General features: G+C 64.8%; 51 protein-coding genes and 1 tRNA gene (2 of these 52 running past the window's edge). 24 read left to right on the forward strand and 28 right to left on the reverse strand.

Features of this window, described 5'->3' with window-relative positions; translation table 11 throughout:
• Positions 1-53: the 3' end of a hypothetical protein gene (locus RJT48_RS13620; RefSeq protein WP_311172870.1), read on the forward strand. The gene continues 337 nt to the left of window position 1, outside the view; 53 of the gene's 390 nt are visible here — the last part of the coding sequence; the start codon falls outside the window, past its left edge; the stop codon is at positions 51-53.
• A gap of 7 nt (positions 54-60) precedes the next feature.
• Here the strand turns inward: RJT48_RS13620 and RJT48_RS13625 are convergent, their stop codons facing one another.
• The 3 genes from RJT48_RS13625 to RJT48_RS13635 all read right to left on the reverse strand — a co-directional run bounded on the left by RJT48_RS13625 (position 61) and on the right by RJT48_RS13635 (position 2,863).
• A complete protein-coding gene (locus RJT48_RS13625; RefSeq protein WP_311172872.1) occupies positions 61-1,197 on the reverse strand; it encodes an amidohydrolase family protein in 1,137 nt (378 codons plus the stop codon).
• 179 nt (positions 1,198-1,376) lie between these two features.
• Complete coding sequence (locus RJT48_RS13630; RefSeq protein ID WP_311172873.1) at positions 1,377-1,736, reverse strand: Rieske (2Fe-2S) protein; 360 nt, start codon at positions 1,734-1,736, stop codon at positions 1,377-1,379.
• On the reverse strand, positions 1,733-2,863 hold the full coding sequence (locus RJT48_RS13635) for an amidohydrolase family protein (protein ID WP_311172874.1): 1,131 nt from the start codon (positions 2,861-2,863) through the stop codon (positions 1,733-1,735). Before RJT48_RS13635 ends, RJT48_RS13630 begins: the two co-directional genes overlap by 4 nt.
• 161 nt (positions 2,864-3,024) lie before the next feature.
• On the opposite strand from RJT48_RS13635, the gene RJT48_RS13640 reads away from it, so the two are divergent.
• From RJT48_RS13640 to RJT48_RS13650, 3 genes are all read left to right on the forward strand, one after another.
• On the forward strand, positions 3,025-4,707 hold the full coding sequence (locus tag RJT48_RS13640) for a thiamine pyrophosphate-binding protein (protein ID WP_311172875.1): 1,683 nt from the start codon (positions 3,025-3,027) through the stop codon (positions 4,705-4,707).
• 165 nt (positions 4,708-4,872) lie between these two features.
• The gene (locus RJT48_RS13645) at positions 4,873-5,862 is read left to right on the forward strand and encodes a C-terminal binding protein (protein ID WP_311172876.1); all 990 of its coding nucleotides are present in this window, start codon (positions 4,873-4,875) and stop codon (positions 5,860-5,862) included.
• A gap of 70 nt (positions 5,863-5,932) precedes the next feature.
• Positions 5,933-7,069 (forward strand): acyl-CoA dehydrogenase family protein, encoded by a 1,137-nt coding sequence (locus RJT48_RS13650; protein ID WP_311172877.1) that lies wholly within the window; start codon positions 5,933-5,935, stop codon positions 7,067-7,069.
• Positions 7,070-7,228: 159 nt separating this feature from the next.
• Here RJT48_RS13650 and RJT48_RS13655 read toward each other — a convergent pair whose 3' ends face one another.
• On the reverse strand, positions 7,229-8,626 hold the full coding sequence (locus RJT48_RS13655) for an aspartate aminotransferase family protein (protein WP_311172878.1): 1,398 nt from the start codon (positions 8,624-8,626) through the stop codon (positions 7,229-7,231).
• A 133-nt stretch (positions 8,627-8,759) separates the two neighbouring features.
• Between RJT48_RS13655 and RJT48_RS13660 the strand changes: the two genes are divergently transcribed.
• From RJT48_RS13660 to RJT48_RS13670, 3 genes are all read left to right on the forward strand, one after another.
• Complete coding sequence (locus RJT48_RS13660; RefSeq protein ID WP_311172879.1) at positions 8,760-9,578, forward strand: enoyl-CoA hydratase/isomerase family protein; 819 nt, start codon at positions 8,760-8,762, stop codon at positions 9,576-9,578.
• 377 nt (positions 9,579-9,955) lie between these two features.
• Positions 9,956-11,131: a thiolase domain-containing protein gene (locus RJT48_RS13665; protein WP_311172880.1), complete on the forward strand. Its 1,176-nt coding sequence runs from the start codon at positions 9,956-9,958 to the stop codon at positions 11,129-11,131.
• On the forward strand, positions 11,128-11,559 hold the full coding sequence (locus RJT48_RS13670; protein ID WP_311172881.1) for a Zn-ribbon domain-containing OB-fold protein: 432 nt from the start codon (positions 11,128-11,130) through the stop codon (positions 11,557-11,559). Before RJT48_RS13665 ends, RJT48_RS13670 begins: the two co-directional genes overlap by 4 nt.
• Positions 11,560-11,696: 137 nt before the next feature.
• Here RJT48_RS13670 and RJT48_RS13675 read toward each other — a convergent pair whose 3' ends face one another.
• The 3 genes from RJT48_RS13675 to RJT48_RS13685 all read right to left on the reverse strand — a co-directional run bounded on the left by RJT48_RS13675 (position 11,697) and on the right by RJT48_RS13685 (position 15,649).
• Entirely contained in the window at positions 11,697-12,629 is a 933-nt protein-coding gene (locus RJT48_RS13675; RefSeq protein WP_311172882.1) for an SDR family NAD(P)-dependent oxidoreductase, read from the reverse strand.
• 71 nt (positions 12,630-12,700) lie between these two features.
• Positions 12,701-14,371, reverse strand: a complete 1,671-nt coding sequence (locus RJT48_RS13680) for a class I adenylate-forming enzyme family protein (RefSeq protein ID WP_311172883.1) — start codon at positions 14,369-14,371, stop codon at positions 12,701-12,703.
• A gap of 498 nt (positions 14,372-14,869) precedes the next feature.
• Entirely contained in the window at positions 14,870-15,649 is a 780-nt protein-coding gene (locus RJT48_RS13685) for an IclR family transcriptional regulator (RefSeq protein ID WP_311172884.1), read from the reverse strand.
• A 477-nt stretch (positions 15,650-16,126) separates the two neighbouring features.
• Between RJT48_RS13685 and RJT48_RS13690 the strand changes: the two genes are divergently transcribed.
• From RJT48_RS13690 to RJT48_RS13700, 3 genes are all read left to right on the forward strand, one after another.
• Positions 16,127-16,783 carry a hypothetical protein gene (locus RJT48_RS13690; RefSeq protein WP_311172885.1) on the forward strand — a complete coding sequence of 219 codons (657 nt, stop codon included), beginning with the start codon at positions 16,127-16,129 and terminating at the stop codon, positions 16,781-16,783.
• On the forward strand, positions 16,780-18,078 hold the full coding sequence (locus tag RJT48_RS13695) for a hypothetical protein (RefSeq protein ID WP_311172886.1): 1,299 nt from the start codon (positions 16,780-16,782) through the stop codon (positions 18,076-18,078). Before RJT48_RS13690 ends, RJT48_RS13695 begins: the two co-directional genes overlap by 4 nt.
• A 257-nt stretch (positions 18,079-18,335) precedes the next feature.
• Positions 18,336-18,482, forward strand: coding sequence for a hypothetical protein (locus RJT48_RS13700; RefSeq protein WP_311172887.1), 147 nt, complete (start codon positions 18,336-18,338; stop codon positions 18,480-18,482).
• On the opposite strand, the gene RJT48_RS13705 is transcribed toward RJT48_RS13700, so the two are convergent.
• The 5 genes from RJT48_RS13705 to RJT48_RS13725 form a co-directional block, all read right to left on the reverse strand.
• On the reverse strand, positions 18,479-19,471 hold the full coding sequence (locus RJT48_RS13705) for an arsenic resistance protein (protein ID WP_311172888.1): 993 nt from the start codon (positions 19,469-19,471) through the stop codon (positions 18,479-18,481). The two genes, RJT48_RS13700 and RJT48_RS13705, sit on opposite strands and share 4 nt — an antisense overlap.
• Positions 19,472-19,523: 52 nt before the next feature.
• Entirely contained in the window at positions 19,524-20,282 is a 759-nt protein-coding gene (locus RJT48_RS13710) for an SDR family NAD(P)-dependent oxidoreductase (RefSeq protein ID WP_311172889.1), read from the reverse strand.
• 128 nt (positions 20,283-20,410) lie between these two features.
• Positions 20,411-20,662 carry a DUF5658 family protein gene (locus RJT48_RS20885; protein WP_486617182.1) on the reverse strand — a complete coding sequence of 84 codons (252 nt, stop codon included), beginning with the start codon at positions 20,660-20,662 and terminating at the stop codon, positions 20,411-20,413.
• Between the two features lie 209 nt (positions 20,663-20,871).
• On the reverse strand, positions 20,872-21,213 hold the full coding sequence (locus tag RJT48_RS13720) for a RidA family protein (RefSeq protein ID WP_311172891.1): 342 nt from the start codon (positions 21,211-21,213) through the stop codon (positions 20,872-20,874).
• A gap of 66 nt (positions 21,214-21,279) precedes the next feature.
• Complete coding sequence (locus RJT48_RS13725; RefSeq protein ID WP_311172892.1) at positions 21,280-22,527, reverse strand: Zn-dependent hydrolase; 1,248 nt, start codon at positions 22,525-22,527, stop codon at positions 21,280-21,282.
• 375 nt (positions 22,528-22,902) lie between these two features.
• On the opposite strand from RJT48_RS13725, the gene RJT48_RS13730 reads away from it, so the two are divergent.
• From RJT48_RS13730 to RJT48_RS13740, 3 genes are all read left to right on the forward strand, one after another.
• Positions 22,903-23,988 (forward strand): sodium:phosphate symporter, encoded by a 1,086-nt coding sequence (locus tag RJT48_RS13730; RefSeq protein WP_311172893.1) that lies wholly within the window; start codon positions 22,903-22,905, stop codon positions 23,986-23,988.
• Between the two features lie 121 nt (positions 23,989-24,109).
• Positions 24,110-24,538, forward strand: coding sequence for a universal stress protein (locus RJT48_RS13735; RefSeq protein ID WP_311172894.1), 429 nt, complete (start codon positions 24,110-24,112; stop codon positions 24,536-24,538).
• 357 nt (positions 24,539-24,895) lie between these two features.
• Complete coding sequence (locus RJT48_RS13740; protein WP_311172895.1) at positions 24,896-27,532, forward strand: calcium-translocating P-type ATPase, PMCA-type; 2,637 nt, start codon at positions 24,896-24,898, stop codon at positions 27,530-27,532.
• A 219-nt stretch (positions 27,533-27,751) separates the two neighbouring features.
• On the opposite strand, the gene RJT48_RS13745 is transcribed toward RJT48_RS13740, so the two are convergent.
• From RJT48_RS13745 to RJT48_RS13770, 6 genes are all read right to left on the reverse strand, one after another.
• Positions 27,752-27,825: transfer RNA gene (locus tag RJT48_RS13745), tRNA-Thr, on the reverse strand.
• 47 nt (positions 27,826-27,872) lie between these two features.
• Positions 27,873-28,865: a class I SAM-dependent methyltransferase gene (locus RJT48_RS13750; protein ID WP_311172898.1), complete on the reverse strand. Its 993-nt coding sequence runs from the start codon at positions 28,863-28,865 to the stop codon at positions 27,873-27,875.
• Positions 28,866-28,923: 58 nt separating this feature from the next.
• Positions 28,924-29,793, reverse strand: coding sequence for a universal stress protein (locus tag RJT48_RS13755; protein WP_311172899.1), 870 nt, complete (start codon positions 29,791-29,793; stop codon positions 28,924-28,926).
• A 151-nt stretch (positions 29,794-29,944) separates the two neighbouring features.
• Positions 29,945-32,299 carry a heavy metal translocating P-type ATPase gene (locus tag RJT48_RS13760; protein ID WP_311172900.1) on the reverse strand — a complete coding sequence of 785 codons (2,355 nt, stop codon included), beginning with the start codon at positions 32,297-32,299 and terminating at the stop codon, positions 29,945-29,947.
• Between the two features lie 10 nt (positions 32,300-32,309).
• Complete coding sequence (locus RJT48_RS13765; RefSeq protein ID WP_311172901.1) at positions 32,310-33,104, reverse strand: sulfite exporter TauE/SafE family protein; 795 nt, start codon at positions 33,102-33,104, stop codon at positions 32,310-32,312.
• A gap of 9 nt (positions 33,105-33,113) precedes the next feature.
• Positions 33,114-33,296 carry a DUF8131 family protein gene (locus tag RJT48_RS13770; protein WP_311172902.1) on the reverse strand — a complete coding sequence of 61 codons (183 nt, stop codon included), beginning with the start codon at positions 33,294-33,296 and terminating at the stop codon, positions 33,114-33,116.
• A gap of 275 nt (positions 33,297-33,571) precedes the next feature.
• Between RJT48_RS13770 and RJT48_RS13775 the strand changes: the two genes are divergently transcribed.
• Genes RJT48_RS13775 through RJT48_RS13790 form a run of 4 tightly spaced genes read left to right on the forward strand, consistent with a single transcriptional unit; the run spans position 33,572 to position 37,684 of the window.
• Positions 33,572-34,858, forward strand: a complete 1,287-nt coding sequence (locus RJT48_RS13775) for a halocyanin domain-containing protein (RefSeq protein ID WP_311172903.1) — start codon at positions 33,572-33,574, stop codon at positions 34,856-34,858.
• A 7-nt stretch (positions 34,859-34,865) separates the two neighbouring features.
• Complete coding sequence (locus RJT48_RS13780; RefSeq protein WP_311172904.1) at positions 34,866-35,387, forward strand: cytochrome c oxidase subunit II; 522 nt, start codon at positions 34,866-34,868, stop codon at positions 35,385-35,387.
• Positions 35,387-37,084 (forward strand): b(o/a)3-type cytochrome-c oxidase subunit 1, encoded by a 1,698-nt coding sequence (locus RJT48_RS13785; RefSeq protein WP_311172905.1) that lies wholly within the window; start codon positions 35,387-35,389, stop codon positions 37,082-37,084. Before RJT48_RS13780 ends, RJT48_RS13785 begins: the two co-directional genes overlap by 1 nt.
• A 48-nt stretch (positions 37,085-37,132) precedes the next feature.
• Positions 37,133-37,684, forward strand: coding sequence for a hypothetical protein (locus tag RJT48_RS13790; RefSeq protein ID WP_311172906.1), 552 nt, complete (start codon positions 37,133-37,135; stop codon positions 37,682-37,684).
• Between the two features lie 102 nt (positions 37,685-37,786).
• On the opposite strand, the gene RJT48_RS13795 is transcribed toward RJT48_RS13790, so the two are convergent.
• The 6 genes from RJT48_RS13795 to RJT48_RS13820 all read right to left on the reverse strand — a co-directional run bounded on the left by RJT48_RS13795 (position 37,787) and on the right by RJT48_RS13820 (position 43,827).
• Positions 37,787-37,978 (reverse strand): hypothetical protein, encoded by a 192-nt coding sequence (locus RJT48_RS13795; protein WP_311172907.1) that lies wholly within the window; start codon positions 37,976-37,978, stop codon positions 37,787-37,789.
• A gap of 500 nt (positions 37,979-38,478) precedes the next feature.
• Entirely contained in the window at positions 38,479-38,646 is a 168-nt protein-coding gene (locus RJT48_RS13800) for a hypothetical protein (RefSeq protein WP_311172908.1), read from the reverse strand.
• A gap of 139 nt (positions 38,647-38,785) precedes the next feature.
• Positions 38,786-39,205, reverse strand: coding sequence for a VOC family protein (locus RJT48_RS13805; RefSeq protein ID WP_311172909.1), 420 nt, complete (start codon positions 39,203-39,205; stop codon positions 38,786-38,788).
• 187 nt (positions 39,206-39,392) lie between these two features.
• A complete protein-coding gene (locus tag RJT48_RS13810; RefSeq protein WP_311172910.1) occupies positions 39,393-40,352 on the reverse strand; it encodes a tetrahydrofolate dehydrogenase/cyclohydrolase catalytic domain-containing protein in 960 nt (319 codons plus the stop codon).
• A gap of 158 nt (positions 40,353-40,510) precedes the next feature.
• Positions 40,511-42,373: a BCCT family transporter gene (locus RJT48_RS13815; RefSeq protein ID WP_311172911.1), complete on the reverse strand. Its 1,863-nt coding sequence runs from the start codon at positions 42,371-42,373 to the stop codon at positions 40,511-40,513.
• Between the two features lie 59 nt (positions 42,374-42,432).
• Positions 42,433-43,827, reverse strand: coding sequence for an NAD-binding protein (locus RJT48_RS13820; RefSeq protein WP_311172912.1), 1,395 nt, complete (start codon positions 43,825-43,827; stop codon positions 42,433-42,435).
• Positions 43,828-44,008: 181 nt separating this feature from the next.
• Between RJT48_RS13820 and RJT48_RS13825 the strand changes: the two genes are divergently transcribed.
• Positions 44,009-44,389 (forward strand): Rid family detoxifying hydrolase, encoded by a 381-nt coding sequence (locus RJT48_RS13825; protein WP_311172913.1) that lies wholly within the window; start codon positions 44,009-44,011, stop codon positions 44,387-44,389.
• A gap of 88 nt (positions 44,390-44,477) precedes the next feature.
• Positions 44,478-46,301 carry an aldehyde ferredoxin oxidoreductase family protein gene (locus RJT48_RS13830; RefSeq protein ID WP_311172914.1) on the forward strand — a complete coding sequence of 608 codons (1,824 nt, stop codon included), beginning with the start codon at positions 44,478-44,480 and terminating at the stop codon, positions 46,299-46,301.
• A gap of 69 nt (positions 46,302-46,370) precedes the next feature.
• Here RJT48_RS13830 and fdhF read toward each other — a convergent pair whose 3' ends face one another.
• Positions 46,371-48,494, reverse strand: coding sequence for a formate dehydrogenase subunit alpha (fdhF, locus tag RJT48_RS13835; RefSeq protein WP_311172915.1), 2,124 nt, complete (start codon positions 48,492-48,494; stop codon positions 46,371-46,373).
• Positions 48,495-49,010: 516 nt separating this feature from the next.
• On the opposite strand from fdhF, the gene RJT48_RS13840 reads away from it, so the two are divergent.
• Together RJT48_RS13840 and RJT48_RS13845 are read left to right on the forward strand one after the other, a co-directional pair.
• Complete coding sequence (locus tag RJT48_RS13840) at positions 49,011-49,571, forward strand: hypothetical protein (protein WP_311172916.1); 561 nt, start codon at positions 49,011-49,013, stop codon at positions 49,569-49,571.
• A gap of 48 nt (positions 49,572-49,619) precedes the next feature.
• Positions 49,620-49,820, forward strand: coding sequence for a hypothetical protein (locus tag RJT48_RS13845; RefSeq protein ID WP_311172917.1), 201 nt, complete (start codon positions 49,620-49,622; stop codon positions 49,818-49,820).
• A 21-nt stretch (positions 49,821-49,841) separates the two neighbouring features.
• Here the strand turns inward: RJT48_RS13845 and RJT48_RS13850 are convergent, their stop codons facing one another.
• Positions 49,842-51,566 carry a formate--tetrahydrofolate ligase gene (locus tag RJT48_RS13850; protein ID WP_311172918.1) on the reverse strand — a complete coding sequence of 575 codons (1,725 nt, stop codon included), beginning with the start codon at positions 51,564-51,566 and terminating at the stop codon, positions 49,842-49,844.
• A gap of 358 nt (positions 51,567-51,924) precedes the next feature.
• Between RJT48_RS13850 and folP the strand changes: the two genes are divergently transcribed.
• Positions 51,925-54,423, forward strand: coding sequence for a dihydropteroate synthase (gene folP / locus RJT48_RS13855; RefSeq protein ID WP_311172919.1), 2,499 nt, complete (start codon positions 51,925-51,927; stop codon positions 54,421-54,423).
• 91 nt (positions 54,424-54,514) lie between these two features.
• Here folP and RJT48_RS13860 read toward each other — a convergent pair whose 3' ends face one another.
• Entirely contained in the window at positions 54,515-54,934 is a 420-nt protein-coding gene (locus tag RJT48_RS13860; RefSeq protein ID WP_311172920.1) for a hypothetical protein, read from the reverse strand.
• Positions 54,935-55,033: 99 nt separating this feature from the next.
• On the opposite strand from RJT48_RS13860, the gene RJT48_RS13865 reads away from it, so the two are divergent.
• Positions 55,034-55,600: a hypothetical protein gene (locus RJT48_RS13865; protein WP_311172921.1), complete on the forward strand. Its 567-nt coding sequence runs from the start codon at positions 55,034-55,036 to the stop codon at positions 55,598-55,600.
• Positions 55,601-55,646: 46 nt separating this feature from the next.
• Positions 55,647-55,865, forward strand: a complete 219-nt coding sequence (locus tag RJT48_RS13870) for a hypothetical protein (protein ID WP_311172922.1) — start codon at positions 55,647-55,649, stop codon at positions 55,863-55,865.
• Positions 55,866-56,211: 346 nt separating this feature from the next.
• Here the strand turns inward: RJT48_RS13870 and RJT48_RS13875 are convergent, their stop codons facing one another.
• Positions 56,212-57,405, reverse strand: partial view of a BCCT family transporter gene (locus RJT48_RS13875; RefSeq protein ID WP_311172923.1) — the 3' portion only. Its footprint extends 576 nt past the window's final position; 1,194 of the gene's 1,770 nt are visible here — the last part of the coding sequence; its start codon lies off the right edge, out of view; the stop codon is at positions 56,212-56,214.

Genomic DNA, 57,405 nt, shown 5'->3' on the forward strand with positions numbered 1-57,405 from the left:
AGATTACGGCGGCCGCATTCGAGCGTGCGGTCACAGACGCCGTCACTGGGTGAACGACGCTTACAGGCCGTACAGGCGGTCGGTATTGTTGGCCAGTACGTCCGCCAGTTCGTCGGCAGTGACCGAGTCCGACAGGCGATCGACGACCGTCTCGGGAAGATCGCTGACTCCGTGTGGGAGGTCCGACGCGAACAGGACGTTCTCCGGGCCGACCATATTCACCATCGCAGCGAACAGCCGGCCGTCGTCGGTGGGTTGGTTCATCGGCTGTGTCGTCCAATAAAAGGAGTCTGCGAGGTATGCGCTCGGCAACTTCGAGAGCGCGGGGATCTCGTATCCGAGTTCGAGATAGTGGTCGTCCAACCGATGGGTAAACGAGGGCACGAAGCCGATCCCTGCGCCCTGGATGACGAAGTCGAGATCGTACTTCTCGGGGATCCCCTCGAACAGTATCGACGTGAGGTTGCGCATCTGGACGAACCCGTGCTGGTAGACGAAGTCCTCCGGGAAGGACTGCGCCCACCAGTACTGCTGTCCGAAGCTCTTGTTCCCGACGGTCGACTTCATCGCGATCGGGAGGTCGTGCGATTCAGCGGCGTCGTACAGCGGTTCGTACTGACGATGCCCCGGCGGTGGAAGCAGGCCACTCGCGGGCAGTTGCACCCCCACGATGTCGTCTTCGTCGGCGACTCTGTCGATCTCTTCGGCCGCGCGCTCGGGGTGCTGGGGAGCGACGACCGCGTTCCCCACGAGGTTCGGACAGTCGTCGAGTTCCGAGAGCAGCCAGTCGTTGTACGCACTCGCGATGGCGACCGCGAAGCGGTCGTTGTTGACCTCCGAGAGGCCGAGGTTCAGCGTCGGATTGACCACTCCGGCATCGATGTCGACGGCGCGCGCCCGCTCGGCGAGTTCGGTCGCACCGATCGTCTCGTCGATGTCGTCATCGGCGACGGCCTCGCCGCCGCCGTTGGTCCGCTTGTACTCGTAGAGCGGATAACTTGACGGACCGGCGTAGATCATATCGTGCCGGAGTTCGGTGAGCGAGATGACGCGGTGGGCGCCGGACGACTCGTCCATATGATCCAACAAATCTTCGGGTGTCTCCTGCACCTGCGCGTCGGCGTCGACGATCCGATCGAGATCGCTGACGCTTTCCAGACGGTCCGCTTCGGGTACTTTCAGTGCGCTGTCCAGCATATTGGCGAGTTGCGATTCGGGGCACATAATAGTATCGCGGAGCCACCCCTCGCGGGGACGAATCTATCAGCGACAACTGTGCAGAGGTAGTTCGCGTCGATTCACCCCGATCGGCGACGACTGGTCGAACTTGGCTCGCGAGATACCGCGACAGTATGAGACGACGGCGCCGGCGCGAGTCACCCGACCGCGTACACGGTGCCATCTTCGACCTCGACGTCGTAGGTCGGGACACCGTATCGCTCGTCTTTGGGACTCCGTCCGGTTTCGATGTCGAACATCCACCCGTGCCAGGGGCAGACGATGTACCGCTCCTCGTCGTCGTACTCCCAGTCCCACCCCTCGTCGTCCGTCGTGATGTTCCCGCTGAGGGGGCCTTCACAGAGCGGGCCAGCCTGGTGAATGCAGTAATTCGCGAGCGCGTAATAGTCGCCGTCGTGGCGGAAGACGGCGATCTCTCGGCCTTCGACTTCTGTGATGACTCGTGATCCGTCCCCGTCGAATTCGTCCTCTTCGGCGACTGCATACCGGTCGCTCATTCGATATCGTACACCTCGATCGCGTTTTCTCCCATCATTGCGGTCACCTCGTCGGCGCTGAAGTACGCCCGAACGCGATCGAAGAGTTCCTCGGGCGTATCGAAGTCGGGGTGCGGTGCATCCGCGGCGAACATCAGATTCTCCGGCCCGACGAGTTCGACGAGCCACGCCAGGTCGCGCGGCGTCTCCGCGGTATGGCCGAGTGGCTGCGTACACCAGTAGAACTGCTCGGACACGTATTCGCTCGGCCGTTCGGAAAGCGCCGGGACCTCGGCGGGGAACTCGTGATAGGCGGTATCCAGGCGGCCGAGCAGGTAGGGTACGTAGCCGATCCCGGCCTCCTGGAACACGAAGGTTAGCTCAGGAAACCGCTCCGGGACGCCGTTGAGCAGGAGCGACGTCGCGTTCACCGTATGTGCGAAGGGATGCTGCGTGACGTGATCCTCGGCGTACGTCTCCGCCCAGAACGACTGTTCCGGGAACGGCTTCATCCCGGCGCCGCTCGTGTGCATACTGATCGGGAGGTCGTTCGCTTCGGCCGCTTCGTAGATGGGATCGTAGGAAGCGTGCCCGGCCGGGGGAACGAGCGCCGTCCCGAGCAACTGGACGCCGACGATGTCGTCTTCGTCCGCGAGTCGGTCGATCTCCTCGGCGGAGCGGTGGGGGTCCTGCGCGGCGACGAGGAGGTTCCCGACCATATTGTCGTACTGGTCTAACTCCGAGACCAGCCAGTCGTTGTAGCCCTGCATAATCGCGACCGCATAGTCGCGTTCGCGGATGAAATTCAGATTGAGGATGAGCGTCGGATTCACGATTCCCGCGTCCACGCCGATCCGTTCTGTCACCGCCGCCGTCTGTTCGAGGCCGGCATCGTCGTAGAGTCCGGTGTCGTCGTCGTCCCGCTCTTTCATATCCTCGTAGAGATACGTCGGCGTCGGGGAGTGATAGAGGTTCATCTCGCTCCCCGGCGCGGGCGAGGACTCGAAGAACGACTCGAAGCGCTCGTGGCCGTCGTCGAGGTGGGCGCGGATGTCGTCCCAGGACGCCTGGGCGTGTGCGTCGGCGTCGACGATCGTCTCGACTTCGTCGAGCGACGTCAGGGACTGCTGTTTGATATTCTGTGTCATTACCAACGATTTGTAGAATCCGGATAAAAAGTGTTGTGACGGTCTGGATCGCCAGCGGGGACACGTCGGTGGGACCGCCGAACCGGAAGTCAGCCGATCCGATACGATCAGACAATTTTTGCCACTGGAGCGTAGCGTGTTGAGTGCTGTTGACAAAAACCATGCACTCTGAACACTCGACCGGTGCGGAGCTGTTCGTCGAAGCGCTGGAGTCCTACGGGGTCACGCATCTGTTCGGTAATCCCGGAACCACGGAGTTGCCGATTATGCGTGCGATCGCCGACTCCGATCTGACATACATCCTCGGTCTGCACGAGGACATCGCCGTCGGGATGGCAGGCGGCTACGCGAGCGCGCGCCGGTACCAGTCCCACCACGACGAGTCGGTTATGCCGCTCGGCGTCGTGAACCTCCACGTCGCTCCCGGTCTGGCGCACGGACTCGGCAATATCCAGAACGCCGCGTGGTCCGGAACGCCGCTCCTTGTCACGGCGGGCAACCACAGCACCGACTTCCAGCACGAGGAGCCGATCCTCTCGGGGGAACTCGCCGGGATGGTCGAGGAGTACTGCAAGCTGAGCGCCGAGATCAACGACGTCTCGAACATCCCGACGATGGTCAGACGCGCGGTCAAGACGGCGCTGACCCCCCCGATGGGACCGGTGTTCCTCGGGCTTCCGATGGACGTGATGAGCGCGGAAACGACGGCCGACCCCGAGCGACTCGGCGCCGTGCCCTCGCCCGGACGCGGCGACACCTCGCAGATCGAAGCCGCGGCAGCCGCGCTGGAATCCGGCGACGACCCGGTACTGGTGCTCGGCGATCGGGTGGCGCGCACGGGACCGGACGCGATCGACGCAGCCGTCGGTCTCGCCGAGGCGACCGGAGCTGCGGTGTACAGCGAGATGAACACCTGCGAGATCAACTTCCCGCCGGACCACGACCAGTGGGTCTCGTATCTCACCCCGGATCCGGAGATGGGGCGTGCGGCGTTCGACGCCGACCCCCTGGTGTTCGTGGGGTGTACGACGAACACGCCGTACATCCCGTATGACGAGCCCTACATCCCGTCTGAGGCGACCGTAATCGATATCGACGTCGACGACGCCGATATCGCCAAGAACAACCCGGCGGACGTCGCCATCGTCGGCGACCCGGCGTCGGTGATGCAGGAGGTAGCCGATTCGGTGGCGGTTTCGGAGCAGCAGCGGCGAGCACGCACGGGAGACCTCGAAGATCGGCGCTCGGAGGCGGCGTCGCTCCTCGGCATCGAGGCCGAAGCGACGTCCGACGGAGGGATCTCGAAGGAGCGGCTGGCCGAGGCGCTCGCCGACGCCGCCCCGAACAGCTATCTGCTCAACGAGAGCAACACCAGCAAATTCGCCCTGCTCTCGCGGTTGCGACCCGGTCCCGAACAGTTCGTCTCGAACAAAAACGGGGGACTGGGGTACAGTCTCCCCGCGACCGTGGGTGCTGCGGTCGCCCACAGGCAGGGCGATACCCGACGCCAGGTCGTCGGATTCATCGGGGACGGCTCCTATCTCTACTATCCGCAGACTCTCTACAGCGCCGCTCGATACGACCTGGATCTGACCGTCGTCGTCCCGAACAATCGGAACTACCGGATCCTGAAGGACGGGATGCTCGATATCTACGGCGGGTCGGACGACGATTACGAGTACGTCGGGATGGATTTCGATCCGGCGGTCGACCTGGCGGCGAACGCCGAGAGCCACGGGGCGAACGGGTACCGAGTCGGCGACGAGTCCGAACTGGCCGACACCCTGACCGCTGCCATCGAATCCGCCGAGCCAGCCGTCGTCGACGTGCCCGTCCGCGACTGATACTGATCACTCTCACGTTTCCCGCGGAGGCTAACCCCCGTGACGGCGCTCGGCGGGGAGAGTGGAGAGTATTCAGATTGAGAGACGGACGCGGTGGTCCTCGCCGTCGCGGGAACGGCGTTCAGGACCAAAGAAGTATGTGGCAGTCCCTTGAGTGTACACGTGATGTCTTCCGAGACACCGGTTCGAATCGTCCATATCGATCCGAACGGCTTCAGTGACGTAGAAATCGAACGATCGACTCTGGAGACGGAGTTGGGCTCGATCACGTTCGAGACCGTCGACACGAGCGGCGAGGAGATCGGCGAGGTCGTCGACGCGGCCGACATCTTACTCACCCACTACGCCGCCGTCCCGGCCTCGGCGATGGACGCCACGGGGTGTTCGGTCATCACGTGCTACGCCACCGGGGTCGACAACGTCGACGTCGAGGCGGCCACGGAGCGAGGGATCGCCGTCACGAACGTGCCGAAGTACTGCGACGAGGAAGTGGGCGAACACATCGTGACGCTCGCGTTGGCGCTGCTCCGCGGTCTCCCGCAGTACGAAGCCCACACTGCCGACGGCGGGTGGGACTGGCGGGCGGCCGACTCGGTCAGGACGGCCACGACCCAGACGCTCGGCTTCTTCGCGTTCGGGCGCAAGGCTCGCCACGCGGCGGCGAAAGCGGACGCGTTCGGGTTCGACGTCGTCGCCCACGACCCGTACCTCTCCGACGAGGAGATCCGGGACGCCGGCGCGGAACCGGTCTCGTTCGACGAACTCGTCGAGGGATCCGACGTCCTCTCGCTGAACGCGCCGCTGACGCCGGAAACCGAAGAACGCTTCGACGCCTCGGTCTTCGAGCGGATGCCGGAGGGATCGATTCTGATCAACACGGCCCGAGGGAAACTCGTCGACGAGGACGCACTTCTGGCTGCCCTCGATGACGGACCGCTCCGGGGCGCCGGACTCGACGTCCTCGCCACCGAACCGCCGGCGGCGGATAATCCGCTGCTCAATCATCCGGACACCATCGTGACACCGCACGCGGCGTGGTTCTCGCCGGGCGCCGTCGAACGAGTCCGTCGACGCGGCTCCCAGATTGCCGCCGCTGCGTATCGAGGGGAGGCCGTCGACGGGGTCGTGAACCCCGAAGCGCTCGACGCCGAGTAATTTTCCCACGGCATCGGGTGGACCGTCCGTCCCATGCCTATATTTACCGTGCGAACGAAGCGCCACTCGTATGAGGTTGTCCGATGCGGAATCAGAGCTCCGGGACCGAGCAGCGTCTTTCGCCGAGGAGCGAATCGAGCCTGCGGCGGTCGAGCACGAACGATCCGGAACGCACCCCACAGAGATCGTGAAGGCTGCCGCCAGGGAGGGACTCACCACGTCGGCGCTCCCCGCCGAATACGGTGGCGGCGGGCTGGGAGTCACCGGCAGTCTGCTGGTGCGCGAAGAGTTGTACGCGGCGGATCCGGGGATCGCCGAGGCGATCACCGGCTCGATGTTCGGGTGTGAGATCATCGCCGAGGACGGGACCGACGAACAGGCCGAGCGGTGGGTTCGGCCGGTGACGAACGGCGAGATGATCACGGGCGCGGCGATGACCGAACCCCGTGGCGGGTCCGACTTCGCGAACATCGAGACCCGAGCCGAACGGGACGGCGACGAGTACGTCCTCGACGGCGAGAAGATCTTCATCGGCAACGGCCACATCGCCGACGCCGTCCTCGTGTTCGCCCGGACGAGCGACACCGACCCGCCGCACCGGGGGATCTCCTCGTTCGTCGTCGAGGCCGACACCGACGGGTTCCACCGCGAAGAACTCGACAACTACGTCGGCCCGGGGGCGATGGCGCTCGGCGAACTCCACCTCGATAGCGCTCGGGTCCCCGTCGAGGCGCGTATCGGCGACGAGGGGGACGGCTTCTACCAGGCGATGCGGACGATGAACGGCAGCCGACTCGAGATCGCCGCGAGTTCGGTCGGGGCCGCACGCGGGGCGCTCGACCGAACGATCGACTACATCTCCGATCGCGAGACGTTCGGCAAGCCGGTCAAAGACCGGCAGGCCGTTCGCCACCGAATCGCGAACTACGAAGCCCGACTCGAGGCGCTCCGGACGTTCACCTACAAGACGGCGCGCGATCTCGAAGAGAACGTCGATCTCGCCGAGGAGCCAGCGATGGCGAAGCTGTTGGCTGCGCAGTTGGCCGAGGACGTGGCGAGCGACGCGATTCAGCTCCACGGCGGGTACGGCCTGCTGGAGGAGTACCGCGTCGAGGAGTACCTCCGCTGGTCGAAGGTCGCCCAGATCTACGACGGGACGAACGAGGTGATGCGGAGCATCATCGCCGAATCCGTCCTCGACGAATAGTCCGTCCTCGACCACTGATCTGTTCTCGATTACTCGATAACCTCCGCGGCCACCTCGTCACTTTCGAACACCACGACGCGACCGTCGGAGCGTTTCGAGAGGCAGTAGGCCGTCAGGCCCCTGTGATTTCCCTGGTGACGATGCCGATTGCCCCCTCGGTCATACTCCGTCTCTCCGCCGAGTATCAGTCTCCTCGGTCACCTCTTCGACGACGTCCTGGATGATGTCCATCCCGACACGCGCCTGTTCGTCGGTGAGGACGAGCGGCGGGAGCAATCTGAGGACGTGACCCTCGATTCCAGCCGTCCAGACCACGAGACCACGCTGGAGACAGCGCGACTGGATCGAATCGACGAGATCCGAGTGCGGAGAGCCGTCCGCGTCACGGAACTCCGCACCGACGAGTAGTCCGCGACCTCGCACGTCGACGAGGTGGGGACAGTCTTCCTGAATCTCCCCGAAGCGATCCTGCAGATACGCGCCGATTCGCGTCGCGCGGTCGAGCAGGTCGTGCTCGTCGATGTACTCGATCGCCCTGGTCCCCGCCACCATCGCCGGGACGTGCCCGCGAAAGGTCCCCGCGTGTGCGCTCGGGCCCCAGGTGTCCAGTTCTTCGCGGTACACCGTTGCCGAGAGCGGCAACCCGGCCCCGCCGACGGCTTTGCCGACGGTCATCGCGTCAGGAGTGATGTCCGCGTGATCGCTGCCGAACCACTCGCCCGTTCGGCCCATCCCGGTCTGGATCTCGTCGACGATCAGGAGGACGTCGTGTTCGGCGGTCATCTCGGCGAGTCCCTCCAGGAATCCTTCCGGGGGCACGACGACGCCGCCGGATCCCTGGATGGGTTCTACCCAGATTCCCGCGGGTGGTTCATCGAGTTCCCCTGCGCGTCCGCTGACGACGGCGCGAACCTCCTCGAGTGCCGCTTCGAGCGCGGCTTCCGGCGTCTCGTCGTCCTGCGGGCGCGGGTACGGAACGTGGACGACGTCCGGAAGTAAGGGGGTGTAGTCGCTCTTGTACGAGGACCACCCGGAGAGACTGAGCGCGCCCATCGTGCCGCCGTGATAGCCGTCTTCGAAGCCGACGATTCCGTTCCGGCCCGTGTTGTACTTCGCCAGTTTGATCGACGCCTCGATGGCGTTGGTGCCCGTCGGACCCCCGAAGGCGATCCGGCTGTTGCCGGACAACGTTCCGGGGGCGATCGAATCCAGCGCGTCGAGGAACTCCAGGCGGGCCTCCGTCGGGAAGTCGATGGTGTGTGCGACCGCATCGAGTTGGTCCTTGGCGGCGTCGAGGACGTACGGGTTCGAGTGGCCGACGTTCGCGACGCCGATACCCGCTGAGAAGTCGAGATAGACGTTCCCGTCGACGTCTTCGATCGTCGCGCCGCGTGCCGAGTCGATCGCGATCGGCAGCGACAGCGGATAGGCGACGGTGTTGGCCTCCCTGGCGGCCTGTTCGTCGAGCAGGTCGCTGGATCGGGGACCGGGAATCGGTCCCGTCACGGCGGGCCGCTGGGAGAGATGAAGCTCCTCGGGCGGGGGTCCGGTTGGCATACCCTGACACAGTAGGGCGAAGAAGTAAATTATTGCGGCGAGCGACGGGTGGCGGGCGACGCCATTCGTACCACCTTCTGCCCGGCCTGCTGGTGAAGTTTTAGGTAGTTGTGGACAGCAGGGTCAACCCGATATGGCGACGGACTACAGCGACCAGTTCGAGACCATCCGGTGTCGGTTCGACCACGAGACCGGCATCGGCCGCATCGTCCTCGACCGACCCGACTCGTTGAACGCGATGTCGACACAGACCCTCGAAGAACTGCCGACCGCGATCGAAACGTTCGACGGACTCGACCGGGAGGAAGACCATATCTCGGTCCGCAGCGTCGTTATCTCCGGGGCGGGCGACGACGCTTTCTGTGTCGGTGTCGACGTCGACGACATCGGCGGCGAGCGATATCCATTCACCGCGTCATCGTTCCGGGAGGCGCTGTTCAGCGTCGAGTCGTTCGGCGCGCCAGTGATCGCCGAGATCGACGGGTACTGCGTCGGCGGTGGCCTGGAACTGGCGCTGATGTGTGATTTCCGGATCGCAAGCGAGGAGAGCGAACTCGGCTTCCCGGAGGTCGATCTTGGGATCTTCCCATCCGGTGTGGGAACGACACAGCGACTGCCGCTCCTGGTCGGCCCGAGCCGGGCCAAGGAGCTGTGTATGACCGGCGAGTTCCTTTCCGGATCGGAAGCTGCTGCGGACGGGCTGATCAACGAGGCCCACCCGGCGGAGGAACTCCCGGCTGCCGTCGACGAGTTCGCGGAAGAACTCGCGGGGAAGCCGCCACTCGCCCTTCGGGCCATCAAGGACACGATCAACCAGTCGCGCAACGTCGGCCTCCGCGACGGGATCGAATACGAGTATCAGGCGTATCTCCCGCTCCTGCACACTGACGACTACGCGGAAGGTGCCGCGGCATTCTCGGCCGACCGGGACCCGGAGTGGCAAGGGAAGTGAGGTCGGCCCGACTCGGCCCGAGGGTGGCAGGGGAAGTGAGGTCGGCCGCCGATTGCACGTGGTCGGTACGGCATCGAAGAGCGGATCCAGGTACGGTATCGGAGAGCGGATCCAGGTACGGAATTCGCATCGCGGAAATCACCGACGGTGCTCGGTCTAGGCGTCACTCCTGACTGTAGGCGTCACTCCTGACTGGACCCGAACACTAATCACCTCCCGCTCGGAAACCGTCTGGTGGTGACTGACACTGATTACTCTCACTTGTTATCGCCGAGCGCCACCACCGTCGGCGGTGCTCGGCGGTAAGAGACGAGAGTAATCATCATGAGGCGGCCACGTGAGGCGGTCGTGCAGTTACCGGAGGATACGAACTTACAATGAGTACGAGCTCGGACACCACAGCCTACATCGCGGGCGCGTTCGAACACCCGACACGAGAGGCACCGGAGAAGTCGATCGCACAGTTGCACGCGGAGGCCGCCGCCGGCGCGCTTGACGACGCCGGCTTGGCGGCGGACGACGTCGACGGCTACCTCACAGCCGGCGAGAACTACCAGGTCGGTCGCTATCCGCCGCTGGCGATGGCGGATTACCTCGGACTCGACGTTTCGTACTTCGACTCGACCGACGACGGCGGGTCGGCGTACGTGAACCATGTCGGCGAGGCGGCGAGTGCGATCGCCGACGGCAAGTGCGACGTCGCGTTGGTCACGCTGGCGGGGCGGATGCGGACCGACGAGCGCACCCACCCGGAGCACGAGGAGACGATTATGCAGGAGAACTTCGAGTCGATCTACGGCGCCGAGACGCTGCCCCAGTACGCCCTCGCCGCCCGTCGACATATGCACGAATACGGGACGACCTCGGAGCAACTCGCCGAGATCCGGGTCGCAGCGTCGCAACACGCTCAGCACAACGAGCACGCGATGTATCAGGAGCCGGTTACCGTCGAGGAGGTCGTCGACTCGCGGATGGTCAGCGACCCGCTCCACCTGCTGGACTGCTGTGTCATCTCCGATGGCGCCGGTGCATTCGTCGTGGTGTCCGACGCGGTGCGACGGGAGATCGACCGCGAGTGCGTCGAGATCCTCGGGCACGCTGCGGCGGTCGACCACCACGACGCCGGCCGGATCGACATCACCGAGACCGCCGCGCGGAAGTCCGGCCCGCGGGCGTTCTCGCGAGCGGGCGTTGCTCCCGACGACATCGATTACGTCTCGATATACGACTCCTTTACCATCACCGTGCTACAGACGCTCGAAGATCTTGGTTTCTGTGAGAAGGGCCAGGGCGGCGAATTCGTGGAGGGCGGGACGCTCCAGGCGCCCCACGGAGAACTCCCGTTCAACACCGACGGGGGCGGACTGTGCTCGAATCATCCGGACCGCGGCGGGATGACGAAAGTGATCGAGGCGGTCCGACAGCTTCGGGGAGAGGCGAACGAGCCGGTACAGGTGCCCGACGCGACGGTCGCTCTCGCGCACGGCACGGGGGGCTATCTCGGGACCAGACACGCCGGTTCGACGGCCGTCCTCGGGAGGGTCGATCGATGAGCTGGGAACCGCGACCCGTACCGGCTGTTACTCCGGAAACGGCGCCATACTGGGAAGCGGCGGCAGAAGGCCAACTGCTGCTCCGCCGCTGCGACGACTGCGAACTGACGTTCTACTACCCGCGGGCGCGGTGTCCGGACTGTCTGGGCGACGACGTCGACTGGATCGAAGCCGACGGCACGGGGACAGTGTACGCGTATACCGAAACGACGACCGTCGGTGCGTGGCCGGAGGACGAACTCCCGCTCGTGCTCGCCTACGTCGAACTCGCCGAAGGACCGCGGATGCTTACCGCACTACAGGATTGCGACGCGGACTCGATAGAAATCGGTACTCCGGTCGAAGTAACCTTTGTCCCGACAGAGAGCGACGACGTGTCGATCCCGGTCTTCGAACCGACGGGGGATTATAGTAGCGTTTGCAACTGATTGCTCATCAGATCGCACGACAGCGTGCGATCGTGTGAGTGAAGACTTGCAAACGCTACTATAGTTCGCGCAGCGACACGTTCGATTGAGTCTTTCGGATCTGCTCGCAGCGCACACCGCTCTCGACGGCGGCCCGTTCAGTTCTGAACGTTCGGGATGCTCGGTTTCGACGTCCGCTTGGTCTCGTATCCGTCGGTGAGGTTATCCCAGGCGTCTGCAATCTGTTCGGGCGTCCAGCCGCCCGTTTTGGTATCCGCTGGGACCTCCTTGATGATCTTCCGGACGCGGTCCGGGTCGTCGATGAACGAGAGCTCGCCCGATCCCAGCCCGACCGTACAGCCGGTGATGTCTGTGGCCTCCTCGCTCGCCAGGAATGCCGGCAGCGGTGCCACCAGCTGTGGGCCGTGAGTCTCGTCTGTCATCCCATCGGGCTGGTACTCTTCGGGGATGGACTTGTACATTCGCGTGTACGCTTCAGGCCACAGGGCGTTCACCCGGACGTTGTACCGCTCGAGTTCCTGTGCGGAGTTCCGTACGAGACCGAGGACACCGGCCTTCGCGGCGGCGTAGTTCGGCTGCCCCGCCCAGCCGATGGCCGCCGAACTAGACACCCCGAGGAAGGATCGCTGCCGCTCGAACTCCTCTTCTTCGTACCGCGATTTCCAGTGCTGTGAGGCGTTTCGGAGCAGCGAGAAGTGGCCCTTCAGGTGGACGTCGATGACCGCGTCCCACTCCTCTTCGGACATATTAAAGATCATCCGGTCGCGAAGGATGCCGGCGAAGTTGGTGATACTGTGGACGGCGCCGTACTCGCCGACGGTGTCTTGGATAAGCTGGTCGGTGTACTCCAGGTCGGTGATATCGCCGTAGTGGGCCATCGCTTCCCCGCCGGCCTCGGCGATCTCGTCGACCGTCTGCTGTGCTGGCTGGACGTCCTGGCCTTCGCCCGATAGATCGGCGCCCAGGTCGTTGACGACGACCGACGCCCCCTCCGAGGCCATCAGTTTGGCCGTCTCCTTGCCGATACCGCGACCTGCTCCTGCGACGATGCAGACCGTATCTTCTAACATTCCGTCTACGTCATCCCGTGCACGGTGAATAAGTTTTTCCCACAGTACGGTACAAAAGGGACTCCGCCGACTCAGCCGCCGAATTTGATCCCGAACTGCAGCGGTTTCGGAACCAGTTCGCCCCTTTCGAGCTTCCCGTTTGGGTTCCGCGGGAGTTCGTCGACGACCCGGAAGATATCCGGAATCTTGTATTCTGCGAGGCGGTCTTCGCAGGCTGTCCTGAGCATCTCCTCGGTGACGCGGTGTCCTTCCTCCGGCGCGACGACAGCGATAATCCGCTCGCCGAGGACGTCGTCGGGGAACGACGTGACGCCGGCCTCCCGAACCCCGGGGACAGACAGCAGCGCGTCCTCGACTTCGACGGGGTAGATGTTCTCTCCGCCCCGGATCATCATATTGCCTTTGCGGCCGCGGAGCCTGATGAATCCGGACTCGTCGATGAGCCCGATGTCGCCGGTGTAATGCCACCCGTCGTGGAACTCCTCGTCGGTCTCTTCCGGCGAACTCAGGTACCGTTCGGCCACGAAGGGACCGTACATCGCCAGTTCGCCGATCTCTCCGGGTGGCAGTCGGTTGTAGTTCTCGTCGACGACGGCGAACTTCATCGTCGGGGTCGGCATTCCGACGACCTCCGGGTGGTCGTCGATGTACTGATCCGGGATCATCGCGGCGATCCCAGCGAAGTTCTCGGTTTTCCCGTACGAGTGGTACAACTGGAGGTCGGGGAAGGCATCGCGGATCTTCGGGATCGCATCGGGCGGCATCGGCGCGCCGCCGTACGCGAACTTCTCGAAGGAGGACGTGTCCTGTGTCCCCTCGTCGAGCTTCTCGGCGGCCAGGACGATGTGTGTCGGAACCCCCATACAGTAGTTGACGCGCTCGGCGCCGATGTAGCGGAGGAACCGCTGTGGATCGTACTCCCGCATAACCACTGCTGTACCGTTGACGGCGATAGACGTGAGGAGGCCGCAGACGAGCCCGGTGACGTGAAACAGGGGCGATGGAACGAGGATCCGGCTCGCGTCTTGGATGTCGTGAACGTAGACGTTGTTCAGTGTCGCGTTGACACCCTGGAAGTTGTCGATCGGAACCGACTTCGGCCGCCCTGTCGTGCCGGACGTGTACATCACCGTCAGGAGGTCGGTCGACGTGACGGACGACTCGATCGCTTCCCCGGAATCGTGATCCAGTAATCCGCCGTACGGCTGTGCCGTACCTATCGCGTCCAGCACGCACGTCCTCTCGTTCGGGGTCTCGTAGGCCGATCCGTCGAGTTTGTCGGCGTATTCGTCTTCGACGATTACGAGGGCCGGATCGCCGTCGGTAAACATCTCGCGGATCTCTTCCGGGGAGTGGCGAGTGTTCAGCGGACTCACGACGGCGCCGAGTTTCGCCGCGGCCAGCAGCGATTCGACGAATTCGATCCGACTGTCGACGAGCAGGACGACCCGATCGCCCATCGAGACTCCTTCCGATCGTAGTCCCGCGGCTAACCGATCGACGCGATCGGCTGCCTCCCGGTACGTCAGACGGCGGTCCGAACGGGGGAACACCAGGAATTCCCGTTCCGGCGTCTCGGCGACCGTGGAAGCAAATAGCTCGAACAGTGACTCAGTTCGGTCCGTGTACGCACGGACCGTACTTCCACGGTGCTCTATCTCTTCGACCCGCGGGAAGGCATCCAATCGGTGCGTTACGACGTTGTCTTCCCAGATGATAGTCTCGTTTGTGAAATCCTGCATCACTTACCCCTACCGCGATGTGTGTGACCACTATTACCAAACGGGATTCAAAAGTGTATCGCCAGTTCAGCGCTTCGGCCGACGCCGCCCTGCACGTGCGCGCGTTGGTTTTCGTTTTCATATGACAAACAGTATCGTGGTCCTCTCCAATTGCTATTGAGCTACGTCAACAGATAACGAACGAATGAACTCCGCTTCGTCGAGTTCAGCTATGCGTCGACATACGAAAACGAAGGCGGGCCAATATGTGTCTCGGTAGTGCCGTAGCCGCTCGGCCTCCGGGAGAGAGTGGAGGCAACTTATAAACTAAACTTGTTCGCGGAGGCTCGGAAGTCAACTTTGGCCGATCACTTCACGACTTCCGTTGATATATACAAACAACATTTCTACCGAAGCACACCGCCCCGCGCCGTGTAGTCGCCGATACACTATTCGCTTAAATAACAAATGTACATATGTTATGATAATCTCCGAACTCGACCCGCTGCGGGAACAGCGTCACTGCCACGGCGACGAGACCGAGCCGCGGAGTTCGATTTCGTTGATCACCCCGCGGATGAGTTCAGGGAGCGTCTCTTCGAAGTACTCGTCGGGCATCCGGTTCTTCGGGCCGCCGATAGTGATCGACCCGATCGTCTCGCCGTCCAGTGCCACAGGTGCACCCACCGCACGGTATCCCTCTATTGCCTCCCCGTCGTTGAAGGCCACGCCGTCCTCGCGCACGCGTTCTATCTCCGCCAGCAACTCCTCTTTGTCGGTGATCGTCTGCGGAGTGTACGCCGGCAACCCGTATTTGTCGATAATATCATTTATTCTATCATCACTGTATCCAGATAATATTGCTTTCCCACCGGCGTGTGCATGCATATACTCCCGGTTGCCGATGCGTCCGCGGAATTTAGTGTTTAAATTCCGCTCACCGACAATAATATCCAGCGTGACAAGTTCACCGTTGTCTTCGGTCGTACACCATCCAATTTCCCCAGTTTCGTCTACCAACTCGCGGAGCGAGGGCCGCGATATCTCGATCATTGGGTGATTATCGCGCGCATACATCCCGTGATCTAGATATTTCAGACCGATATGATATATCCCGTCGCGTTTTGTGACGTATCCATCCTCCCGGAGCGTCATTAGATACTGATACGCCGTGCTCCGACCGATATCAAGGTGATCGGCGACCGTGCTCGCACCGGCCCCATCCAGTTCTTGCAGCGCCTCAACGATGCGATGGGCCGTCTCCAGAGACTGTATTTTTCGCGGGGATTCCCCGGTCATACAATGTCGTAGGATGTCTGATAGTAAAGTTCACTCGATGGGGACCAATTGGTCGGCTACACCACGTATATTTAGTAGATAATAAATATGATAGCATCGTTTTAGTATAGAAAATTTTATATTTATCTCCTGTCAGGACAGACTGAACGAAAGCATCGCCAGTCCGCCGGGCACGAACTCGACGAGTTCACTCCGGCGGTAGCGACGCTGCTCCTTCCACACGTCCCAGAAGCCGACTATCTTGGCATCGAGAAGGGAGGTTCGCAGGGGAGGCGACTAGCACCGCTCGGTCCTTCGTGACCGCGAGCGGGAGTGGGTAGCCGCACGCGGGATTTGTCGAAGGCCCTTCGGCCTCCAGGCCGTCTAGCGGCCGAGAGAGGACGGCGACAATTCACCGGGGACCTTCGAGGCCTCCCGGAATTCCTGCGGTACAGTGGTCCAAAAGAGGTTTTACACCGCTATTCGAAGACAGTGGCGATGCCCGACCTGACCCGCCGTCACGCCCTCCAGGCGGTCGCGTCAGGACTCGCCGCACTGGCTGGCTGTGCAGGCGAGACCGAGCGACCGACGATCGACCGCCGCCGAAACAGGCGCCCGAGCGGAGATATCGAAGTGCGTTCCGTTCGCAACGAGGACGGAGCCGTGCTGTTCACCAACCGAGACGAGTTACCGACAGTGACCGACGACGAGCAGGACCGACTCGCTCGATCGAGCGGGAGCGTCGTCGTCTCCGACGTGGGAATTGACGAACTCACCTTCGGGACAGTCCCGGAAGCCGAGCAACTCCGGTCGTTCGCCGCGGCCACGAACTTCGACTCCTCGTCGCTGTATCTCCTGGCGATGCCCGTCGAGGCCTGCAAAGAGATCCGGCTCCAGTCGGCCACTGTCGAGTGGGACGAACTCGCAGGGGGAGACCTGCACCCACACGCGCAGTTTTGTGAAACCTTCCGTCCCGCAGATGTCGAATGTGCTGCCGGCGAGATACACACCGCAGGGTTCGCGATCCGACTGCCAGTCGCGGCCGAACGATCCAGGGGGAGCGGCCGCGGGATGTCGAGTTCCTGTCGGCCCTCGCCGCACGGCGAGTATTTCAACGCGACCGTGACGCCCGCCCGCGGAGGTGGCGACGAATGACGTCACGTCGAGGGGTGCTCTCCGGACTTGCCACCGTCGCCGTTGCCGGCGTCGCTGGCTGTTCTGCGCTCCCGTTCGGAAGCGACGAGCAGGACGGTCCCGATGACGTGTCGCTTTCGCCGGATATGATTGGCTCCATCGAGTGGCCGGCGTCGCCGTTTCCGATCACTGTCCCGGCGAAGATCGCAGACTCCCACGAGGAACGCGCTCGCGAACTGCTCGCTGCGGTGCCAGAGGATCCGGACGTCCCAAACAGCGCCGTCGCTGCATCACTCCAGTCAGACCGAGCGCACGCCGCAGACCGACTTACCGAGGCTTTCGCGGAGCCCTGGCCGAGGGAACAACTCTCCGAGTGGCGCAGCCGTCGAGAGGCGGCGGCGACCGTTCGGGGCGCCTATCGAGCGGCGATAGGCGAAGACGACGCGGAGACCGTTGCAAACCGTCGTGAAACGCTGCGTGAGGTGCTGCATTCGTTCATCGCTGCTCACGAGTATCGAGCGTCGTCGCCAATCGAGGCAGTGCTCGCACACGCCCCACTCGAGGACCTGATCGCGGACTGTCGCCGTCGGGTCCGCCCGACGCCGGTGTATCCGTCGTCTCCGGTCAGTGACCCCTTCCAGGCCGGTGATGCCGTGGGACGAGTCGAACACGCGCAGGCCACTCTCACTGATGCCCGCCAGTTGCGCGAAGCGTATCTCAGCGAGCGTACCGATCATCCGTCGCAGTGGTCACAGCTGATCGAGTCGTCGGACCGCCTCCGGTTCGCTGTCCATCGGACGCAATCGAGCGTCCGGGAGTTTCTCGACGCCGACGAGCGCCCGTTCAGGGCCGACCTGTCCGGAACAGCAGGGCGGTGGCTGTACGACGATGCCAAACGACGGGTCGAATCGGCGGTGGAGGATCACGACGCGAACCGGGCCGACGGCAACTACGCCACGGCCGTGGTCGAGGCCGGCCAGGCACTCGCTGCTATCGAGGCCTTCCGAACCGTAATCGACGGGCTTCGGGAGGGCGCCTATCAGGAGACGGTGACCGCCGAGTCGGTCAGGCAGACGGCAGCGCGGGCACGGGAAGCCCTCGAAGCGATCGAAACCGCCGAGGACCGTCGGCTGGCGGCGCTGATCGCCCGTCCCGCACTCGGTGTTTTCGCATATGGCGCAGATATGATTGAGGACGGATACGCCGACCCGATACGGATGCAGGCTGAACTCGCACGGGCGGAACTCTATGCTCGGGCAGTTCCGGCCGCGACTGCCTTCGTTCTCGCCCGTCTCGAATCGGGCACAGGTCGGTGACCAGGTTTGATTTCGTCCGCGCGGAGGAGCTATAGTAGCGTTTGCAACTGATTGCATATCCGATCGCACGCAGTCGTGCAATCGAGTAAGTAAAGACTTGCAAACGCTACTATAACCGCCACGGCGATGGAATCGGTCACCTCCGTCGCTCCTGGGCCGAAACCGCAGGTGGTGCCGAAGGCGTTCGGCGATCACCCTCGAACTCCGCTCCTGGAGTAGAGATCCGAGCACACAAGAGGTGGTGGACGAAAGAGGCAGTGATCCGTGGGGTCAAGGCGGCCGTCGACGATGCCAGGATCTCGATTCTCTTCCCCCAGCGGACGGTCGACCGCCGAGAAGGAGGGGAACCCGCGGACGCCTTCGACGTCAACCCAGTGGAGTCGGCCGAGGCCTCGCAGGACTAGCCCGTCTGCATCCCGGCGGCTGGCTCGTCCGGGCCGGGAAGTAGCCACGCCGGCACGACCCGCGTGAGGGCGACCATCCCCACCAGTTCGACGAGTGTCTGCGTGACCACGACCGCCGGAACCAACTCGTAACCAGCCGGCAGCGCGAGCGCGAGCGGGAGGATCACAAGCGAGTTGCGGGTGACGGATGTGAACACCAGCGCCCGTCCCTCGCGGACGTCCATTCCGAGCGACCTCGTGGCAGTCCGGGCGAGCAGCGGCATCACCACGAGAAACGCGACGTAGATCGGGACAATGGCCGCGATACCGACGATCGATCCCCGAACTCGCGGCAACTGGGAGGCGATGACGACGAACAGAGTCGCCCCCATCATCGGGACGGGGAGCCATCCCATCGCTCGCTGCCAGCAATCACCCCGGACAGACCGTTCGGCCCACACTTCAGTGAGCCACGCGAACGACAGCGGGAGCACGATCAGCGACACGAACGCCTCGACGAACGGCCCGGCTTCGACGACCGTCGCGACCTCCCGGCCGACGAACAGCCACAGGTACGCTGGGAGCAAGAGCAGTTGTACGAACAGCAGCGCAGGCGTGGTGGCCGTGATCTGCTCTGCGTCGCCCCCGGCCAGTTCGGTGAAGGTGATGACGTAGTCGACACACGGCGTCAGGAGGACGAAGAGCACGCCGACGAGTACGGTCGGTCGCCCGGGGAGGAACCGGGTGAGCCCCCACACGACGACGGGGACGACCAGAAAGTTCATTCCGAGTGCCGCCGCGAGAAATCGACCGTTGCTGACCGCCCGGCGGAGTCGCACGAAGGGAATTTGGAGGAACGTGACGTACAGCAGAATGGCCAGCGTCGGATCGATGAGCCGTTCGATCCACGAGGCTGCGCCCGGGCGTCCCACGCCGACGCCGACCGCGAGGACGACGGCGACCGCGTAGACGGTCACCTGTCGGCGTTCGAGCCAGTCCGGCGGATCCATACCCCGGCTTGACGCCCGGGCGGGAAACGACCTCCGCTCACAACAGACAGTATCAGACGATGTTCTGCATAATTCCGCCGTCGACGGTGAGTTCCTCGCCGGTGACGTTCTCGCTCGTCGCGAGATAGACCGCCGCCTCGCCCATATCCGCGGGCGTCTGATCGCGGCCCAGTGGGATGACGCGATCGACGGTTTCCTCGAAGGACTCCTCGCTTTCGGGGGTGAGCTGTTCGGTCCACATCTTCGAGGCGACGATCCCCGGGCAGAGGGCGTTGACAGTGACGTTGTCCTCGGCCAGTTCGATCGCCAGCGACTTTGTGAGGCCGTTGATGGCGTGTTTCGATGCCCCGTAGTGGCTGTGGTCCGGGGCGGCGATCATCCCCGAGATCGACGAGACGTTGATGATCGTCCCTTCGGTCTCCCGGAGGTGGGGGATGGTCGCCTGCGAGACGAGGAAGGTCCCCTTGGCGTTGACGTCCATCACCCGATCCCAGTCGTCCTCGTCGAGTTCCATAATCGACCCTACCGTGAGGGCGCCCGCGTTGTTGACGAGGACGTCGATGCGACCGAACTCCGAACGCGCCTCCTCGACCATCGCATCGACGCTGTCCTTGTTGCTGACGTCGACCTGAACTGTGTGGGCGCGTTGCCCCGCGTCCCTGATCTCTTCTGCGACGTCCTCGTCGTTGTGGACGGCGAGGACGACGTCGCTGCCGGCGTCAGCGAGGTGTCTGGCGATTCCCGCGCCGATGGCGCCACCGGCACCGGTGACGATCGAAACCTTTCCGTCGAGGGGGTCTTCGGAAGTCATAGCGGTACTGTGCGCGGGTCTGTAAAAAAATGATGGGCACACTCGGGGTTGTGGCTCGGTGATCGAACAGCGGGGTATCGACTGGTTGGCTGTGAGTGGGCCGCAGGTGACTTCCATCCAAGCATCAGTTAGAAGATGAGCAGGACGTTCACGGCTGTCGCACCGATCCCGAAGACGATCATCCCGAGCGGCGGTGCGTAGTACATCAGCCGATCTTGATTTTTGAGTCCGGCCCGAGTCACGAGAAGCCCGACTGCGAAAACGGCCAACTTCATCGTGACAAGTCCCGGGAGTCCGAAGGCATCTAAGCCCCACCGGACGAAGGGGTTGGCCTCACTCAGCCCCGGAACCGCGTATACGAGGGTGATCGTCGTGAGCAGGTCTCCCCCCGCCGTAGGTCAGAGCGGCCGCCCCCCAGAGAAGATACAGTTCGGTCGATTTCCGCCGCTCCCACCGATACCATTTGCGTGCTTGACTCATTTACTCTGCGGGGATCTCCTTTCTCTCGATCAACCAATTTGTGCTATCTGTCGCGCGCGATCGATCTCTCCGGAGAGGCTGCGCCGCTTCGTCTCTCAGATCTCTCGAATCACGTCGCTGTCGGGATCGGTCCCGTATACGTCTTCGGCTGTGAGCGGGACTTCGACTTCGATCTCCACGAGGCAGTCTTCGTTCGCCAGCTGCTCGTGTTCCGGAACGGTCTGACTTTCGCGAGGTCAGCGAACGCCTTGTCGATCGTTTCCAGGAGTATCTCGACGTTCTCGTAGTGCTTCCGCACGTGAGTCTCGATAGCCTCCCCGATGACGTTCGAGTGTTCGTCTATCGCAACCTGGCCCGCCATAGAGTACGTTCCACCGTCGACGACCGCGTGCTTGTAGCCGATCCCTCGTGCGTCTTTGAGCTGTGGTGGCGTGATCGCGTATCGCGTCATAGCGTCGCGTTGACGGTCGATTCGGAAAGAGCCAGCCGCCCCGTATGGTGGCAGCCGGCCCACGACCTACGTCGCTGCCAGGATTCGGACGGTTTCCGCGAGCGCCTCGGTCGCGACAGCGCAGTCGTCCCAGTCAGTCCACTCCCGCGGCGAGTGAGAGACGCCATCGACCGACGGGGCAAACAGCAGACCGGCGTCCGTGACCGCCGCGACGTTCGCGGTGTCGTGCATCGCAGCCGAATGTAACCGGATCGCGTCGACGTTGCGCGTCTCGACGGCCTCCTCGGCGGCGGCGATGCATCGCTCGCTCATCTGACTCGGTTCGCTGTCCCGGTAGCGGTCGAGCGACGTCTCGACGCCGCGGCGGCGTTCGAGTCGTGCGAGGCTCGACCGGCAGCGTTCGACCAGTCGGTCCATCGTGTCGTGTGCGACGTCCCGAATATCTAGCTGGAACTGGACCTCCTCGGGGACGATGTTTCGCGCGTTTGGGCTGATGGTCCCCTCGCCGGCGGTCCCGACAGCGGCTCCGTTCTCTGTGGCGATCTCTTCGGCCGCGCGTTCGAGGTCGAGCACGAACGCCGACGCGGCGGCGAGTGCGTCCCGCCGGTCGAACATCGGCGTCGATCCGGCGTGGTCTGCCTCTCCGGTGATCGTGACTTCACAGTTGGTGATCCCGACGATCGAGTCGACGATCCCCACGCCGGCCTCCGCTCCCGTCAGCCGTGTCCCCTGTTCGATGTGAAGTTCGAGCCACGCATCCCACTCGTGTGCGTCGATCTCGGCCGATCCGGCGAACCCGATTCGCTCCAGACTCTCTTCGAGTGTGACGCCCTCTGCGTCTTCGACCGCCAGCGCCTCTGCGGCCCGGCGCTGTCCCGCCGCGACGGACGATCCGAGCGTCCCGATACCGAACCGGCCGCCCTCCTCACCGGTGAACGAGACGACCTCGATCGGACGGGCGGGCGGCTCCTCGCTTTCTTGGATCGACCGGACCGCCTCGACCGCGGCGTAGGTTCCCAGCGGGCCGTCGAAGATGCCTCCGTTCGGGACCGAATCGAGGTGACTCCCGACGGCGACAGGTGCCGCATCGGGGTCGCAGGACGGCGGCGTCCACCGACCGGCGATGTTGCCGACGGCGTCGATGCGCACCTCGAGGCCGATCGCTTCGAGTTTTTCGACGAGGCGCTCGCGGGCTTTCCTGTCCGCGTCGCTCCCGGTGAGTACTGTCCGCCCTCTGCCCTCTTCGGCGTCGACACTGCCGAACTGAGCGTTGTCAGTGATGTCTCGCCGGAGCCGTCCGGCGTCGATGTCCATATCAGTGTCTGCGCTGACGGACGAATAAATGTACGTGGGGTCGGTGCCCCGAGTGCCATCCTGGGCGGTCGCATCGTGTTATCTGCGGAACAGTTCCACAGTACGAGACCGTTGGCCCCGGCCGTGGGGCCCCCGGCTCGGAAGCAAGCCTCGCCGCATCCGCCTTGGCGTTCTGGAGAACCGGCTCCGTTGAAATCCTCGGCAGCTGATACAATTGTCCCGGTCGTGGGTGAGACAACCCTCGCACTGATTGGAACCGACCGGCAATCGACCCGGCCCTGGGTGTTGTTTCCGAGTTCGAACACGCCCTCATAGCAGGAATTCTCCTCTCACGGCGTAACCTTTGTGCGCTTACCACGAGGCTATAGAGATAGCGTGGCATCGAACATCGATGAGATACTGACACGAGGGCGCGAATCCGGCCCAGTAGTCGTCGGCGCTGTCGTCTCGCTGCTCCTATTCCTGTTCGCAGTCCAGCTGCTGGGTGCGTCCACAGCGGCCGCGGCCGCTCCGCTCGAACGGTTCTTCAGGCGGTACGTCGCCGGGAGTGGGCAGGCTCTGGGTGCGAGCTGGCTCGCCACGTACGTGCTCACCAACGGATCAGTAGTGGCGGCCCTGTCCGTCTCGCTGTTCAAGACCGGGATTCTCACGGCCTCACAGTTGTTCCTGATGCTCGCTGGCTCACGCCTCGGGGGCGCCGCTATCGTACTCTTGATCGGAATGCTGGATTACTTCCAGAAGCGTCGCTATTCGTTCGGTGAGGCGACTGAGTTGGGGATACTGACGTTTCTCCTGTCTCACTCGATCTATCTACCGGCGACCGTCATCGGGTATCTCCTGTTGCCAGTACTCCGGACGGGACTCCAGGGCGTGAGTGACAGGGTTGAACTCTCCTTTAACCCACTGGCGGCCTTCGATCCGGCGACGGGAGCCATCGTCGATACTGTTGGTGTGGGACTGGCGCTCGTGATGGCAGTGCTCGTGTTGTTTGGTAGCCTCACGCTCTTCGATCGGGTGCTCAAGCGGATCGACACCGAATGGCTCCGCAAGCGGTTCTTCCGCCGATTTCAGCACAAATGGACCGCGTTTGGACTCGGTATCCTCCTTACCGGCGTCACGACCAGCGTCGCGTTCTCACTGGGAGTCGTCGTGCCGCTCTACAACCGGAACTACATCAAACGGCAGGAGATCGTTCCCTACGTCCTGGGGGCTAACGTCGGCACCTTCTTCGACACGATTGTCATCGCTGTGCTTCTGGACTCCCCACAGGGCGTGGCTATCGTGCTGTCACTCGTAACCGTCGCAACGATCATCACGGTCGGAACACTCGTTCCGTTCTCGACGTACTTCCACATTGTCGAGACCGTCCAAACCCGTCTCGTTTCCAACCGTCGGTACCTGGCTGGCTTTCTCGTCTCGTTGGTCGTTCTCCCGATACTTCTGGTTCTACTCCCATTCTAGATCTGCAGTCGGGACAGGCTGTGCTCTCGTGGAGAAGTCCGCCGATACGGGCGGTGGCTCACCTTCTGCAGGCTCAGTTGCCCCCCACGCCTATATGTGGCTTTGACACGCATCTCTGCGTATGGCCGCCGTCGACGAGGTACTGGTTGCGTACGATGGGACCCCGCTCTCGGAGAAGGCGCTGGCGCACGCGCTCGAGGTGTACTCGGATGCGTCGATCACTGTCCTCCACGTTATCGACTACATCGAAGAGAGCTATAGCGCGAAAGCGCTGATCGGAGACGAAACGCTCCGGGAACGGGCCCGAGATCAGTCCGCAGCACTGCTCGCAGAGGCCGAGGCGAAAGCTGTCGAGCACGACCGGGAGGTTACGACAGCGAGCGAGGTCGGCAAGTCCGCAGACGGGATTATCGAGTACGCGGAAACACACGGCATCGACGTCATCGTCATCGGGAGCCACGGACGCTCGGGCATCTCTCGAGTGCTCCTGGGTTCAGTCGCCGAGACGGTGATGAGGCGTGCATCACTGCCTGTGACTGTCGTCAGGTGACCGCGAGCTGTGTCTCCAGATCGGTGCAGATCGAGGCGAATCCCGAAGCGAGTGACTCAGCGGCCAAGAGGTCGCTGTTGGCGAACTCGACAGTTGCGGAAACTGGTCACGACGGTACTCGGCCTGGCTGCCGTCACAGGCACTGTGGTCGTTCTCGTTCCGCCCGTCCTTCTCGTCCGGCCAAGAACTACCAGCCGGGTTTTTCTCTATGCTCCTACAATCCTGCCCTATGCGCCAGTCGACGCTCGTCTCGACTGACTGCGACGTGTGCAGGGGGCGAGTGGATCAACAGCATCGAACCGGCACCCCGATCGATCGGAAGGACCGTCCGGATCCGAGTCGACGGGTCAAAGACCCATGACCGATCCGCAGTCAGCCACCGTGGCTGACGACCACGAACCGGGAACTGGCCCGGTTCACAGCCAGTCGACCGACCGCGTCCTCGACGCCCACGAGAGCGACCCGGCAGGACTGGCGAGCGACGAGGCGGCCCGCAGACGCGAGGAGTTCGGACCAAACGAGTTCACGCGCAGTGCGGGGCGGTCCACGCTCCGGATATTCCTCGCACAGTTCGACAGCGCGCTCATCTGGGTGCTACTCGGAGCGGCCATCCTCTCGGTGTGGGCCGACCACACCGTGGACGCCGTCCTCATCGTCGTCATCGTCGTCGCCAACGGCGTGTTCGGCTTCGTCCAGGACTACCGGGCCGAGCAGAGCCTCGAATCGCTCAGGGAACTCACCGCGCCGACCGCAACTGTTCGCCGGGACGGCGACGTGACGGAGATCGAGGCCACCGAGATCGTTCCCGGGGACGTCGTCGAGATCGAGGCCGGTGACGTCGTTCCCGCCGACGCCCGAGTACTCGAGACGACGAGTCTGGAGGTCGACGAGGCGTCGCTGACCGGTGAGAGTATGCCGGTCTCGAAGTCACCCGACTCGGTCGACGCGGCCACGCCGCTGGCCGAACGCGAGAATATGGTGTACAAGGGGACGAACCTCACGCGAGGCCGCGGTGTGGCGGTCGTGACAGCGACCGGTGACGACACGGAAATGGGGGCGATCGCCAGCGAACTCGCGGCGACCGAGGAGACCGACACGCCGCTGCAGGCGGAACTGGACACGGTCGGGCGGAACCTCGGGATCGGTGTGGTGGGGCTGGCTGCCCTCGTCGTTCCCCTCTTGCTCTTGCGGGACACGCCACTGATCCAGGCGGGGCTGACGGCCGTGTCACTGGCAGTCGCCGCAGTGCCCGAAGGCCTGCCCGCTGTGGTGACCCTGACGCTTGCGCTGGGCGTGCGACGAATGGCAGACGAGAACGCGCTCGTCCGCCGGCTCCCGGCGGTCGAAGCGCTCGGCTCTGTCGACACCATCTGCACGGACAAGACCGGCACACTCACCAGAGGACAGATGACGGTCGATCGCCTGTGGCTGCCCGACGACGTCGTCGCTATCGACGACCTGGGCGAGTCACCGCCCGCTCGGGTCGCGAACCTGCTGCGTGCGGGCGCACTCTGCAACGACGCGACGCTCGATTCCGGTGACCCGACCGAGCAGGCACTCGTCGCCGCGGCCGCCGAACACGGGATCGACGTCGACCAACTCCGCGCGGACTACCCGCGAACCGACGAGGTTCCGTTCTCCTCGGACCGCAAGTGGATGGGGACCGTCCACGACGGGGGGGCGTACGTCAAGGGTGCACCACAGGTCGTCCTCGAGAAATCCTCGCAGGTGCGCACCGAAGACGGCACAGTGGAACTGACCGACGAACTCGCAGACCGGATCAGCGCGCAGACGACGGCCTTCGCCGACGATGCGCTCCGCGTGCTCGCCATCGCGGAGGCCGAGGATGCCGAGGCGATGGCCGGCGAGGACCTGACGTTTCTGGGGCTGGTCGGGATGATCGACCCGCCCCGCGAGGAGGTCGCGGACGCCATCGCCGCAACCCGGCGAGCTGGCATCGACGTGAAGATGATCACTGGCGACAACGTCCGCACCGCGGCGGCGATCGCCGAATCGCTCGGGATGGGCAGCGAGGTGATGGAGGGGCGGGAGGTCGAGTCGATGAGCGACGACGAACTCGCCGACGTAGTCGAGACCGTCGACGTTTTCGCGCGGACCTCCCCGGAACACAAGGTACGGATCCTGCGGGCGCTTCAGGCCAGAGACCACATCGTCGCCATGACCGGCGACGGCGTCAACGACGCGCCTGCACTCAAGAACGCGGACGTGGGCGTCGCGATGGGGATCCGCGGGACCGACGTCGCGAAACAGGCCAGCGACGTCGTCCTGCTCGACGACAACTACGCCACCATCGGGCGGGCGGTCGAACGCGGGCGGGCGATCTTCGATAACATCTGGAAGTTCGTCGCCTACCTGCTTTCGGCCAACGTCGCCGAGGTGGCAATCGTCTTTCTGGCCTCCCTCTTTGGCTACCTGGTCCTGCCGGCCGTCCAGCTTCTGTGGATCAACCTGCTGACCGACGGCCTGCCGGCGCTTGCGCTGGGAACCGACCCCACGAGTGAGGACATCCTCGACAGGCCGCCACGCGATCCCGACCAGGGCATCATCGACAGGGAAATGCTCGGCGTGATGGGAGGCACCGGTGCCGTGACGACAACTGTGATGCTCGGCCTGATGTTTTTCACGCTCGCGGGCGCGTCGAGTGTCACGCCGTACGTGACGACGATGGTGTTCACCGGGTTCGTCCTGCTCGAATTCGTGAAACTCTACGTCATCCGCTGGCTGCGGGAGACGCCCACGCTCTCGAACCGCTGGCTCGGGCTGGCGGTCGGGACGTCACTCGCCCTGCAACTGGCGGTCATCTACACGCCGCTCAACCAGTACTTCGAGACGGTCCCGCTCTCGCTGGCGGACTGGGGCGTGCTCGCCGGTGTCGTTGCCGTCTGTCTGCCGCTCTACCTGGCAGTCGCGGCGTTCGTCAGGCGATTCGACCCCGCTCGAAGCGATGCGAACCGGAGGACCACGGCCGACTGATAAATGAGATACCCCGGAGTCAGCTGGGACGGACGACGGTGCGCAGGGCGACGACGAGGCCGGCAAGCCCGCGAAGACGGAGACGGGAATCGCGTAGTCGCCGCTCGATCCGGGTGAACAATGCTTTCTCGAGTGGCGACACGGCCGCGTCCCGATGGATACTGTAGAAGGATCACTACCGCAGTAAGGGTGCCTGAGGCACCTGAAGGTTCGTCGTAGAGCCGGTGGAGGGATTTGAACCCTCGGCCTATTCCTTACGAAGGAATCGCTCTGCCAATCTGAGCTACACCGGCACTGACGCACTCGTCCGTACTGCGATGAGTAAGAAAAGGCTTCCGAATCACCGCGCCGTGAGCCGAACGTCGAGACAGACGTTGTACTCGTGGGGGGCATACGAACGGACGATTCGCTCGGTTTCGACCGACACCGCGTAGTCGATTTCGCTCTCTGCGACGGCTTCCCGGATGGCTCTCTCCCCGGGGCCGAACGGATCGTCCTCGTGCTGGATATCGTAGTAGTGGACGAGACAGTCGTCGCTCGCGAGCGCGACAGCGGTGTCCAGGAACTCATCGGCACTGTGCGGGAGATTCATCACCAGGCGATCGGCCCACCCCTCGTACTCGCCGACGAGGTCCCGGACGTCGCCGTCGATTGCGGTCACCCGCTCGTCGACAGCGTTGCGCCGCGCGTTCTCCCGGAGGTAGTCGACGGCGATCGGGTTGAGGTCGCAGGCGACGACAGTCGCCCCGCGAGCGGCCATCGGGATGGCGAAGGGACCGACGCCGGCGAACATATCCACGACGCGTTCGTCGGCGTCGACCTGCGAGATCACACGATGCCGCTCGGTCGCGAGGCGCGGCGAGAAGTACACCTCTGCGATGTCGAGGTGGAACTCGTGGCCGTACTCCCGGTGGACGGTCTCGGTCGACTCGCCGACCAGGACGTCCCACTCGCGCACTCGGAGATCGCCTTTCACCTTCGACGCGCGGTTGACGACGGTGCGAACGCTGAGATCGGATTCGACGACGGCTTCTGCGATCTCCCGGGCACGGGCGTCGTCGTCCTCGTCGAGAATCACGACTTCGCCCAGTCGCTCGTAGGACGGCTCGAATCCGAGAACGTCCGCGGGCGTGGTCTGCGTCTCCCGTGTCGGAACCGCGCGTTCGACGACCTCGTACTCCTCGGGGACCGCCGCCGCGTCGGTGACCGGAATATAGAGCTTCCCCGACTCGACGTCGATCTCGTGATTCCCGTCGAGCAGGTCCCGTTCCGCGAGCGCCTGTCGCGTCTCCTCACCCCGGCTCGTCGGGACGCGGACGCAGGGGACGGTCATAATCCGACCGTCGCGGGCGACGGGAGTAAGCGTGACGTTTCGCGCCGCGGACGGTGCGTCAGTCGGTCCCCGCACCACCCCGGACTGGAACGACCAGCACGGGCCGCTCGGCCAGGCGGACGACCTTCTCGGCGACGCTGCCGAGCACGAACCGCTCGACGCCGGTCCGCCCGTGCGTCCCGAGCACGATCAGGTCCGCGTCGACCGCGTCGCAGTGATCCAGGATCGTCCGATGGGGGACGCCGTGCTCGATCCCCCCGCGGATGTCGGTGTCCTCTCCACCGTGTGCCTTCATCCGCTCGATCGCGTCCCGTGAGGCCGTTTCGTACGCGTCCTCTGTCTCCCGCGACCCGATCCTGAGTTCGGGAACGACCGAGAGCGCGTGGACGGTGGCACCGAACCGCCCGGCCAGCGCGATCCCCAGCCGTTCGGCGGGCTGTGCGGCGTCGCTGCCGTCGGTCGGGACGAGGATGTTTCGATACGGGCGCGTTCCCACTGCATCGTCGCCGACGGTGAGCACCGGAACCGGCGAGAGCCGGACCACCTTCTCGGCGACGCTGCCGAGCAGATGGCGATCGAGCCCCGTCCGGCCGTGTGTGCCCATCGCGATCAGATCTGCGTCGTGGTCCGCGACGGCGTTCAGGATCTCTTTGTGCGGAAATCCCCCTTCGACGGCTGTGGTGACTGGGATCTCCGCCGTCTGAACCTTCGCCGCAGCGTCCGCGACGACGTCTTCGAGTTCCGCTTCGATCGACCGCCGCTGGTCGACGCTTTTGAGCCGATAGGCGTCGACCACCGAAAGCAGGTGAATCCCGGCGTCGACGATCTCCGCGAGCGTGATCGCGTGATCGAGTGCGGACGCCGCGGCCTCGTGTCCGTCAAGCGGTACCAGGATCCGGTCGATGTCGACGGCGACTCGATCGTCCATATCAGATGGTTCGTCGGACGGAGAGAAAAATTCGATCCCTCGCGGCGCCCGGTGTGTGGGCGATCCCGTCTCCCCGGCTCGCTTCAGTCCCGCATCAGCCCCGCTCGGTGGTGGAGGATTCCGCCACTGCCGCCGTCGACTTCGGCGTCGTTCAGAGGAGCGATCGCGAGGAGTTGAGGACGACCAGGAGGCTGCTGGTCGCCATCGCGACCGCCGCCAGCAGGGGGTTGAGCGCTCCCGCGACGGCCAGCGGGAGCGCGATAGCGTTGTAGACGAACGCCCACCCGAGGTTCTGTTTGATGCGACCGTTCGTCGCCGCGGTCAGGTCGAAGACTCTCGGCACGGCCGAGAGGTCCTCGGTCGTGACGACCGCGTCGGCCGCGCCTGCCGCAAGCGCCGTGTGGTCCAGCGCGATCCCGATATCGGCGGCAGCCAGCGCGGGGGCGTCGTTGACGCCGTCGCCGACCATCGCGACGGTACCTTCCCCGGCGAACTGCTCGACGACGGCGGTTTTCCCCTCCGGCGGCACGCCCGCGAACACCTCCTCGACCCCGTCGTGGTCGCGGAAGCGCTCTGCGGCCGCCCAGTCGTCGCCGGTCAGCACGACGACCCGCCGCTCCTCGGAGAGGTCGTCGACGACGCGCTCCCACTCCGGGCGTGGGCGGTCTCCCGCCACGAGCACGCCCTCGACACCGCCGTCCCAGCCGACCAGGACGGGGACGTTGCCGGCGGCGCTGGCCTCGCGGGCGCGCTGTGCGTACGCCTCGGGGACCGTCCAGTCCCGCGACTCGAAGAGTTCGAGGTTTCCGACGGCGATCTCGACCCCGGCGCCCCGCTGTGTCGCCCCATCGCCGCGGGTGACTAGCCGTCCCGCGACGCCCCTCCCGGGCACCCGATCGAAGTCCGTCACCGATGGGAGCGCGGCGTCGACGTCGTCGACGATCGCCGCGGCGACAGGGTGGTCGGCGTATCGCTCGACCGCCGCCGCGCGCGCTGACGCGCGGTCGTCCCCGACGCGATCGAGAATCCGCATCTCGCCCGTCGTGAGCGTCCCAGTCTTGTCGAAAATGACCGTGTCGGCGTCGGGCGCCGACTCGAACGCCGACGCGTCCGTGATCACGACCCCGGCGTCGAGCGCCCCCCGGATCCCTCGGGCAACGGCCAGCGGCGTCGCGAGTCCGAGCGCGCACGGACACGAGACTACGAGCACCGAGAGCCCCACCAAAAGCGCCGTCCCGGGTCGGGCGCCGGCGAAGAGCTGCCACCCCGTCGCGATCGCCGCGAGGACGAACACCAGCGGGACGAACACGACGGCGATGCGGTCCGCGAGCCGCTGGGCGCCGGGGCGCGTGCTCTGGACGTCCCAGAGCGTCCGGACCACGCGGTCGAACGTGCTCTCGACGTCCTCGCGGATCCCGACCACGAGGCGGCCGTCGGTGACGACCGCACCGCCGACGGCCTCGTCGCCCGGTTCCTTGGTGACAGGCGTCGACTCCCCGGTCACGAGCGACTCGTCGACCGTGGCCCGCCCCTCGACGACCGGTCCGTCGACGGGGAGCCGGTCGCCGGTCGTCGCCACCACCTCGTCGCCGGGCGACAGCGACTCGACGTCGACGACCTCAGTCCCCGAGTCGGTCCGTCGGCGGGCCTCGCTGACGCGCTCTGCAGTCAGGTCGGCGAGCCGACCGGCCGCCTTCCGCTTCACGCGGCTCTCGTAGTAGTTGCCGACGGCGACCGCGAGCACCACGACCACGGCCACATCGAAGTACACCTCGGTGCCGCCGAGGAGGGTGACGACCGTGCTGTACGCGTACGCGGCAGCGGCCGCCAGTGCCACGAGGAGATCCATATTCGGGTGGCCGGCGCGCAGGCTCACGTAGGCCCCACGGAAGAGGGGATAGCCGGTGTAACCGAGCACCACGGTCGCCATCAGCCAGACGTTCGCGACGAGGTAGGCCCCGGCCTCTCCCGAGAGATCGAACAGGAGCAGTTCCGGCGAGATGCCGAGGTAATGCGGGTACAAAAAGAGGATGTACCACAGCATCGTCATCATCCCGAAGAATGCCCCGACCAGCAGGCGCCCCGTCGAGACCGATTCGTCCGTCTCCGCGTCGACGTCGCGGGCGTCGGCACGGTACCCCAACCCGCTTATCTCCTGTGCGATCGTCTCGCGGTCGATCTCGTCGGAGTCGTACGTCACCTTGACAGTCTCTGTGGGGTAGCTCGCGGCCGCCGAGCGGACGCCCGTTCGCTCCGTGGCGCGCGACTCGATGAACGCCTCGCAGGTCGCACAGTGCATCCCCGACACCGAGAGAAAGGCCGTCTCGCCCTCGGCGTCGTCGGGGCCGCGGTCGACCGAGGCGGCGGCAGTTTCGTCGTCGACGGCTGTCGGATCGTCCACCGTGCGCGCGACCTCCAGACACCCCCGACAGCAGTACTCGCCGGGGACCTCAGGGTCGGTGAGGGGCGGATCCGGCGTCGGCAGGTCACAGAGCGTACAACTCATAGGTCGGGTTTCAGATCAGGGCGGGCATCGGCGGCATCGGCAGCGGGATATGCGGCACGTCCCAGCCAAGCGCGGTCAGCCCCTTCGCGAGGGGAACGGTGCCGGCGACGACGAACGCGACGCCGATGCCGCGGTGGAGCCGCCGCCGAAACGACGCGCTGACCGAGTCGAGCGCGGTCCCGTAGATGAACAGTGCCGGGAACGTTCCGAGTCCGAGCGCTCCGAGCGCCACGCCGCCGGCGACGGCCGATCCGGTGGAAAGCGCGTACAGGAACGCCGGGTACAGTATCGGACAGGGCAAGAGACCGTGCAGTGCGCCGAGACCGACGATCTTTGGCCCGGTCGCCCACGCGTCGACGCGCGCCGTGAGTCGCCCGGTGACCGAGGCGAACAGGCCGCCGACAACCGGGGCCGACGCGCCCGCCAGATCGACGCCGCCGCCCGTCACGTAACTGACGCCGACGGCGATCACCACGGCACCGACGACGAGGCCGGCCACGCCCCGGACGAGTCCGCCGACAGAAAGCAGTGTCCCGGCGTCGACGACGACGCCGCCGAGCGCTCCGAGTACGGCCCCGATGGTTGCGTAGCTGACGGTGCGGCCGGCGTTGAAAAGCGCGTGCTGCCGGATCGCCCGGGTGGTCGGTCCGCGACCGTCGCTCTCGAATCGCTCGCCGTACATCGTCACCAGCGGACCGCACATCCCGAGGCAGTGAGCGCCGCCGAAGAGGCCGACGACGAAAAGTGCTGCCACGCCGAGGTCGGGAACGCCGGCCGTCGCGGCACCGCCTGTCGGTAGTGTCATTGTCCCCGCTTACTGCCCGACCGGCACGAGTTGGTCTCCCCCACCCGAGAAAATGTAGTACAGACAGCCGAAGATGATAACCACGTTCAGCAGCGCTACGGCAGCGATTCCCTCCAGAGCGAGCGCGTATACTGCCACTGGAACGAGTCCACCCAACAGAAGCACGCTCACGAGGTTCGGCCCCACGTTCATACACGCACGTGAGAAGACCACGGGCTTAGTAGTTGACGCTGTTTTCACCGACTGAGAATATAGTGACCCTTTTTATCCTGTACGAGAGCAACATTGAGCGTGGACGGAAGCGTAGTATGGAAATCGGTCGCAGCGACCCTCACGAACCGGCAGAGTCGGTCACTCGTCGTGACCGCACGGACGACTTCGGTCGCCGACGCGTCCGACCGATGTTTTGTATGCGACTGTATGACACACTTCGATAGTCGCCATCGATAAGACAACGAGATAGCACTATGACAAGCAAGGAAACGAACGTCTCTCGCCGTGGACTACTGCGTGCGGCCGCCGGCTCCGCGACCGCCGTCGCCGCGGGGACGGCGGCGACGGGGATGGCAACGGCCCAAGAGTACGGCGGATGGTTCACGAGCGACGCCAGCGGTGGAGCAGTTGACAACTACGACGGGACGACCGTCGACCGGACGGGGCAAGACGAGGTCACGGTCGAAGTCGGTTCCCAGGGCAACGGTGGCTCGTTCGCATTCGGGCCGGCTGCCGTGGAAATCTCACCCGGGACGGAGGTGACCTTCGATTGGGTCTCGGATACCCACAATGTCCTCGTCGAATCGCAACCCGACGACGCGGGGTGGGAAGGATACGAAGCTATCGAGAACGAGGGCTTCTCCTACAGCCATACATTCGAAACCCAGGGTATCTACAAGTACTACTGCGAGCCGCACCTCTCGCTCGGGATGAAAGGCGCCATCGTCGTCAGCGACGCGTCGAGCGGCGGTGGCGGCAGTGGCGACGGGGGCGGCGGTGGCGGCGAGCCGGTCCCGGTCGACGACTACGGCGGATGGTTCACGAGCGACGCCAGCGGTGGAGCAGTTGACAACTACGACGGGACGACCGTCGACCGGACGGGGCAAGACGAGGTCACGGTCGAAGTGGGCTCGCAGGGGAACGGCGGCTCGTTCGCCTTCGGGCCGGCCGCCGTCCGCGTGTCGCCCGGGACGGAGGTGACCTTCGATTGGGTCTCGGACACCCACAACGTCCTCGTCGAATCGCAACCCGACGACGCGGGGTGGGAAGGATACGAAGCTGTCGAGAACGAGGGCTTCTCCTACAGCCACACCTTCGAGACCAAAGGCATCTATAAGTACTACTGCGAGCCGCACCTCTCGCTCGGGATGAAAGGTGCCGTCGTCGTGGGTCCGGCACCGGGCAGCGGCGGTGGCGGCGGTGGCGGCCCGACCGGGCGGGTCGGCGGCGGGATCTCTTTGTGGGAAGTTCTCTTCTCCGGGACGATCCTCCTCGGGATGCTCGCGCCGATCATTGCGAGTTTCTACCGGGGCAAAGACGTCGGGGAGGTCGAATACGAACCGTCCACCGACACAGACGAGGAGTCAACGGGAACGCCCGAAGCGCCGCCTGAGGAGCCGGTCCAGGAACTCGACCACGACGAGTACGACCCCGTCGGGACGGCGTCGCTCATCGTCGTGTACTTCCTCATCCTACTGGGGCTGTGGGTGTTCATGTACTTCGTGGAGTTCCTCGGCAACGCGCCGACAATAACGGGGTAAAACAACGATGGAAATACATAGATTTGAGAAACTTTGGCTCGGTGCATCGCTTCTGCTCATCGTCGCCCTGATCGCGACGATCGTCTACGGGGCAGTCGGCCCCGGCGTCGCGATGGTGGACGATTCGGGCGGCACTGTCGATCCGTCGGACCTGACCGCGTCCGACAACTTCCGCGAACCGGGGGTCTACGAGGCTGACGACGGCGGGTACGACGTCTACGTCCGCGCGTATCAGTTCGCGTTCGAGCCCGGATCTAACTCCCCCATTCGCGTCCCGGCCGACACCGAGGTGACCTTCTACGTCACCAGTGGGGACGTGACCCACGGCTTCAATCTGGCGGGAACGAACGTGAACACGATGGTCATCCCGGGACAGGTCGCGGAGATCACCGTCACCTTCGACGAGCCCGGAACGCACTATATCGTCTGTAACGAGTACTGCGGGGCAGCTCACCACACGATGCGCGGAACCGTCGAGGTGGTCCCCCGCGATCAGTTCGACCAGCAGTCCTCCGAGGTGAATAACTGATGACGTTCGTCGACGAGTATCCGAAGGTCGCAAAGCTCACCAGATGGCACTTCGGGGTCGCGTTCGTTGCCCTCGCGCTCGGTGGATTCTTCGGGCTGTTGCAGGCGCTGTACCGGACGAACACCCTGCGCTCGGTGCTCCCGATCAACTCCTCGCAGTACTACACGGTCCTGACCGGACACGGCGTGCTCCTGGCGCTCGTGTTCACGACCTTCTTCATCTGCGGGTTTTTCCTGTGGGCCGTCTCCCGGAGCCTCGAGCGGCCGATGTCGAACCCCAAACTCGCGTGGCTCGGGTTCGGATCGATGTTCGTCGGGACTGCACTTGCGTCGATCTCGATCCTGAACGGGTTCGCGCCGGGACTCCCGTTCGATTCCGCAGACGTGCTCTACACGTTCTACGCTCCGCTGAAGGCGCACCCGGCCTTCTACGTCGGCGCCGCACTGCTCATCGTCGGCTCGTGGATCGTCGGTGCCGAGTACTTCCTGATGTACCGCGACTGGCGGCGGGAGAACCCCGACTCGCGGATCCCGCTGCAGACGTTTATGGTGTTGGCGACGTTTATTATGTGGTACCTCTCGACGCTCGGGGTCGCCGTCGAGGTCCTCGTCTTCCTCATCCCGTGGTCGCTGGGGTGGATCAGCCAGGTCGACCCGCTTTTGACGCGGACGCTGTTCTGGTACTTCGGCCACCCCGTCGTGTACTTTTGGCTTCTCCCCGGGTACGTCGCCTGGTACACGATCCTACCGAAGCTCGCCGGCGGCAGACTGTTCAGCGATCCCCTCGCGCGGGTCGTGTTCATCCTGTTCGTCCTGCTGTCGACGCCGGTCGGGTTCCACCACCAGTACGTCGATCCCGGCATCGCCGAGGGCTTCAAGTTCATCGCGATGACGAACACGATGATGCTGTTGCTCCCCTCGCTTCTGACGGCGTTCACCGTCGTGGCGTCTATGGAGCACGGCGCCCGCCAGCGCGGCGGCAAAGGGTACCTCAACTGGCTCCGGGCGCTCCCCTGGGACAATCCGGCGTTTGCGGGGATGGCGCTTGCCGGATTGATGTTCGCCGCCGGCGGCTTCTCGGGGATGATAAACGCCGGGATGAACATCAACTACCTCATCCACAACAGCCTCTGGGTCCCCGGGCACTTCCACCTCACCGTCGGGACCGCGTTCGCGCTGACCGCGATGGCCGGGAGCTACTGGCTCTTCCCCCAGCTCACGGGCAAGCGACTCCAGCACCGCCGGATCGCGATAGCCCAGCCCTACGTGTGGTTCCTGGGGATGACACTGATGTCGAACGCGATGCACCGCGGCGGGCTCGCAGGGCTGCCGCGCCGGACCGCCGAGCCGCTGTTCGGCGACGCGGGCGCGGGCGCCTTCGATCCGGTTCTGGGGAGTATCAGCGAGATGCAGACGCAGATCGCCATCGGCGGCACGCTCCTGTTCGTCGCGCTGGTGATGTTCCTGATCGTGATCCTCGGGACGTGGCTCTCACAGCGCGGCGCCGGTCAGCTCCGGGTCAACGGCACGCTCCCGGCGCCCCTCTCGGGTGCGACGGACGGCCCCCGCGTCCTCGACAACCTCCGGCTGTGGGCCGCCATCGCGGTCGTGCTCGTCGTGATCGCGTACGGGCTCCCGCTCTGGGGGATAGTCGAAAACGGGATCCTCACTCCGGGGAGCGTTCCCTTCCCGACGTGATGCGTCCCGCGAATCATCTTTCGGAGCCAGCACCCCAGATCCGGACAGATGAGCGACGCTGACGACGAGGAGGTGAGCCGGCGGTGGCTGATCCGCATCCTCATCGGCCTCGGGATCGGGATCCCCGTCGCGATCGAGGCGACGACGTTTCTCGGTCTGATTCGGGAGCGGCTGTTCGGCGGCGGCGAGAACGAAGACGACGGGACCACCACCGAGACGGCAACCCCCCAGCCGAGCGTCGGGGTCGGCGACGAGCTACTCCCGGAGACCCCGCAGTCGGAGACACTGACCGACGCGGTCGTCAATATCCGCGACGACTCCTGGCGGTTCGAGATCGTCGTCGACGTCGAGAACACGGGCGAGGCGGAATACGAACTCCGCCTGAGTACGGTGACGACCGGCGGCGGGACGACCGTCGAGGACCGCGCGTCGACCGGGCAGATCCCGGCCGGCGAATCGCAACGGCTCACGAACGCGTGGGAGCTTCCGACAGGGGAGTCGCCCGAGACGCTCGACGTCACGGCTGTCACGTTCAGCGAGTCCGGTGCCAGCGTCACAGAGCGGACGGTCAGGCTTCGGAGCGTGTCAGTCGAGAGTTGAGCGTCCCGCCGTGGACGCGTACGATCTGTCCATCGGACTTCGTACTCACCGTCGCAGCACTCTGGACCACGCTCCGGTCGTAGCGAGTGCCTCGGCCCGTGCTCACTCGCCCAACGACTCGGCTAACTGCCGCATCGCGTCTGCTCTCTCCGTCACGTAGACCGGACACGGCTCCGCGCTGTTGGCTTCCTGTATGACTACCTGCCGGAGGTCGTGCGTACACGAGGCAGTGAACGAGTTCCGGTGCGGGCAGGTGGCACAACACTCGGGAAACGTGAGGTCGGTGGCCACCATCGGTTGAGGGATGGTATCACACCGCGGGACCTAAGGCTTACGGGACCATCGGATCCGGCCTTATCGGACGACCGGCTCCGATACGCCACCCGTACGGTACTGGGGAGGGCTGCGGTCGGGGAGAAGCACTGACTGTCGCGAACGTCTACCGCAGTCTGTACCCGTTCCGCTTCGGCATCCGCCGGCGGGTTGCGAGCGCATCTGTCGCCACCACTGCGCCGAAGCGAGACTGAAAGAGAGTGCCACGGGTTCACGCTCGGTTCGGCGGCGACGGTCCCCAGAGACACACGCCGACCGCTGTGAGTTCAGTGTCGCAAAGGATGAAGACACGTATGCGGCATCGAACGGGTCCACAGCGGCGGATTTGTGGGTCGTGACTGGCTGAATTCGTCTGCAGCGACGGCCCCGGTGAGAAAATATCTGCGATCCGATTCCAGCAATCGGGCATTGCGTGGAAAAGCCACCAAGGCCCCGTTGGTGGGCCTTTGCGGCCGAATTGCTTACTTGTTGTACGAGTCCGGAATCAGGACGCGACCGTGGCGGCCGAGGTGTTTGCCGAGGAACGACTCGACGCTCGAAAGCGTCGAGGAGATCGGCATCGCGGGGAGGTAGACGTCGAATTCCGGTGATTTGGTGCTGCTGCGATCGTTGGTCGTTTTCGTTGCCATCGTATATATCAGTATGCACGGGACCCCTATGAGGCTTGGTTAGTACTCCTCCGGGTATTTTTATTTCCTATTCGTCTATAACGATTTTATTCGTATTTCATTCGATACTGGCACCGGATCACGGATCAAACGTCTGACTTCATTCCGAAAGGATCTCGACGAGATTCCCCTCCGGGTCCCGGAGGAAACAGATGGTGGTACCGCTTTCGGTCGTCTGCGGCGGGCTCAGCGTCTCGACGTCCGACGGGAGTCCGTCGTACCACGATTCGATGTCCTCGACCGCGAGCGCGACGTGCGTCGCTCCGGCTTCATCGAGCGTCGAATGGGCGTCTGTTGCGTCCGTCGAATCGTAGGCGACCAGTTCCAGACGGACGCCGCCGGCATCCAGATGGGCGAAGTCGGCGCGGGCGCCGTCGATGTCGACGCCGGTCGCGAACGCCTCACCGCCGACTGAAAACCGCGAACGTACGTCGAGTCCCAGGACGTCGCGGTAGAACGCGACGGCGCGATCGAGATCCGAAACGGTCACTCCGACGTGGTGAGCGCTGAGTTCGGTCATTTCCACTGTCGGTTCGGACAGCGGCCGAAAAGAGCCACCGAAAACTGTCGCCCGCGTCCGAGTTTTTTTTGACTGCGCGCCCGAGAGTCTGTCGACCGCGACCAAGTCTCCTGTCGACTGCGCCCGCGTCTCCTGTCGACTGCGCCCGCGTCTCCTGTCGACCCGCCGGCAACAGGGTTCAGTCGACCTACGCAGAATCGATAGTCACAGTCCGGCTGCTGTCGCCGTTTTCGGGGACGCCGAGGTCGCTTTGTTCCGGCAAGTCGACGTCGACACCCGCTTGGCGGCTGGCGGCCACAATGGTGTTGTACAGGAGCATCGCGGTGGTGAGCGGTCCGACTCCGCCCGGGACCGGCGTGATCGCGGCCGCCTTCTCGACGGCGCTGTCGTAGTCGACGTCGCCGACGACCTGCGATCCGCTCTCGTCGGTGGCCTCGAAACGGTTGAGTCCGACGTCGATCACCACGGCGCCGTCCGACAGCATCTCACCGTCGATCAGTCCTGGCTCTCCCGCGGCGACGACGACGATGTCGGCGTCCTGTGTTTTCGCAGCGAGGTCGTCGGTCCGCGAGTGACAGACGGTCACCGTCGCGTCACCGCCCGGCCCCCGGCCGAAGAACAGATTCGCCGTGGGCCTGCCGACCGCGGTCGAGCGCCCGACCACCACCACGTTGGTTCCCTCAGTCGCGATGTCGTACGCACCCAGGAGCATCTGGATCCCGTGCGGTGTACAGGGTTTATATCGCGGATCGCCGGTGAGAAGCCGGCCGAGGTTCTCGGGGTGAAGCCCGTCGACGTCCTTCGCCGGTTCGATCCGCCGGCGGACCTCGCGCACGTCGACGTGATCGGGAAGCGGCGTCTGCACTGTGATGCCGTTGACCGACGAGTCCTCGTTCAGTATCTCGATCCGCTCGTAAAGAGCCTCTGCGGGCGCATTCGGATCGATTTCGTAGCATTTACAGTCGATTCCGACGTCCGCACACGCCTGTCGTTTCATCGAGACGTACGTCCGGCCCGCGCCGCCGTTGCTCATCAGCACGGCGGCCAGTCTCGGTTCGGCGCCAGCCTCGGTCAGTGTGTCGACGCACTCGTTGACCGCCGATCGAATCCGCGCGCCGACTTCGTTGCCGTCTATAATCGTTGTCATCGTTCGAGGCGGGTCACGACGCGGCAGTCAGGGTGGCACGCGCCAGTGTCCGAGTTTGAAAGAGGTTCGCTGCGGACGGCATTATGTTGCGACGGTGAATAGTCAGGGTATTGATATCGTGGGGGATGTCCAACGCCTTGCTCTCCCGACCGTAGAACTCACTGTTTCCGATCCGGTGGATCGATATCGTGATGCGTCTGCACGTTCGGGAGTCGACGGAGGATCAGCCGGACGATCGAGGTGTGTTCGCCCTTCCGGTCCTCGCGGGAGAGGGCAAGCACCAGGCCGCCCATCGCGAGCAACGCCAACACGGCAAAGGGAGCCCCCGTCAGCACCGCGAGCGCCTGGAGCGTCTCCCCGCCGCCGAGGAGGATCACTGCCAGGGCGACAGCGGCCTGGAAACCCCCCCACAGGATGATACTGCCTCGGGAGGGAGCGACGCCTCGTTGGGAGGCCAGGATCGCGACAATCAGCGTCGCGGTGTCCGCCGACGTCACGATAAACACGACGATGAGTGCGAGAAACAGGAACATCAGGAGCTCTCCCAGCGGCAGCGCCGACAGGATCGGAAACCCGGCGACGGCCTCCGATCCTCCGCGTTCGGCGATGGCCGCCAGGACGTCAGCGCGGCCCGACGACTGGATCGACAGCGACGTCCCGCCGAACACGAGGAACCACACGCCTGTCGCGGCCGACGTGGCACCCACGCTCGTGAAGACGACGGTCCTGATCCGTCTGCCGCGGGAAAGCGCCGCGAGAAAGGTGCCTGCAAACGGCGCCCACGAGAACCACCACGCCCAGTTCCAGACGGTCCAGTTTGTCACCCACGACCCCCCCGAATAGAGACTAATCGGGAGGAAATGGACGAGATACGCGCCGGCGGCGTCGGTACCGCGGTCGACGACGAACGGTCGCGGGCCGACGACGAGCAGGATCAGCGCGAACAGGCCGAAAAGCACCACCGTCAACCCGGCGATTCGGCGAATTCCACGGTGAAGCCCCGAGACCGACGAGAGGACGTAGACCGCTGCGAGCCCGGACACGAAGAGAATCGGCCCGATGCCGCCCGGCGGGACGCCCCACTGGAACTCCACGCCCGCGAGGAACTGTTGGCTGACGAGCGCGATCGACGTCGCCACGCCGCCGATGGTCGCGAAGACGGCGAGGGTGTCGACGAGCCGACTCCACGCCGAATCCAGCCCGTCGACGCCGACGAACGGCGTTAGAATCGACGACACACGAAGCGGGGCGCCGCGCTCGAACACGTAGTACGCGATCGGGATCCCGATCACCGCGTACGCGCTCCACGCCGAGACGCCCCAGTGGAACAGCGCGTAAACGAGCGCCGCGCCGATGGCGGCGTCCGACTGGGGCGCAACGTCAAAGTACGGCGGTGGCTGCTGGTAGTGAAACAGCGCCTCGGCGGGTCCCCAGAATACGATCCCCGCGGCGATCCCGGCGGTAAAGATGAGCGCGAAGTACGTTGGGTAGGTGTAGGTCGGGTCGACGTCGTCCCCGCCGAGTTTGATATCGCCCCACGGCCCGAACAGCAGCGCAGCACAGAACCCCACTGCCAGAAGCACGATGACGAGCAGCGGGAGACCGAATCCCTCCAGGATACCCGAGGAGAGCGTCTCGACAGTTGCGGTCGTCGCCGGCGGGGCGAGGACCTGCAGCCCGAAGTACGCCGAGAACACGAGCAGAGGCAACCCCAGGACGACCGGATCGTGGGCGAAGACGACGTCCGAAAGGAGGGCACGGATGTTACCGCGGCGAATCCGGAGGAGCGACGAGGTCCGGGAGTTCGACTTGATCCCTTCGTACGGGAGCGCCGCGAGGTAGCCGAGCCCGGAGCCGAAAAACGTCAACGACAGCAGTAGCCAGGTCTGGCCTCCGAGCGCCCCGCCGACGAACGAGGGGAAGAAGAAGCCGACCAGAACGACCGCCCCGGATCCGATAAACAGCCACAGGAGCAGCCCCGCCAGGCTCTCGGCTGGATCGACGGCGTCCGTTCCACTCATACGTCAATAGTTAGCGTTAAACATCATTATACTGCCGGCTCTGTGCGGCGTCCGGGAGTTCATTCGTCCCCCCCGGAACCGACCGTGGTCTCCGTTCCGTCCCGTTCCTCCGTCGTTTCCGTCTCACCGTCGTTCGGGTCGGAATCCGCTTCTGTCCCCGGAGTGTTGGAGTCGGTTGCGTCGTCAGTGGCCGTGGCGTCGTCAGTAGCTGTGGCGTCGGTTGCGTCCCCAGCAGCCGTTTCGGTCGTGGCTGTCGATCCCGACAGATCCGGTTCGCGCTCGAAGACCGAAGCTCCCAGCAGTTGGCCCCCGACCGCCCGGAGGTCGACGATCTCGTCTGCCCCGACGGCACGCAGTTTCTGCACGTGCGTCTCCGCGTTGGCGAGCGCGACGATCCGGACCTCAGGGTTCACGTTCCGCGCCGCCAGCACTGCAAGGACGTTTTCCGCGTCGTCGTCGCCGGCGGCAGCAACGGCCCTGGCGTCGCCGACTCTGGCGTCTTCGAGCGCTTTTTCGTCGGTCGGGTCGTCGGTCAGCACCTCCACCCCGCGGTCGGTCAACTCCGAGGTATCCGTCGAGTCCGGGGTGACAACGACGATATCCGCCTCGTCGCCGAACCGATCGAGAAACGATTCCGTCACGTCGCCGTAGCCGAGTACCACAATGTGGTCCTCGAGGAGCGATAGCTCTGATGCAGTCATGGTTCCGAATGCGGCCGCCATCCGAGATTCGATCGCCGGGCCGATCAGCGCACCGACGGCGATGGTGAACGCGCCGGTGCCGAAGATGATCACCGAAAGCGAAAACAGCTTCGCCTCCGCGGTTAGCGGCGTGATATCGCCGTAGCCCACCGTCGCGATGGTAACAATGACGTAGTAGAACGCGTCTCCCCACGTGTCGAGTTCGAGGAACTGCTCCCGCAGGCCGTATGCGCCGACGGTTCCGTAGAGACCGACACCGATGATCGCCGAAAGCGAGGCGATCTGCAGCGAGGAGAGATCTAGCGTCTCCCGGAACTCGTCGCGGTTCCAGAGCAACAGCGGGTAGGTGACAATCACCAGCATCAACAGCGGAATCTCCGTCGGGCGGCCGGTCAGAAACGGCAGCAGCAAAAGCACCGGGAGCACCGCCGCCGCGAGCAGCCACGCGATCCGCTTCCTGCGCCGGAGGCCGAACGCGGCGATAGAGAGCGGAAACGCCAGGAGAACGCCCCCGAACCGGGCCAGCGGCTCCGCCATCGGGATCACAGCCGCGAGCGGCCCGTCGACGATAACCTGCGTCTGACTCAGGTTCGAGAGGCCGGTCACGAACGCCAGCACCGTCACCGCCACCGTCAGCGCGACGGTCGATTTCGCCCCGGAGAACTCCCGCCACTCCACGAACGGCACCCGGTCCGTCGGGTAGAACATCTTCTCGAACGGCCGCTCCCCGGACTCGTCGTGTGAGTCAACCACTACCGTGACGTCTCGGTCCGGAGGTAAAAACTATATCCCCAGTGGGAGCCCGACGACGGTCGTCGATCGCTACCGGCGCATCCGGCGGTCGCCTCCACAACAATACGGTTCTCTGACACGATGTGTCGGGTCGCAACCGTCTGCCGGCTTTTAAGAAGTCCGAGAGGAAAGTGAGGCGCGTATGAAGCGAACCATCAGCACCGACGATGCACCCGCGGCAGTCGGCGCGTACAGTCAGGCGACCACGAACGGGAGCCTCCTCATCACGGCCGGCCAGTTGCCGCTGACGACCGACGGCGAACTCCTCGACGACGAACCGGTCGGCGAGCAGACGCGGCAGTGTCTCCGGAACGTCGAGGCGATCCTCGAATCCGAGGGCCTCTCGCTTTCCGACGTGCTCAAGACGACCGTCTTCCTCGACGACATCGACGACTTCGACGCGTTCAACGAGGCCTACAGCGAGTTCTTCGAGGAGGAACCGCCCGCCAGAAGCGCCGTCGGGGCGGGGGCCGTCCCGAAGGGCGCCGCCGTCGAGATCGAGGCGATCGCGACGACCGAGTAGCGCCGACAGGATCACTGCGCGAGACGTCGAATCGCGTCCGTTCGCGTAACAAACGCTTAATGAGTCTTCGCGCGCTACCTGCGCGTGAATGACTCCCGCGGCCTCGAAGCACCTCCTCCACGTGGATCTCGACCGGGAGACAGTCGAGCGCGAACCGATCCCGGATCGGTGGCTGACCGACTACGTGGGTGGAAAAGGACTCGGGGCGCGGTATCTCTACGACAAACTGGCTCCCGGGACCGACCCGCTCGGGGCGGGCAACTACCTCCTGTTTATGCTCGGGCCGCTGAGCGGTCTACTCCCCGGTGAGCCGCAGTTTGCGGCGATCACCCGCTCGCCGCTGACGGGCACGTTTCTGGACTCCTACAGCGGCGGCCGCTTCGCCACGTCGCTCGTGGGCGCCCTGGACGGCGCGCTCGGCGTTGCCATCACCGGCCAGGCCGACGACCCGACCGTTCTGGAACTGGAAGACGACAACGCGACACTGTCTTCGGCACCGGAACTGTGGGGTCGCGACGTCGTCGAAACCTGCGACGCCTACGACGGAGCCGTCGCCTGTGTCGGCCCGGCGGGCGAAAACGAGGTCAGATACGCGACGATCGCCTCCGACGGCGGCGACCACCACGCGGGGCGCGGCGGCGCGGGGGCGGTGATGGGCGCAAAGCGGCTGAAAGCCGTCGTCGCGCGTGGCCGTCCGCCGGAGCCGTCCGCGGCAGTGGCGGCGCTCCGAGACGAGTACGAACGACGCTACCGCGAACACGACGTCGGCCGGTGGCACGCTGCCAGTGCGACGCTCGAAACCGTCGATTTCGCCGACGAGGTCGGTGTTCTCTCGACACGGGGCTGGCAGGAAAGCTCCTTCGAGAGCGCGACGGACATCGGCATCGAAGCGGCCAAGGAAGCAACGGTTGACCGCGAACGGGGCGACGACAGCGAGATCCCCGGCGGGTTCCGCGTCGAGACGGAGACGGGCGAGTCGGTGCCGCGCGGCGCGACCCCGATGTCGCTCGGCGCCGGCCTCGGGATCGATGATTTCGACGCCGTCGCCACGCTGGGTGACGTCTGCGATCGACTCGGGATCGACGTCATCAGCGCCGGCAACGCGGTCGCGTGGGCGATCCGCGCCGAGGAGGACGGGATCGTCGATCTCGGCTCCGTAGTCGACGCCGACCTCTCCTTCGGCGACGAAGCGGCCGCACAGGAACTCATCGAGGCGATCGCGGCCAGAAACCCGGGTGCGCCCGACGCGCTCGCGGACGGCGTCGAAGCCGCCGCGAACCGACTTGGCGGGAGTGACCTCGTTCCGACGATCAAGTCGATGGAGGTGCCCGCGTACGATCCTCGTGGGTCCCCCACGACGGCGCTCGCGTACGCCACGAGCGACCGCGGCGCGTGCCACCGGCGATCGCTCCCGGCCGAACGGGAGGTCTTCGAGGGCGACTCCTGGGACGATGCTGATCGCGTTCGACTCGTGATCCGCGAACAGACGATCACGTCGGCCCTCTGGTGTCTGATCGCCGACGACTTCGCCGGAGCCACGCTGGAAGACGATCTCGGCGCCGAGTGGCTGTCGACAGTCGATGCGACAGCACCGACTGACCCGGCGGAACTGCTCCGCGTCGGCGAGCGGACCTGGACCCTGACCCGTCTCTTCAACGTTCGCGAAGGGTTCGACGCTGCCGACGAGTCGCTGCCGGCCGCGTTCAGGCGCCCGCTCGCGTCCGGCCCGGCGGCAGGGCAAGCCATCACCGACGGCTGGTTCGATCGCCTGCGAGGGCAATATTACGCCGCCCGCGGGTGGAGTCCCGAGGGGATTCCGACGCGATCGCTACTGGATCGACTCGATCTTTTGGACGTCGTCGACGACGACACGCCCGTCGCCGCGGAGTCGCTGGCGAACAGAGACGACTGAGCGGGGCAGAAACGTTCGTCCAAAAAACGGCAGCGGCAATCAGCGCCTGAATAGCGGGTGTGAGGCCGATCAGTCGTCCGCGGGCGCTTCCGGGTCCGCGTCGGACGGCTGGACCTCGACCTCGATCTCGGCGGCGGCGGCCTTGTACTCGGGGATCTTCGCCCGCTCGTCGAGGACGGCGTTCGTGAGGGCGTTGGCGGAGGCGGCCGCGAAGTGCGGCGTCGTCCAGATGACGCCCTCCTTGATGTCCTCCGTGACGTGGGCCTCGACGGTGATCTCGCCGCGCCGTGATTTCACCGTGATCTTCTCGCCGTCCTCGATGCCGTAGCGCTCGGCGTCGTTGGGGTGGACGTCGACGAAGTTCTCCGGGTACTGCTTGTTGAGCCGTGGGGACCGGCGGCTCATCGTCCCCGTGTTGTAGTGTTCCTCCAGTCGCGCGGTCGTCAGGATGAGCGGGTACTCGTCGTCCGGCGTCTCCTTCGGCGGCTGGTGGGTGACGCCCTCGATCTGGCCGAGGCCGCTCTCGGTGTCGAAGCTGTCCTCGTAGAGGAACTGGTCGCCCTCGTCGCCCGACTCGTAGCAGGGCCAGTGGAGGCCCTCCTCACCGAGGGCGTCGTAGGACATCCCGTGGTAGATCGGACAGACCTCACGGAGTTCCTCGAAGACTTCCTCGGGGGTGTCGAAGTCGAAGCCCTCGCCGAAGAGACGGGTGCCGACCTCCGAGAGGATTTCGAGGTCGTGTTTGGTGTTCTCGTGAACCTTCTGCACTCCTCGCATCCGCTGGACGCGGCGGTCGGTGTTGGTGACGGTGCCGCCGCGCTCGGCCCACGTCGTCGCCGGCAGCACGACGTCGGCGTACTCGGCGGTTTCTGTCATAAAGATGTCCTGCACCACCATGAAGCCGACCTCCTCTAAGAGTTCGGCGACGTGGTTGGCGTCGGGTTCGGACATCACGGGGTTTTCCCCCATCACGTACATCCCGTGGATCTTCTCGCCGATATTCGAGGTGATCTCGACGTTCGTCAGGCCGGGTTCGTCCGGAATCTCGAAGCCCCAGACGTCCTCGACGCTCTCGCGTGCCTCGTCGTCGTCGACGAGCTGGTAGCCCGGGAGGACGTTCGGCATCGCGCCGACGTCGCTTGTCCCCTGGACGTTGTTCTGGCCGCGCAGGGGGTTGACGCCCGTGCCGGGGCGGCCGACGTTACCCGTGATCAAAGCGAGGTTGATCTCGTTTTGGACGTTGTCGACGCCGCAGGTGTGCTGGCTCATCCCCATCCCGGTGAAGATGGCGGCGTTGTCGGCCTCGGCGTATTTCTTTGCGGCGAGTTCGATGTCTTCGAGCGGGACGCCGGCCTCCTCGGCGGCGGCCTCCTTGTCGAAGTCCTCGAGGGTCTCCTTGAGGTCCTCGAAGCCCTCGGTCCGGTTCTCGATGAACTCCTCGTCGACCCAGTCGTTTTCGAGAATCGTCTTCAGGACGACGTTGAGGAGCGGGATGTCGGCACCGGGTTCGACCTGGAGGTGCTGGTGGCGCTCGGTCTCCTCGATGTCGAACGAGCGCGTGGTCTTGTTCGCGTGGGGGTCGACCTGGATGACGGTCGCGCCATCGAGCACTGCCTGCCGGAAGTAGTTACTGTTGGCGATGGGGTGCTGCTCGGCGGGGTTTGCGCCCTGAATCCAGAAGAGGTCGGCCTCGTTTTTGAGGTCCTCCATACTGTTCGTCATCGCGCCCGCGCCGAGGCTCGTCCGCAGCGCCCACACCGTCGAGGCGTGGCACATCCGCGTACAGTTGTCGACGTTGTTGGTGCCGTAGCGGCGCGCGAGCTTCTGGAGGAGGTAGTTCTCCTCGTTCATCGTCTTCGAGGAGCCGAAAAAGCCCATCGCGTCGGGGCCGTGCTCCTCGCGGACCTCCTCGAGTTCCGAGACGATCCGCTCGTAGGCCTCCTCCCAGGTGGCCTCGCGGAACTCGCCGTCTTCCTTGATCAGCGGATCCGTGAGTCGGTCCTCGTGGTCGACGACCTGTGTCGCCGCTCCGCCTTTGATGCAGACGCGGCCCTCGTTGACCGGTGCGTCGCCCCAGGGCATAAACCGCATATCGCCCGGGTCCTCGCCCGGTTGTACCTGAATGCCACAGCCGACACCACAGTACGGGCAGATGGTCTTGACCGGTTCCTGATCCTGTTCGTCACTCGACATAACGTGATCCCTCCGCGTGATGGCTCATCTCGATTGTATCCTGCCCTGCCATCCGTATCAATCTTTCTCACACACGATCGCCGAGATACCCGGACGAACACCTGAAATGGCCGTTTTACCCGGAATTCGGGACTGAAACGGACAGTGAACTGTCAGTCCCGCCGATAGCTGACAGGCGGCGACGGGACGTTCCAAAAGCCGTCACATCGCGGACGATTTTTGATGCGCGGCGGGGATTCCGGTTCGCGCGCGGCGGAACTCGCCCCCGACGGGGCGGGACGGGAGCCGGCGCGCGATTGCTGCTGAACTCCGCAGCGGTTTCACCTGCTGGTTTGGAAGCAGCGAAAATACGCGACCTACAGCTGTTCAGATTCTGGGACTGTTGCTGCTGTGAGCTAAGAGCCGCGAAATATGGAGAAATAGCTACGGAGTTTTCCGACCTTCGCGGCTGGTGACGGGCGCCCGAAATTCTCCCACAGTCGACAGGATAAGGATCCTGGCGCGGCTACCACGCGTATGGAACTCACCGCCGACGTCGTCGACGAGAAGGTTCGCGAGTATCCCTCGGTCCAGCCGCTGTCGACCGCCGAAGCCGAGCACATCGAGTTACTGCCGGACACCTTCGCCAGCGGCGACTACGGCTGGCGGGACGCCGAGTGGGTCGTCCAATGGTACGGCCGTCGGTTCCTGGGATCGATACCCAACGCCGACCGACGGGCGATCGAGGACGCCTACGACGAAAACGACTACGAGAAGGTCCACGACGCCATCACCGGTGCCGTCGCGGCAGACGGCGCCGCGGAGAAACTCTCGCGTCTGACAGATCTCGCGGGCGTCGACGTGCCCGTCGGCTCGGCGTTCTGCCAGTACATCGATCCCGACAACTACGTCGTCCTCGACGAGCGCCAGTGGTCGGTGCTGCGGGAGGCGGGCGAACTCGACGAGGCCTACCCCGAGACGCCGGACGTGAGCGACTACGAGCGGTATCTCGACGCGTACCGATCGGTCGCCGAGCGGTGCGATCGCGACCTCTGGGACCTCTACCGCGCGGTGTGGGTCCTCGGCAGCGAGCAGTGAGCGGTCGGCAGCGTCATCGGCCGGCCGGCTGACGGCATCATCGACCGGTTGGCTGTCGGCGTCATCGACCGGCCGTCTGACGGCGTCATCGACCGATTGGCTGTCGGCTCCATCGACCGATTGGCTGTCGGCGTCATCGACCGATTGGCTGTCGGCGTCATCGACCGATTGGCTGTCGGCGTCCACGACTCACGAGAGCACGCGCTCGGTCAATCCGTCCGCAAAAAAGCCGCGTCGAAAGTTCGCTGAAACCGCCTGCAACCGCGCGGCCTAGAACAGGCCGCTGATGTTGCCGTCCTCGTCGATGTCCATCCCGGCGGCGGCGGGCGTCGCCGGCAGGCCCGGCATATCCAGCACGTCGCCCGTCAGCGCGACGAGGAAGCCCGCGCCCGCGGAGGGGTACAGTTCGCGGACGTCGAGTTCCCACCCGGACGGGGCGCCTTTCTTCGAGGGATCGTCGCTCAGCGAGTGGAACGTCTTCGAGAGACAGACCGGCATATCGTCGAAGCCGAGGTCCTCCAGGCGCTCGATGTCCTCCTCGGCGCTGCCGACGTAGTTGACGTCGTCGGCGCCGTAGACCTCCGTCGCGACCGTCTCGATCTTCTCTTTGATCGACGCCTCGTCGGGGTAGAGGTGGTCGAAGTCGTCCTCGTCGCCGGACTCGACGGCCTCGATGACGTGCTCGGCGAGGTCGACGCCGCCCTCGCTACCCTCCGCGAAGACGTTCGACTCGGCGATCTCGACGCCGAGGTCCTCGCGGCAGTGCTCGACGACGGTTTCGATCTCCTCGTCGGTGTCGTCCGGGAAGCGGTTGAGCGCGACGACGACCGGGACGCCGAACTTCTGGAGGTTCCGGACGTGTTTGTCCAGGTTCGCGAAGCCGGCTTCCAGTTCGTCGACGCCGGCTTCCTTGACGGCGTCGAGGTCGGCGGGCCACATTCCCATCCCGTGGTACTTCAGCGCGCGCACGGTCGAGACGAGCACGACCGCGTTCGGCGTCATATCGCCGAGGCGGCAGACGATGTTCATGAACTTCTCGGCGCCGAGGTCCGAACCGAAGCCGGCCTCGGTGACGAGGTAATCGCCCATCCCGAAGGCCGTCTTGTCGGCGATCAGGGAGTTCGTCCCGTGGGCGATGTTCGCGAACGGACCGCCGTGGACGAACGCGGGCGTCCCCTCGATCGTCTGGACGAGGTTCGGCTTGATCGCGTCCTTCAGGAGCATCGTGACCGGACCGGTCGCGTCGATGTCGTCGACGGTGATCACGTCGCCCTCTTTGTTGTACGCGAGGATGATCCGCGAGACGCGCTCCTTGAGGTCGCCGAGGTCCTCAGCGAGACAGAGCACCGCCATCAGTTCGGAGGCGGCCGTCAGCAGGAAGCGGTCCTCACGCGCCGTGCCGCCGCTCGACCCGCCGAGGCCGATGACGATGTCGCGGAGCGCGCGGTCGTTCATATCCATCGCGCGCGGCCAGGAGACGTCGTTGACGTCGATGTCGAACTCCTCGCTCTGGGAGATCTTCGCGTCCAGCATCGCCGAAATGAGGTTGTGCGCCGAGGTCAGCGCGTGGAGGTCGCCCGTGAAGTGGAGGTTGATGTCCTCCATCGGGAGCACCTGCGAGTAGCCGCCGCCGGCCGCGCCGCCCTTGACGCCGAAGACCGGCCCGAGCGACGGTTCGCGGATCGCGATCATCGCGTCCTCGCCGACGTGGTTGAGCGTCTGTCCGAGGCCGACCGTCGTGACGGTCTTGCCTTCCCCCATCGGCGTGGGTGTCATTCCCGTTACGAGGACGAGGTTGCCCTCCTTGTTCTCCGCGTTGTCGCGGAGACGATCGACGCCCTCCTTGGACAGTTTCGCCTTGTAGTCACCGTAGAGTTCGACGTCGTCGTTCCCGATGCCCCAGGGTTCGAGCACGTCGAGGATCGGCTCTTTGTCGGTCGCCTTTGCGATCTCGTAATCTGTGGGGAACCCGCCGTCCCCGTCTGATTCCGTCATACCTTGTGATGACCCGCGGCGGTCACGTAAGGGTATCGGAAGAAAGTGAAACATCTCGGAGAAGACGTGTTTCGTGATCTGTGGCAGTTCCCAGAGAGATCCGATTTTGTCGGACCCGGACCCGTGGACACAACAGGTTTCTGAAACGGCAAGAACCGGATAATAGCCGACATCAGATCGTTTTGGGGGAACTTTGGTCTCGTCTGGCACTGGAGAACCCGAGTTCCCCCGGACGTACTGCCGCAATCAACTGTCCGATATACTCGATTCACCGGCCCACGATCAAACGTACGAAAAGTTATACTTACGCGCGTCCCACCCCGATAGGTTAATCAGGCAACCGCCGCCGATACGTGATATGGAGTATCACGAGGCCGCCGACTATCTCACTTCGTTTCAGCGGCGCCGGCCGAAGCTCGGCATCGAGACGACAGCCCGGATGCTCTCGCACTTCGGCGATCCGCACCTCGACGTCGACTGCGTGCAGATCGCCGGATCCAACGGCAAGGGATCGACGGCGCGGATGCTCGAAAGCGTGCTTCGGCGTGCCGGCGTGAGCGTCGGCCTCTTTACTTCGCCCAGCCTGAACGACTTTCGTGAACAGGTACGCGTCGACGGGCGGCCGGTTCCGAAGTCGAAGGTCGCCGAGTACGCCAAAGAGATCGGTCCGTGTATCGACCGTCTCCGGGAGGACGACGACGAACCGACCCACTTCGAGGTGCTGACCGCGGTTGCGCTTCGCCACTTCAGCGAGAAGGACGTCGACGTTGCGGTCCTGGAGGTCGGGATCGGCGGCCGGTACGACGCCACCAGCGCGGTCGACCCCGTCGCCGGCGCCGTCACGAGCGTCAGCCTGGAACATACTGAGCTTCTGGGCGATACGATCGAAGAGATCGCACGCGACAAGGCACAGGTCGCTCCCCAGGACGCTCCACTGGTCACGGGCGCCGACGGCGCGGCGCTCGACGCCATTCGCGAGGTGACCGACGCCATCTCGGTCGGGCCGCCCGATTCCGATCCCGACGTCGTCGCGGTCGAGACCGGAATGCGCTCCGCCGTCGAAAACGAGATCTCGATCGTCGGCCCCGGCTGGGAGGTCGAGACGAACCTCCCGCTGCTCGGCGCCCACCAGGCCACAAACGCCGGCGTCGCCGCCACCCTCGCCCGACAGGTCGCCGCCGTCGAGGCCGAAGCTATCGCCGAAGGGCTCAGAGCCGTCCTCTGGCCGGGGCGCTTCGAGATTATGTCGACGGAGCCGATGATCGCTCTCGACGGGTCCCACAACCCCGGGGCGACGGCGACGCTCGCCGGTCTGCTCGCCCGCTACGACTACGAGGATCTGCATCTCGTTTTCGCCGCGATGTCGGACAAGGCCTACGACGAGATGATCGACTCACTTCCGGGGATCGCGACCGCGTACGCGACTCGGCCGGAACTCGATCGCGCGGAGGACCCCGACACGCTCGCGGCCACACTCGAAGACTACGCCGACACTGTCGAGGCGGTTCCGTCGGTTCCAGAAGCGACCGAGCGAGCGATCGAAGCGGCCGATCCCGACGACTTCGTCCTGGTCACCGGATCGCTGTATGCGGTCGCGGAAGCCCGGGACCGCTGGACCCGGCTCCTCGTGCCGACGGCCCGAACCCGCCCGTCACACACCGAGCACTCCCTCGTCGGCGCCCTGTTCGAGGATCGAGCGGACGTCGACGACCCCATCGGCGGAATGGACGGATCCGGCACCGCTGCCGGTGGCGCCCCGAACCGGGAGTCGACCACCGCAGAGGAGATCGACCGCCGACTCTTCCGGACGTATCTCCGGCCAGACCAGGCGCAGCGGGTCGCGGATCGGCTGACGGATCTCGGCGGCCAGTGTCGGCGCTCTACGACCGGCAGCCCCGAGAAGTTAGTCGCAACCGTGCTTGGGGGCACGACGGCACAGTTCCGGGAGCTTGCCGACGACCTGGCCTCGGAGGGGCTGGGGCTGCGGCGGCTGGCGGCACAGCTCGAACGGCGGCTGGATCCCGTCGACCCCGCTCGCGCGGCGGGGCTCGAGCCGATCACCGACGACGGCACCGCGGTGATGGGCATCCTCAACGTCACCCCCGACAGCTTCCACGACGGCGGCGAGTACGAGGCCCACGAGGCGGCGGTCTCCCGGGCCGAGGAGATGATCGACGCGGGCGCCGACATCATCGACGTCGGCGGCGAGAGCACCCGCCCCGGTGCTGAACCGGTCCCGACCGAGACGGAGATCGACCGCGTCGTTCCGGTGATCGAAGCGCTCTCGGCGTTCGACGTGCCGGTGTCGATCGATACGCGGAAGGCGGCCGTGGCGGATGCTGCCCTCGAAGCGGGGGCCGACATCGTCAACGACGTCTCCGGGCTGGCCGACCCCGAGATGCCCTTCGTCGTCGCCGATCACGACGCGTCGCTCGTTTTGATGCACAGCCTCTCGGTCCCGGTCGATCCCGATCGGAACCCGACGTACGACGACGTGGTCGAGGACGTGATGGCGGAACTAAACGAACAGCTGCTTCGCGCCGAGCGGGCCGGTATCGACAGAGAACAGATCGTCATCGATCCCGGCTGCGGGTTCGGCAAGTCGGCGAGCGAATCCTTCGAGCTGATCGACCGTCTCGGCGAACTCGAAGCGCTCGGCTGTCCCGTCCTCATCGGTCACTCCCGGAAATCGATGTTCACAGCCGTCGACGACGCCGACGACGACCGGCTCACACCGACCCTCGCCGGGACGGCCATCGCGGCCGACCGGGGAGCCGACGTGGTCCGCGTCCACGACGTGGCGGAGAACGTGGCGGTCATCGGGGCTGCGACCGGCCAGTTGGATCCTGGGAACTGAGGCGCCGCCTCGGATACGGGTCACTTCCGGGTTCCTGCGAGGAGAGGACGGACGCGGGCTTCAGCGGCCAGAGACCCCGAGCCGGGATCGTTCAGGAGTAGGAGTGCTTGAACTCCCAGTGGTACCGACAGCCGTTACAGGTCGCCCACTCGACGAGGTCGAACGACTCCGGGTGACGCTGTCCGTGCACCATCTCGCTGCGACAGACCGGACAGGTGAGCTGTTTCAACTCTAGGTCCGGGAACTCCTGATAGTCGAACTCGGCGACGCAGTGCGGGCAGTCGATGTCGTCCCGGGAGTGGTGTTGGGGAATGTCGCCGCCGCAACGCGGGCACTCGAGGATCGCTGGCGGGCGCTTTGCCCATCCTTCGTCGCCGTCGTACGTCGTCGTCGCGGTGTCCATCGCCGACAGCCGGAACTTGTTCGGTCCATCCCCCCGCTGGAGCGGCTTGGCGATCGCCGCTGCGACGCGTCTCGTCCTACCAAGCAACGACCGCAACAGCCGTTCCATAGGAGGTCAAAGGCCCTGTAAAGTATAAATTACGCGGCGGTGTGTGCGGTCGCTGCTCGGTCGACAGATTTTCCCGTGGCTCCGCCGACTCGTCCACATATGCTCACTCAGGGCGTGATCGCCGTTGTCACCGCGCAGGTCGGCGATCCGTCGGTGCTGCTTGGGATGCCAGGTCCGTACTACGCGGTGGGTTCGTTTCTGACGGTTCTGGCTGCGGCGGTGGGGCTTCTCGCTCGTCGGGAGTCGCTCGTCGAACGGGCAACAGATCGGGCGATCGAGCGGTCTCCACTCGCGATCCTCTATGGAGTGATCCCGTTCGCGCTTTCGGCGTTCGTCGGCGGCTACGTTCTTTCGCAGGCTGCCCGCGTTGGCGCCGGCGGCCCTCTGATCGTCACCGGGATGGCATCGCTCGTCGGTATCGCTCTCGTCACGCTCGCTGGGCTCGGATATCTCGTGGTCGGCTCGTACCTCACGGAGATCGAGGGCGCGAGACGGCCGTGGCCCGGCGCGGTCGTCGGGGCCGGGCTCAGCGCGATTCCGTGGCTCGTGCTGCCGCTTTTGCCCGCGCTGTTTGTGTGGTTCGTCCTCGCCGCTGTGGGCCTCGGCGGTACAACCCAAGAGTGGATCCACGGGGAGCGGACGGTCGAAACCGAACGGAGCGAATAGCTCGGCGTGGGTAAGACTCTTTCTCGTCGCCCACGTAGCCTCTGGTATGGCGTCATTGCTCCAGACGTTCGGCGGCGGGTTGCTCGAATCTGTCGCCCAGCTGGCCGGCATCCTCGGGACGGTCGTACTGGGGCTTTTCGTACTCGCGATGGCGACGTACGCGTACAAACAGCTCCGTGGCGGCGGCGTCCGCTGGCCCGACGAGGAGACCGAAGACGACGATGTCGTCCGCGGCGACTCGGACGACGAGTGGGACTACTACTGATCGGCGAAGCGGGGTCCACCTCCACACAGCGACGGCGTTTTGCGTTCGTCTCCGTCGGTACTTCTGGGGCCGTATCGCGGACCAGGCCACACCTGCTGCACCATATCGCCTCTCGGGGCGCACGGGAGCCCTGAAAGACTACCTGGCGACTGTCGTAGCGGCTGCCCGTTCGCACGATCGCACGCTGTCCTGCGCGCGGGTGGGTACACAGTTGCAAAACACTCCCATACTGCCCGGACGAAAAACACGAGATACTGAGCCACACAGTTGTTCGCTCGCTCGTGAACTCGGGAAATCGGTCCCGGCTCCGCGATAAGACTTCTCCTCGAAACCGGAGTGAATTTCGTCAGTCGCTGCTGACCGAGTCGTCACCTCCCTGTACGTCCGTGACCATATCGCCGCCAGTCGTCACGACGTCCACGTCGCCTTCGGCGGTCATATCCTGGATGCGCTCCGCGAACTCCTGGGATTCGAGGATCTGGTACTCGTTGTCGAGTCCCAGATAGACGGTGTAACACATCAGACACAGGATCACCGCGAAGGGGAGCCCGGTCGTGATGGCCGCCGTCTGCAGCGCGCCGAGGCCGCCCCCGTACAGGAGCACTGCCGCAACTGCACCCTCGGTGATTGCCCAGAAGATGCGCTGGGTCTTCGGGACGTCGTGCTTGCCACCCGAAGTCAGGTGGTCGATGACGAGCGAGCCCGAGTCCGAGGACGTGACGAAGAACGTGATGATGAGAAGCGTCGCCAGCGACGCCGTGATGGCGCCGAGCGGGTACTGCTCTAACATCACGAACATTCCGAGCGTCTCGAAGGCGCCGTAGCCAAGTTCGTTGTACGCGCCGACGACCGCGCCGGCACTGTCAGTCTGGACGGCGCTCTGGAGCGCACTACCGCCGAAGGTCGACAGCCAGAGCGTCGAGAACAGCGACGGGAGGAACAGGACCCCGAGCACGAACTCGCGGACCGTCCGTCCCTTCGAGATGCGCGCGATAAACATCCCGACGAACGGCGACCACGCGATCCACCAGCCCCAGTAGAAGATGGTCCACGCGGTCACGGTGCCACCGCCGGCGCCCATCGCACCACGGAAGAAGCCGAGTTCGACGACGCTGCCGAAGTACGCACCGAGGCCTTCGACCCACGTCCCGAGGACGAAGATCGTCGGGCCCACGATGAGCAGGAAGCCGAGCAGGATGAACATCAGATAGAGGTTCACCGTGCTCAGGCGCTTGACTCCACCGTCGAGACCGGCCGCGACCGACATCGTCGCGATGGCGGTGATCCCGGCGATGAGGACGATCTGTGAGATCGTGTTGTTCGGGAAGCTTCCAAGGACGCCCAGGATCTCCGTTGAGACGTACGCGAGTCCACGGTTCACCTGGGCGACACCGAGGCCGAGTGACGTCGCCAGGCCGAACAGGGTCGCGAAAACGGTCACGAGGTCGATCAGATGCCCCGGCCACCCGTAGATGCGGTCACCCAAGAGCGGCCAGAAGATCGACCGGAACGTCAGCGGTAGCCCGCGGTTGAACGAGAA

This window comes from Halobellus ordinarius, from assembly GCF_031823395.1.
Taxonomy (GTDB): Archaea; Halobacteriota; Halobacteria; order Halobacteriales; family Haloferacaceae; genus Haloquadratum; species Haloquadratum ordinarius.

Excerpts from the sequence above, each read along its gene's own strand:
- RJT48_RS13795 (WP_311172907.1), bottom strand. The coding sequence starts at position 37,978 with ATGGTGGCCACCGACCTCACGTTTCCCGAGTGTTGTGCCACCTGCCCG.
- RJT48_RS13850 (WP_311172918.1), bottom strand. The coding sequence starts at position 51,566 with ATGACGGAATCAGACGGGGACGGCGGGTTCCCCACAGATTACGAGATC.
- RJT48_RS13755 (WP_311172899.1), bottom strand. The coding sequence starts at position 29,793 with ATGGACGATCGAGTCGCCGTCGACATCGACCGGATCCTGGTACCGCTT.
- RJT48_RS13650 (WP_311172877.1), top strand. The coding sequence starts at position 5,933 with ATGAGGTTGTCCGATGCGGAATCAGAGCTCCGGGACCGAGCAGCGTCT.
- RJT48_RS13680 (WP_311172883.1), bottom strand. The coding sequence starts at position 14,371 with ATGCAGGATTTCACAAACGAGACTATCATCTGGGAAGACAACGTCGTA.
- RJT48_RS13825 (WP_311172913.1), top strand. The coding sequence starts at position 44,009 with ATGAAGCGAACCATCAGCACCGACGATGCACCCGCGGCAGTCGGCGCG.
- RJT48_RS13640 (WP_311172875.1), top strand. The coding sequence starts at position 3,025 with ATGCACTCTGAACACTCGACCGGTGCGGAGCTGTTCGTCGAAGCGCTG.
- RJT48_RS13780 (WP_311172904.1), top strand. The coding sequence starts at position 34,866 with ATGGAAATACATAGATTTGAGAAACTTTGGCTCGGTGCATCGCTTCTG.
- RJT48_RS13810 (WP_311172910.1), bottom strand. The coding sequence starts at position 40,352 with ATGACAACGATTATAGACGGCAACGAAGTCGGCGCGCGGATTCGATCG.
- RJT48_RS13665 (WP_311172880.1), top strand. The coding sequence starts at position 9,956 with ATGAGTACGAGCTCGGACACCACAGCCTACATCGCGGGCGCGTTCGAA.
- RJT48_RS13775 (WP_311172903.1), top strand. The coding sequence starts at position 33,572 with ATGACAAGCAAGGAAACGAACGTCTCTCGCCGTGGACTACTGCGTGCG.
- RJT48_RS13725 (WP_311172892.1), bottom strand. The coding sequence starts at position 22,527 with ATGGACATCGACGCCGGACGGCTCCGGCGAGACATCACTGACAACGCT.
- RJT48_RS13770 (WP_311172902.1), bottom strand. The coding sequence starts at position 33,296 with ATGAACGTGGGGCCGAACCTCGTGAGCGTGCTTCTGTTGGGTGGACTC.
- RJT48_RS13800 (WP_311172908.1), bottom strand. The coding sequence starts at position 38,646 with ATGGCAACGAAAACGACCAACGATCGCAGCAGCACCAAATCACCGGAA.
- fdhF (WP_311172915.1), bottom strand. The coding sequence starts at position 48,494 with ATGTCGAGTGACGAACAGGATCAGGAACCGGTCAAGACCATCTGCCCG.
- RJT48_RS13805 (WP_311172909.1), bottom strand. The coding sequence starts at position 39,205 with ATGACCGAACTCAGCGCTCACCACGTCGGAGTGACCGTTTCGGATCTC.
- RJT48_RS13865 (WP_311172921.1), top strand. The coding sequence starts at position 55,034 with ATGCTCACTCAGGGCGTGATCGCCGTTGTCACCGCGCAGGTCGGCGAT.
- RJT48_RS13695 (WP_311172886.1), top strand. The coding sequence starts at position 16,780 with ATGACGTCACGTCGAGGGGTGCTCTCCGGACTTGCCACCGTCGCCGTT.
- RJT48_RS13860 (WP_311172920.1), bottom strand. The coding sequence starts at position 54,934 with ATGGAACGGCTGTTGCGGTCGTTGCTTGGTAGGACGAGACGCGTCGCA.
- RJT48_RS13735 (WP_311172894.1), top strand. The coding sequence starts at position 24,110 with ATGGCCGCCGTCGACGAGGTACTGGTTGCGTACGATGGGACCCCGCTC.
- RJT48_RS13670 (WP_311172881.1), top strand. The coding sequence starts at position 11,128 with ATGAGCTGGGAACCGCGACCCGTACCGGCTGTTACTCCGGAAACGGCG.
- RJT48_RS13660 (WP_311172879.1), top strand. The coding sequence starts at position 8,760 with ATGGCGACGGACTACAGCGACCAGTTCGAGACCATCCGGTGTCGGTTC.
- RJT48_RS13705 (WP_311172888.1), bottom strand. The coding sequence starts at position 19,471 with ATGGATCCGCCGGACTGGCTCGAACGCCGACAGGTGACCGTCTACGCG.
- RJT48_RS13655 (WP_311172878.1), bottom strand. The coding sequence starts at position 8,626 with ATGCCAACCGGACCCCCGCCCGAGGAGCTTCATCTCTCCCAGCGGCCC.
- RJT48_RS13740 (WP_311172895.1), top strand. The coding sequence starts at position 24,896 with ATGACCGATCCGCAGTCAGCCACCGTGGCTGACGACCACGAACCGGGA.
- RJT48_RS13750 (WP_311172898.1), bottom strand. The coding sequence starts at position 28,865 with ATGACCGTCCCCTGCGTCCGCGTCCCGACGAGCCGGGGTGAGGAGACG.
- RJT48_RS13830 (WP_311172914.1), top strand. The coding sequence starts at position 44,478 with ATGACTCCCGCGGCCTCGAAGCACCTCCTCCACGTGGATCTCGACCGG.
- RJT48_RS13815 (WP_311172911.1), bottom strand. The coding sequence starts at position 42,373 with ATGAGTGGAACGGACGCCGTCGATCCAGCCGAGAGCCTGGCGGGGCTG.
- RJT48_RS13760 (WP_311172900.1), bottom strand. The coding sequence starts at position 32,299 with ATGAGTTGTACGCTCTGTGACCTGCCGACGCCGGATCCGCCCCTCACC.
- folP (WP_311172919.1), top strand. The coding sequence starts at position 51,925 with ATGGAGTATCACGAGGCCGCCGACTATCTCACTTCGTTTCAGCGGCGC.
- RJT48_RS13765 (WP_311172901.1), bottom strand. The coding sequence starts at position 33,104 with ATGACACTACCGACAGGCGGTGCCGCGACGGCCGGCGTTCCCGACCTC.
- RJT48_RS13675 (WP_311172882.1), bottom strand. The coding sequence starts at position 12,629 with ATGTTAGAAGATACGGTCTGCATCGTCGCAGGAGCAGGTCGCGGTATC.
- RJT48_RS13790 (WP_311172906.1), top strand. The coding sequence starts at position 37,133 with ATGAGCGACGCTGACGACGAGGAGGTGAGCCGGCGGTGGCTGATCCGC.
- RJT48_RS13645 (WP_311172876.1), top strand. The coding sequence starts at position 4,873 with ATGTCTTCCGAGACACCGGTTCGAATCGTCCATATCGATCCGAACGGC.
- RJT48_RS13785 (WP_311172905.1), top strand. The coding sequence starts at position 35,387 with ATGACGTTCGTCGACGAGTATCCGAAGGTCGCAAAGCTCACCAGATGG.
- RJT48_RS13625 (WP_311172872.1), bottom strand. The coding sequence starts at position 1,197 with ATGCTGGACAGCGCACTGAAAGTACCCGAAGCGGACCGTCTGGAAAGC.
- RJT48_RS13870 (WP_311172922.1), top strand. The coding sequence starts at position 55,647 with ATGGCGTCATTGCTCCAGACGTTCGGCGGCGGGTTGCTCGAATCTGTC.
- RJT48_RS13720 (WP_311172891.1), bottom strand. The coding sequence starts at position 21,213 with ATGACGCGATACGCGATCACGCCACCACAGCTCAAAGACGCACGAGGG.
- RJT48_RS13840 (WP_311172916.1), top strand. The coding sequence starts at position 49,011 with ATGGAACTCACCGCCGACGTCGTCGACGAGAAGGTTCGCGAGTATCCC.
- RJT48_RS13630 (WP_311172873.1), bottom strand. The coding sequence starts at position 1,736 with ATGAGCGACCGGTATGCAGTCGCCGAAGAGGACGAATTCGACGGGGAC.
- RJT48_RS13710 (WP_311172889.1), bottom strand. The coding sequence starts at position 20,282 with ATGACTTCCGAAGACCCCCTCGACGGAAAGGTTTCGATCGTCACCGGT.
- RJT48_RS13690 (WP_311172885.1), top strand. The coding sequence starts at position 16,127 with ATGCCCGACCTGACCCGCCGTCACGCCCTCCAGGCGGTCGCGTCAGGA.
- RJT48_RS13685 (WP_311172884.1), bottom strand. The coding sequence starts at position 15,649 with ATGACCGGGGAATCCCCGCGAAAAATACAGTCTCTGGAGACGGCCCAT.
- RJT48_RS13635 (WP_311172874.1), bottom strand. The coding sequence starts at position 2,863 with ATGACACAGAATATCAAACAGCAGTCCCTGACGTCGCTCGACGAAGTC.